Source organism: Pseudomonas sp. C 49-2 (assembly GCF_003970195.1).
Classification (GTDB): Bacteria; Pseudomonadota; Gammaproteobacteria; order Pseudomonadales; family Pseudomonadaceae; genus Aquipseudomonas; species Aquipseudomonas canadensis.
Window position 1 is genome coordinate 171,938 of the sequence record NZ_RXYG01000008.1, and the last position, 57,039, is coordinate 228,976.

General features: G+C 60.4%; 55 protein-coding genes (2 of these 55 only partly in view). 31 read left to right on the top strand and 24 right to left on the bottom strand.

The genetic code is table 11. From position 1 onward, the window contains the following. Positions 1-380, bottom strand: the 5' end (the start) of a protein-coding gene (locus EJ576_RS17500; RefSeq protein ID WP_126570778.1) for a hybrid sensor histidine kinase/response regulator. Its footprint begins 2,011 nt before the window's first position; only the first 380 of its 2,391 coding nucleotides appear in the window; it begins with the start codon at positions 378-380; its stop codon lies beyond the left edge, outside the window. A gap of 276 nt (positions 381-656) precedes the next feature. Here EJ576_RS17500 and EJ576_RS17505 point away from each other — a divergent pair, with 276 nt between their 5' ends. From EJ576_RS17505 to EJ576_RS17520, 4 genes are all read left to right on the top strand, one after another. Next, the gene (locus EJ576_RS17505) at positions 657-1,454 is read left to right on the top strand and encodes a hydroxymethylpyrimidine/phosphomethylpyrimidine kinase (RefSeq protein ID WP_016978603.1); all 798 of its coding nucleotides are present in this window, start codon (positions 657-659) and stop codon (positions 1,452-1,454) included. Positions 1,455-1,475: 21 nt separating this feature from the next. Next, positions 1,476-2,099, top strand: a complete 624-nt coding sequence (gene thiE, locus EJ576_RS17510; RefSeq protein ID WP_016978602.1) for a thiamine phosphate synthase — start codon at positions 1,476-1,478, stop codon at positions 2,097-2,099. Positions 2,100-2,116: 17 nt separating this feature from the next. Continuing rightward, the gene (gene hemL, locus EJ576_RS17515; protein ID WP_122727889.1) at positions 2,117-3,400 is read left to right on the top strand and encodes a glutamate-1-semialdehyde 2,1-aminomutase; all 1,284 of its coding nucleotides are present in this window, start codon (positions 2,117-2,119) and stop codon (positions 3,398-3,400) included. Positions 3,401-3,625: 225 nt separating this feature from the next. Continuing rightward, entirely contained in the window at positions 3,626-4,180 is a 555-nt protein-coding gene (locus EJ576_RS17520) for a tetratricopeptide repeat protein (protein ID WP_010206766.1), read from the top strand. Positions 4,181-4,308: 128 nt separating this feature from the next. Here EJ576_RS17520 and EJ576_RS17525 read toward each other — a convergent pair whose 3' ends face one another. Beyond that, on the bottom strand, positions 4,309-4,635 hold the full coding sequence (locus EJ576_RS17525; protein ID WP_003194436.1) for a DUF1820 family protein: 327 nt from the start codon (positions 4,633-4,635) through the stop codon (positions 4,309-4,311). 131 nt (positions 4,636-4,766) lie between these two features. On the opposite strand from EJ576_RS17525, the gene miaB reads away from it, so the two are divergent. The 5 genes from miaB (at position 4,767) to lnt (ending at position 10,077) form a co-directional block, all read left to right on the top strand. Further along, positions 4,767-6,095, top strand: a complete 1,329-nt coding sequence (gene miaB / locus EJ576_RS17530) for a tRNA (N6-isopentenyl adenosine(37)-C2)-methylthiotransferase MiaB (RefSeq protein WP_028618062.1) — start codon at positions 4,767-4,769, stop codon at positions 6,093-6,095. A 113-nt stretch (positions 6,096-6,208) separates the two neighbouring features. Beyond that, the gene (locus EJ576_RS17535; RefSeq protein ID WP_122727887.1) at positions 6,209-7,213 is read left to right on the top strand and encodes a PhoH family protein; all 1,005 of its coding nucleotides are present in this window, start codon (positions 6,209-6,211) and stop codon (positions 7,211-7,213) included. Further along, positions 7,206-7,664 carry an rRNA maturation RNase YbeY gene (gene ybeY / locus EJ576_RS17540; RefSeq protein ID WP_126570779.1) on the top strand — a complete coding sequence of 153 codons (459 nt, stop codon included), beginning with the start codon at positions 7,206-7,208 and terminating at the stop codon, positions 7,662-7,664. Before EJ576_RS17535 ends, ybeY begins: the two co-directional genes overlap by 8 nt. A gap of 41 nt (positions 7,665-7,705) precedes the next feature. After that, on the top strand, positions 7,706-8,545 hold the full coding sequence (locus EJ576_RS17545; protein WP_126570780.1) for an HlyC/CorC family transporter: 840 nt from the start codon (positions 7,706-7,708) through the stop codon (positions 8,543-8,545). Positions 8,546-8,553: 8 nt separating this feature from the next. Then, the gene (lnt, locus tag EJ576_RS17550) at positions 8,554-10,077 is read left to right on the top strand and encodes an apolipoprotein N-acyltransferase (protein ID WP_126570781.1); all 1,524 of its coding nucleotides are present in this window, start codon (positions 8,554-8,556) and stop codon (positions 10,075-10,077) included. 123 nt (positions 10,078-10,200) lie between these two features. Here the strand turns inward: lnt and EJ576_RS17555 are convergent, their stop codons facing one another. Together EJ576_RS17555 and EJ576_RS17560 are read right to left on the bottom strand one after the other, a co-directional pair. Next, the gene (locus EJ576_RS17555) at positions 10,201-10,962 is read right to left on the bottom strand and encodes a YdcF family protein (RefSeq protein ID WP_126570782.1); all 762 of its coding nucleotides are present in this window, start codon (positions 10,960-10,962) and stop codon (positions 10,201-10,203) included. A gap of 114 nt (positions 10,963-11,076) precedes the next feature. Further along, positions 11,077-11,394: a hypothetical protein gene (locus EJ576_RS17560; protein WP_122727881.1), complete on the bottom strand. Its 318-nt coding sequence runs from the start codon at positions 11,392-11,394 to the stop codon at positions 11,077-11,079. A gap of 261 nt (positions 11,395-11,655) precedes the next feature. On the opposite strand from EJ576_RS17560, the gene leuS reads away from it, so the two are divergent. The 5 genes from leuS (at position 11,656) to EJ576_RS17590 (ending at position 17,779) form a co-directional block, all read left to right on the top strand. Next, entirely contained in the window at positions 11,656-14,262 is a 2,607-nt protein-coding gene (gene leuS / locus EJ576_RS17565; protein ID WP_126570783.1) for a leucine--tRNA ligase, read from the top strand. Between the two features lie 88 nt (positions 14,263-14,350). Continuing rightward, the gene (gene lptE, locus EJ576_RS17570) at positions 14,351-14,956 is read left to right on the top strand and encodes an LPS assembly lipoprotein LptE (protein ID WP_028618068.1); all 606 of its coding nucleotides are present in this window, start codon (positions 14,351-14,353) and stop codon (positions 14,954-14,956) included. A gap of 39 nt (positions 14,957-14,995) precedes the next feature. Next, a complete protein-coding gene (gene holA / locus EJ576_RS17575; RefSeq protein ID WP_016978592.1) occupies positions 14,996-16,033 on the top strand; it encodes a DNA polymerase III subunit delta in 1,038 nt (345 codons plus the stop codon). Positions 16,034-16,227: 194 nt separating this feature from the next. Then, the gene (arfA, locus tag EJ576_RS17585; RefSeq protein WP_003176285.1) at positions 16,228-16,392 is read left to right on the top strand and encodes an alternative ribosome rescue factor ArfA; all 165 of its coding nucleotides are present in this window, start codon (positions 16,228-16,230) and stop codon (positions 16,390-16,392) included. A gap of 61 nt (positions 16,393-16,453) precedes the next feature. Then, positions 16,454-17,779 carry a lytic murein transglycosylase gene (locus EJ576_RS17590; protein WP_126570784.1) on the top strand — a complete coding sequence of 442 codons (1,326 nt, stop codon included), beginning with the start codon at positions 16,454-16,456 and terminating at the stop codon, positions 17,777-17,779. 130 nt (positions 17,780-17,909) lie between these two features. Here EJ576_RS17590 and EJ576_RS17595 read toward each other — a convergent pair whose 3' ends face one another. The 13 genes from EJ576_RS17595 to EJ576_RS17655 form a co-directional block, all read right to left on the bottom strand. After that, positions 17,910-18,830, bottom strand: a complete 921-nt coding sequence (locus EJ576_RS17595) for an LD-carboxypeptidase (protein ID WP_126570817.1) — start codon at positions 18,828-18,830, stop codon at positions 17,910-17,912. 108 nt (positions 18,831-18,938) lie between these two features. Then, a complete protein-coding gene (gene lipA / locus EJ576_RS17600) occupies positions 18,939-19,940 on the bottom strand; it encodes a lipoyl synthase (RefSeq protein WP_017735632.1) in 1,002 nt (333 codons plus the stop codon). A gap of 26 nt (positions 19,941-19,966) precedes the next feature. After that, complete coding sequence (gene lipB, locus EJ576_RS17605; RefSeq protein ID WP_028618071.1) at positions 19,967-20,614, bottom strand: lipoyl(octanoyl) transferase LipB; 648 nt, start codon at positions 20,612-20,614, stop codon at positions 19,967-19,969. Next, a complete protein-coding gene (locus EJ576_RS17610; protein WP_123475747.1) occupies positions 20,614-20,889 on the bottom strand; it encodes a DUF493 domain-containing protein in 276 nt (91 codons plus the stop codon). Before EJ576_RS17610 ends, lipB begins: the two co-directional genes overlap by 1 nt. 84 nt (positions 20,890-20,973) lie before the next feature. Further along, entirely contained in the window at positions 20,974-22,131 is a 1,158-nt protein-coding gene (locus EJ576_RS17615) for a D-alanyl-D-alanine carboxypeptidase family protein (RefSeq protein WP_027605239.1), read from the bottom strand. A 180-nt stretch (positions 22,132-22,311) separates the two neighbouring features. Next, positions 22,312-23,310: a septal ring lytic transglycosylase RlpA family protein gene (locus tag EJ576_RS17620; RefSeq protein WP_095013647.1), complete on the bottom strand. Its 999-nt coding sequence runs from the start codon at positions 23,308-23,310 to the stop codon at positions 22,312-22,314. Beyond that, a complete protein-coding gene (gene mltB / locus EJ576_RS17625; RefSeq protein ID WP_010206788.1) occupies positions 23,310-24,320 on the bottom strand; it encodes a lytic murein transglycosylase B in 1,011 nt (336 codons plus the stop codon). Before mltB ends, EJ576_RS17620 begins: the two co-directional genes overlap by 1 nt. Positions 24,321-24,337: 17 nt before the next feature. Then, positions 24,338-25,441, bottom strand: coding sequence for a rod shape-determining protein RodA (gene rodA, locus EJ576_RS17630; RefSeq protein WP_042570827.1), 1,104 nt, complete (start codon positions 25,439-25,441; stop codon positions 24,338-24,340). A 31-nt stretch (positions 25,442-25,472) separates the two neighbouring features. Then, a complete protein-coding gene (mrdA, locus tag EJ576_RS17635) occupies positions 25,473-27,371 on the bottom strand; it encodes a penicillin-binding protein 2 (RefSeq protein ID WP_126570785.1) in 1,899 nt (632 codons plus the stop codon). Between the two features lie 15 nt (positions 27,372-27,386). After that, the gene (gene rlmH, locus EJ576_RS17640) at positions 27,387-27,854 is read right to left on the bottom strand and encodes a 23S rRNA (pseudouridine(1915)-N(3))-methyltransferase RlmH (RefSeq protein WP_003176297.1); all 468 of its coding nucleotides are present in this window, start codon (positions 27,852-27,854) and stop codon (positions 27,387-27,389) included. 9 nt (positions 27,855-27,863) lie between these two features. Next, positions 27,864-28,358 carry a ribosome silencing factor gene (gene rsfS, locus EJ576_RS17645; protein WP_010206793.1) on the bottom strand — a complete coding sequence of 165 codons (495 nt, stop codon included), beginning with the start codon at positions 28,356-28,358 and terminating at the stop codon, positions 27,864-27,866. A 69-nt stretch (positions 28,359-28,427) separates the two neighbouring features. Beyond that, entirely contained in the window at positions 28,428-29,072 is a 645-nt protein-coding gene (gene nadD, locus EJ576_RS17650; RefSeq protein WP_122683563.1) for a nicotinate-nucleotide adenylyltransferase, read from the bottom strand. Beyond that, positions 29,072-30,337 (bottom strand): glutamate-5-semialdehyde dehydrogenase, encoded by a 1,266-nt coding sequence (locus EJ576_RS17655; RefSeq protein ID WP_016978581.1) that lies wholly within the window; start codon positions 30,335-30,337, stop codon positions 29,072-29,074. Before EJ576_RS17655 ends, nadD begins: the two co-directional genes overlap by 1 nt. Before the next feature lie 175 nt (positions 30,338-30,512). On the opposite strand from EJ576_RS17655, the gene EJ576_RS17660 reads away from it, so the two are divergent. Together EJ576_RS17660 and EJ576_RS17665 are read left to right on the top strand one after the other, a co-directional pair. Next, a complete protein-coding gene (locus tag EJ576_RS17660; protein ID WP_122727871.1) occupies positions 30,513-31,196 on the top strand; it encodes a DNA-3-methyladenine glycosylase in 684 nt (227 codons plus the stop codon). 16 nt (positions 31,197-31,212) lie between these two features. Further along, positions 31,213-32,529 (top strand): bifunctional DedA family/phosphatase PAP2 family protein, encoded by a 1,317-nt coding sequence (locus EJ576_RS17665; protein ID WP_028618078.1) that lies wholly within the window; start codon positions 31,213-31,215, stop codon positions 32,527-32,529. Here the strand turns inward: EJ576_RS17665 and EJ576_RS17670 are convergent. The 3 genes from EJ576_RS17670 to EJ576_RS17680 are packed head-to-tail and all read right to left on the bottom strand — an operon-like array spanning position 32,526 to position 34,204. Continuing rightward, positions 32,526-33,116, bottom strand: coding sequence for an LON peptidase substrate-binding domain-containing protein (locus tag EJ576_RS17670; RefSeq protein WP_122727869.1), 591 nt, complete (start codon positions 33,114-33,116; stop codon positions 32,526-32,528). The genes EJ576_RS17665 and EJ576_RS17670 overlap by 4 nt on opposite strands. A 21-nt stretch (positions 33,117-33,137) precedes the next feature. Then, positions 33,138-33,854, bottom strand: coding sequence for an LrgB family protein (locus tag EJ576_RS17675; protein ID WP_068937069.1), 717 nt, complete (start codon positions 33,852-33,854; stop codon positions 33,138-33,140). Next, positions 33,851-34,204: a CidA/LrgA family protein gene (locus EJ576_RS17680; protein WP_016978575.1), complete on the bottom strand. Its 354-nt coding sequence runs from the start codon at positions 34,202-34,204 to the stop codon at positions 33,851-33,853. Before EJ576_RS17680 ends, EJ576_RS17675 begins: the two co-directional genes overlap by 4 nt. 177 nt (positions 34,205-34,381) lie before the next feature. Here EJ576_RS17680 and EJ576_RS17685 point away from each other — a divergent pair, with 177 nt between their 5' ends. The 3 genes from EJ576_RS17685 to EJ576_RS17695 all read left to right on the top strand — a co-directional run bounded on the left by EJ576_RS17685 (position 34,382) and on the right by EJ576_RS17695 (position 37,332). Continuing rightward, a complete protein-coding gene (locus EJ576_RS17685; RefSeq protein WP_010206803.1) occupies positions 34,382-34,837 on the top strand; it encodes a MaoC family dehydratase in 456 nt (151 codons plus the stop codon). A 105-nt stretch (positions 34,838-34,942) separates the two neighbouring features. Continuing rightward, positions 34,943-36,661: a C13 family peptidase gene (locus EJ576_RS17690; protein ID WP_122727865.1), complete on the top strand. Its 1,719-nt coding sequence runs from the start codon at positions 34,943-34,945 to the stop codon at positions 36,659-36,661. 29 nt (positions 36,662-36,690) lie between these two features. Continuing rightward, positions 36,691-37,332 carry an oxidoreductase gene (locus EJ576_RS17695; protein ID WP_126570786.1) on the top strand — a complete coding sequence of 214 codons (642 nt, stop codon included), beginning with the start codon at positions 36,691-36,693 and terminating at the stop codon, positions 37,330-37,332. A 123-nt stretch (positions 37,333-37,455) separates the two neighbouring features. On the opposite strand, the gene EJ576_RS17700 is transcribed toward EJ576_RS17695, so the two are convergent. The 4 genes from EJ576_RS17700 to EJ576_RS17715 are packed head-to-tail and all read right to left on the bottom strand — an operon-like array spanning position 37,456 to position 41,664. Further along, positions 37,456-37,740 carry a YceK/YidQ family lipoprotein gene (locus tag EJ576_RS17700; protein WP_016978571.1) on the bottom strand — a complete coding sequence of 95 codons (285 nt, stop codon included), beginning with the start codon at positions 37,738-37,740 and terminating at the stop codon, positions 37,456-37,458. Then, on the bottom strand, positions 37,733-38,362 hold the full coding sequence (ubiX, locus tag EJ576_RS17705) for a flavin prenyltransferase UbiX (RefSeq protein ID WP_028618086.1): 630 nt from the start codon (positions 38,360-38,362) through the stop codon (positions 37,733-37,735). The genes EJ576_RS17700 and ubiX overlap by 8 nt, the downstream gene beginning before the upstream one ends. Continuing rightward, a complete protein-coding gene (mpl, locus tag EJ576_RS17710) occupies positions 38,359-39,708 on the bottom strand; it encodes a UDP-N-acetylmuramate:L-alanyl-gamma-D-glutamyl-meso-diaminopimelate ligase (protein WP_126570787.1) in 1,350 nt (449 codons plus the stop codon). The genes ubiX and mpl overlap by 4 nt, the downstream gene beginning before the upstream one ends. Before the next feature lie 57 nt (positions 39,709-39,765). After that, positions 39,766-41,664, bottom strand: a complete 1,899-nt coding sequence (locus EJ576_RS17715) for a sigma-54-dependent Fis family transcriptional regulator (RefSeq protein ID WP_126570788.1) — start codon at positions 41,662-41,664, stop codon at positions 39,766-39,768. A 271-nt stretch (positions 41,665-41,935) separates the two neighbouring features. Between EJ576_RS17715 and EJ576_RS17720 the strand changes: the two genes are divergently transcribed. The 12 genes from EJ576_RS17720 to EJ576_RS17780 all read left to right on the top strand — a co-directional run. After that, a complete protein-coding gene (locus EJ576_RS17720) occupies positions 41,936-43,456 on the top strand; it encodes an aldehyde dehydrogenase family protein (RefSeq protein ID WP_016978566.1) in 1,521 nt (506 codons plus the stop codon). Positions 43,457-43,535: 79 nt separating this feature from the next. Continuing rightward, positions 43,536-44,969 (top strand): ethanolamine permease, encoded by a 1,434-nt coding sequence (gene eat, locus EJ576_RS17725; protein WP_017735607.1) that lies wholly within the window; start codon positions 43,536-43,538, stop codon positions 44,967-44,969. A 52-nt stretch (positions 44,970-45,021) separates the two neighbouring features. Further along, positions 45,022-46,416, top strand: coding sequence for an ethanolamine ammonia-lyase subunit EutB (locus tag EJ576_RS17730; protein WP_028618091.1), 1,395 nt, complete (start codon positions 45,022-45,024; stop codon positions 46,414-46,416). Next, the gene (gene eutC / locus EJ576_RS17735; RefSeq protein WP_123475765.1) at positions 46,413-47,246 is read left to right on the top strand and encodes an ethanolamine ammonia-lyase subunit EutC; all 834 of its coding nucleotides are present in this window, start codon (positions 46,413-46,415) and stop codon (positions 47,244-47,246) included. The genes EJ576_RS17730 and eutC overlap by 4 nt, the downstream gene beginning before the upstream one ends. 92 nt (positions 47,247-47,338) lie before the next feature. Then, the gene (locus tag EJ576_RS17740) at positions 47,339-47,797 is read left to right on the top strand and encodes an N-acetyltransferase (protein ID WP_017735604.1); all 459 of its coding nucleotides are present in this window, start codon (positions 47,339-47,341) and stop codon (positions 47,795-47,797) included. 284 nt (positions 47,798-48,081) lie between these two features. Continuing rightward, positions 48,082-48,738: a DedA family protein gene (locus EJ576_RS17745; protein ID WP_016978561.1), complete on the top strand. Its 657-nt coding sequence runs from the start codon at positions 48,082-48,084 to the stop codon at positions 48,736-48,738. A gap of 6 nt (positions 48,739-48,744) precedes the next feature. After that, entirely contained in the window at positions 48,745-49,560 is an 816-nt protein-coding gene (locus EJ576_RS17750; RefSeq protein ID WP_016978560.1) for a zinc-dependent peptidase, read from the top strand. 109 nt (positions 49,561-49,669) lie between these two features. Then, the gene (gene ppa, locus EJ576_RS17755) at positions 49,670-50,197 is read left to right on the top strand and encodes an inorganic diphosphatase (protein ID WP_003219382.1); all 528 of its coding nucleotides are present in this window, start codon (positions 49,670-49,672) and stop codon (positions 50,195-50,197) included. 214 nt (positions 50,198-50,411) lie between these two features. Then, a complete protein-coding gene (locus tag EJ576_RS17760) occupies positions 50,412-51,188 on the top strand; it encodes a S24 family peptidase (protein ID WP_126570818.1) in 777 nt (258 codons plus the stop codon). A 343-nt stretch (positions 51,189-51,531) separates the two neighbouring features. Then, positions 51,532-54,720, top strand: coding sequence for a helicase-related protein (locus EJ576_RS17770; RefSeq protein WP_126570789.1), 3,189 nt, complete (start codon positions 51,532-51,534; stop codon positions 54,718-54,720). A gap of 3 nt (positions 54,721-54,723) precedes the next feature. Continuing rightward, the gene (locus EJ576_RS17775) at positions 54,724-55,476 is read left to right on the top strand and encodes a DUF4391 domain-containing protein (RefSeq protein WP_126570790.1); all 753 of its coding nucleotides are present in this window, start codon (positions 54,724-54,726) and stop codon (positions 55,474-55,476) included. Between the two features lie 59 nt (positions 55,477-55,535). Continuing rightward, positions 55,536-57,039: the 5' portion of a site-specific DNA-methyltransferase gene (locus tag EJ576_RS17780; RefSeq protein ID WP_256656616.1), read on the top strand. The gene runs 602 nt beyond the window's last position; the window shows 1,504 of its 2,106 coding nt (coding positions 1-1,504); the start codon lies at positions 55,536-55,538; its stop codon lies beyond the right edge, outside the window.

The window sequence follows — 57,039 nt, forward strand, 5'->3', positions numbered from 1 at the left end:
AGCGCATCCCCGGTACGTCCTGCCAGCCGATAAGTGCCGGTGTTGTCGGGCAGGTAGAGGTCAAGATGGTCGAGCGGCGGGTACGCCAGCTCCAGCAACCAGGTGCGCTGCGCTTCGGGATTAGTGGGTAGGTAATGCAGATTGACCTTGAGCCAGAACACCGAGCGCGAGTAGCCAGCATTCAGGGTGTCTTTATCGTGGGGCTTGAACTGCGCGGTGGCGGACGGCGCGATCACATCCGCGATGGTGAGGGCATCGGTCGGGTCTTCGAGCACTTGCATGGCTCGGCCCAACGGCAGGCTTTGGGTGTCCTGGTTAAACTCGATGGCGTTGGCGAGCATCGGCAACCCGCACAACAATAAAATCAGCAAATAGCGCATAGAGCCCCAGCGTGGCCTGTCCGGTTATGTCAAAAAGCCCCCCATTCCTTTTGAGAAGACGTACACCGGCAATACAGTAAGTAGTTTGGATCCACTCTAGCATAGCCACTAAAGGCTATTGGACACCATTGAAATAATTTTTTGAAAGGCTCTAGAACGAGGCTTTCAGCGATATTAAGCCAGTGCAAAACCGCCAAAAAAGCGTCACTGCGATGGCAAAATTCAACCATCGCCAGACGGCCCCGCCAAAAGCGTTTGGTGGTAAGCTCGCGCACCATGAATATCTACAGCTCTCGTCCCGTTGTCCTCTGTCTCTCCGGCCATGACCCCAGTGGTGGCGCCGGCTTGCAGGCAGATATCGAAGCCCTGCTCGCCCAGGGTTGCCATGCGGCTCCGGCCGTCACCGCCTTGACCGTGCAAAACACCGTCAATGTCATCGATTTCCGCGTGCTCGACCGCGAGTGGGTACTGGCTCAGGCCAATGCTGTACTCGGCGATTCCGAAGTGGCGGCGGTCAAGCTGGGCATGCTCGGTTCCACCGCGATGGTCGACACCGTAGTCGAACTGCTGCAGGCGCATCCGCACCTGCCGGTGGTGTGCGACCCGGTGCTGCGTGCCGGCGGCGGTGGCAGCCTGGGCAAGGACGAAGTCGGCTATGCGATGCGCGAGCGGTTGTTGCCGCTGTCACTGATCGCCACGCCGAACCTGCCCGAGGCACGCATCCTCGCCGAGTTGCCTGAGGGCACCGCAGACGAATGCGCCGAGAAGCTGCTGCCGTACATCAAGCACCTGTTGATCACCGGCGGCCATGGCGACGAGCACGAAGTGCACAACCGCCTCTACAGCCGCGACGGCACGCGCCAGACCTTTACCTGCCAGCGCCTGCCCGGCAGCTATCACGGTTCGGGCTGTACGTTGGCCAGTGCGTTGTCCGGCCGGATTGCCCAGGGCGAAGGCTTGGTGAGCGCCGTGCAATCGGCCCTCAACTACACTTGGCGCACCTTGCGTGATGCCGAACAACTCGGCCAGGGCCAGTTTGTACCGCGCCGGCTGCCGCTGGATTTTTGCTCGTAAGACGACAGAGGGGCCTGCCCGATGAAACTACGTGGCCTTTACGCCATTACCGACAGCCAACTGTTGGCCGGTAAATTCCTCGCCTACGTCGAAGCAGCGTTGGACGGTGGCGTGACCCTGCTGCAATACCGCGACAAAAGCAGCGACGAAGCCCGACGCCTGCGTGAAGCAGAAAAGCTGCGGGAGCTGTGCTCGCGCTACAAGACCCAGTTGATCATCAACGACGACGCCGAACTGGCCGCCCGCCTCGGCGTCGGCGTGCACCTGGGCCAGACCGACGGCCCGCTGACCCCGGCCCGTGCCCTGCTAGGCTCCAAAGCCATCATCGGTTCCACCTGCCACAGCCAGATCGAACTGGCCGAGCAGGCCGCCAAGGAAGGCGCCAGCTATGTCGCCTTCGGCCGCTTCTTCAATTCCAACACCAAGCCCGGCGCACCGGCCGCCACCACAGAGATGCTGGCCCAGGCCCGTGCGCGTTTGCAGTTGCCGATCTGCGTGATCGGCGGCATCACCCTGGAAAACGCCGAACCCCTGGTAGCCCACGGCGCCGACCTGCTGGCGGTGGTGCATGGTCTGTTTGGCGCCGACAGCACCCAGGAAGTCACGCGCCGCGCCCGTGCGTTCAACGCCCTTTTTCAGATTTGATTTAAGAGAGCCCGATCATGTCCCGTTCCGAAACGCTGTTTGCCAATGCCCAGAAACACATCCCCGGCGGTGTGAACTCCCCCGTGCGTGCGTTCAAGAGCGTGGGCGGCACGCCGCTGTTCTTCAAGCATGCCGAAGGCGCCTACGTCACCGACGAAGATGACAAGCGCTACGTGGACTACGTCGGCTCCTGGGGCCCGATGATCCTCGGCCACAGCCACCCGGACGTGTTGGACGCGGTGCGCAAGCAACTGGAACACGGCCTGTCCTACGGCGCGCCGACCGCCATGGAAACCGAGATGGCCGATCTGGTCTGCTCGATCGTACCGTCGATGGAAATGGTGCGCATGGTCAGCTCCGGCACCGAAGCCACCATGAGCGCGATCCGCCTGGCCCGTGGTTTCACCGGCCGCGACAGCATCATCAAGTTCGAAGGCTGCTACCACGGTCACTCCGACAGCCTGCTGGTGAAAGCCGGTTCCGGCCTGCTGACCCAAGGCGTGCCAAGCTCGGCCGGTGTGCCGGCGGCGTTCGCCAAACACACCCTGACCCTGCCGTTCAACGACATCGCCGCCGTCGAGCAGATGCTCAACGAAGTGGGCCAGGACGTGGCGTGCATCATCGTTGAGCCGGTGGCGGGCAACATGAACTGCGTACCGCCAGCGCCGGGCTTTCTCGAAGGCCTGCGCGAGCAATGCGATAAGCACGGCGTGGTACTGATTTTCGACGAAGTGATGACCGGTTTCCGCGTCGCCCTCGGTGGCGCCCAAGCGCACTACGGTGTCACGCCGGACCTGAGCACTTTCGGCAAGATCATCGGCGGCGGCATGCCAGTGGGCTGCTTCGGCGGCAAGCGTGAAATCATGCAGCACATCGCGCCACTGGGCCCGGTGTACCAGGCCGGTACTTTGTCGGGTAACCCGCTGGCCATGGCCGCCGGCCTGACCACCCTGCGCCTGATCAGCCGCCCGGGCTTCCACGCCGAGCTGACCGACTACACCACACGCCTGCTCGACGGCCTGCAACAGCGTGCCGATGCCGCCGGTATCCCGTTTGTTACCACCCAGGCGGGCGGGATGTTCGGCCTGTACTTCAGCGGCGCCGACGACATTGTCACTTTTGATGACGTAATGGGCAGCGATGCCGACTTGTTCAAACGCTTCTTCCACCTGATGCTGGAAGGCGGCGTGTACTTGGCACCTAGCGCTTTCGAAGCCGGCTTCACCTCGATCGCCCATGGCGACGCCGAGTTGAAACTGACCCTCGACGCCGCCGAACGCGCCTTCGCCGCATTGAAATAAAAGGCCGAGAAAATCAGGCACCGGCCAAACGGTGTCTGATTTGCTACTTTGCTTACAGAGATTTCCGAGTTTTTTCGAGAAATCACCTGCAATCCGGCAGATAACTTGCCCAAGCAGCAGAAAAACGAGTAAAGACTTTGTAAGCAGAGGCCTGCTTATTTCATAATGCGCGCTTATTGGATCCCCCGAGGGTCCGCGCGCCCCGTCAGAGGTAAGTCGATTCCCATGAAACGCACCGGCCGCACCCTGGTTCTGGGCTGCCTGTTGCTCCTTCAGCCGCTGCTGGCACATGCACAAGCAGGCGGCAACTCGTTGTTAATCCCAGCGATGGGTCGTTGCACCCTCAATACCCAGCCAGACAGCCAGGCCGAAGCCCTGAGCGCGTGCCAGAAACAGGCCGACGGCGGGGATGCGCAGGCGCAATACGAGTTGGGCGAGTACTTCCACGACAGCAAAAACCCGGCCCGCGACCTCAACAAGGCCTTGAGCTACTTCGAGAAAGCCTCGTTGCAAGGGCACGCCCAAGCGCAATTCGAACTGGGCAACATGTTCTTCAAAGGCGAAGGCGTGCCGGCCAACAACGTCCAAGCGTATATCGTGCTGAAAATGGCCGCGGTCAACGGCGCAGAAGACGCACTGGACACCGCCGACGAAGTCGCCGAGCACATGCAGCGCGATGAGCTGGAAGTGGCGACCCAGGTACTGGGCCAGATTTTCCGCAACTACCTGCAGGAATTGCAGAGTGCCGATGGGCGCTCGCCCTTCTCACCCCTGCCCTGAACTCATCTAGACCCTTCTATCGCTATCGCAGGCAAGCCAGCTCCCACACTCGACCGAGTTCCAGCGTAGGAATGCGGTCAACTGTGGGAGCTGGCTTGCCTGCGATGGGCGCGACGCGGTCTGAAGCCCTACTTCTCAGGCATCGGCATCGGAAACGGCATCACGTTACTGGTGCCACGCGCTTCGCTGATCTTCGGCGTGCCCAAACGCTCGACCTCATCGATGCGCACAATCGAATGCATCGGCACAAAGCTGCGCACCACCCCTTCGAACTGCGCCTTGAGCTTCTCTTCGCCCGGGTCGACGACCAACTGGGTGCGCTCGCCAAAGACGAACTCTTCCACCTCCAGGAAACCCCACAGATCGCTCTGATAGATCTGCTTGGCGTACATTTCGAACACCTGGCCCTGGTTGAGGAAAATCACCTTGTAGATTGGAGCTTCACGTTTGGTCATGGTGGGCGAATAACACATCGGGGATATAAAAGAGGGCGCGAACTATAGCATGGCACCCGATGCACAACGCTAGGAACCAATGGGCATGCCCCCTATAATGCGCGGTTCTTTACCACCAGTTGACGATTCCCATGGCCAAGAAGCTTTACATCGAAACCCACGGTTGCCAGATGAACGAGTACGACAGCTCGCGCATGGTCGATCTGCTGGGCGAACACCAGGCCCTGGAAGTCACCGCCCGCGCCGAAGATGCCGACGTGATCCTGCTTAATACCTGCTCGATCCGCGAGCGGGCCCAGGACCGTGTGTACTCGCAGCTGGGCCGCTGGCGCGAATTGAAACTGGCCAACCCGGACATGGTGATCGCCGTCGGCGGTTGTGTGGCCAGCCAGGAAGGCGCCGCGATCCGCGACCGCGCGCCCTATGTCGACGTGGTCTTCGGCCCGCAGACCCTGCACCGCCTGCCGGAAATGATCGACGCCGCGCGCTTTACCAAGCTGCCGCAGGTCGACGTGTCATTCCCTGAAATAGAAAAATTCGACCATTTGCCCGAGCCGCGCATCGACGGGCCGAGCGCCTACGTGTCGGTGATGGAAGGTTGCAGCAAGTACTGCACCTTCTGCGTGGTGCCCTACACCCGTGGCGAGGAAGTCAGCCGACCATTTGACGATGTGCTGTCGGAAATCATCCACCTGGCCGAAAACGGCGTGCGCGAAGTGACCCTGCTGGGCCAGAACGTCAACGGCTATCGCGGCCAGACCCACGACGGCCGCCTGGCCGACCTGGCGGAATTGATCCGCGTGGTCGCCGCCGTGGACGGTATCGAGCGCATCCGCTACACCACCTCGCACCCACTGGAGTTCTCCGACAGCCTGATCCAGGCCCACGCCGAAGTGCCGGAACTGGTCAAGCACCTGCATTTGCCGGTGCAATCGGGCTCGGACCGCATCCTCTCGGCGATGAAGCGCAACCACACGGCCCTGGAGTACAAATCCAAACTGCGCAAATTGCGCGCGGCGGTGCCGGGCATCTGCATCAGCTCGGACTTTATCGTCGGCTTCCCCGGCGAGACCGAGAAAGACTTCCAGCAGACCATGAAGCTGATCGAAGACGTCGGTTTCGACTTTTCCTACTCCTTCGTCTACAGCCAGCGCCCCGGCACCCCGGCGGCCGACCTGCTGGACGAAACCCCGGAAGCGCTGAAAAAAGAGCGCCTCAACGCGCTGCAACATCGCCTGAACCAGCAGGGTTTCGAGATAAGCCGACAAATGGTCGGCTCGACCCAGCGCATCCTGGTCACCGACTACTCGAAAAAAGACCCCGGCGAATTGCAGGGACGTACCGAGAACAACCGAATCGTAAACTTCCGTTGCGATAATCCGACCCTGATCGGCCAGTTTGCCGATGTGCACATCGACGCGGCGCAGCCCCATTCACTGCGTGGGTCGTTGATCCCATAATCACTTTTTGAATTATCGCCAGCCAACATGTGCCGTTTAAGTGCTTTCGCACACAGCCGGCTGGCGTTATTCTCTATTTCACCTCAACAGCCAAAGGGCGGCTAAAAGCGACCTTGAACGCACCCATAGCAGAACCCCATCGTTTTATCCTCGAGCCCTTTGAGGCTCTCCGTTTCGCCAACCTGTGCGGACAGTTCGACGAGCACCTGCGCCTGATCGAACAACGCCTGGGCATCGAGATCCGCAATCGCGGCAATCAGTTCGAGCTCATTGGTGAAGCCCTGCACACTAAATCCGCAGAAAACCTGCTGCGCCGTCTCTACCGCGAAGCCAAGGGTAGCGAGCTGTCGCCAGAAATCGTGCACCTGTATTTGCAGGAATCGGCTGTGGAAGACCTGGCCAACAATCCGGTGGCTGAAGCCAGCGTGGCCCTGCGTACCAAAAAAGGCATGATTCGCCCAAAGGGCTTGAATCAGCAGAAGTACGTCAAGGCAATCCTGGGTAACGACATCAACTTCGGCATCGGCCCTGCCGGTACCGGCAAGACCTACCTGGCCGTGGCCTGTGCGGTCGACGCGCTGGAGCGTGAGCAAGTACGCCGCATCCTGCTGGTGCGCCCAGCGGTCGAGGCCGGCGAAAAGCTCGGTTTCCTGCCCGGTGACCTGGCCCAGAAGATCGACCCGTACCTGCGCCCGCTCTACGACGCGCTATACGAGATGCTCGGCTTCGAATACGTCGCCAAGCTGATCGAGCGCCAGGTGATCGAGATCGCCCCGCTGGCCTACATGCGCGGCCGCACCTTGAGCAACAGCTTCATCATCCTTGACGAAAGCCAGAACACTACGGTCGAGCAGATGAAGATGTTCCTGACCCGCATCGGGTTCGGCTCCACGGCCATTATCACCGGCGACATTACCCAGGTTGACCTGCCCAAGGGCACCAAGTCGGGCTTGAGCCATGTGATTGAAGTACTCAAGGACGTGCCGGGCATCAGTTTCACGCACTTCTCGCCCAAGGACGTGGTGCGCCACCCGCTGGTACAGCGCATTGTCGAAGCCTACGAGCGCTTCGAACACCGCGATGACGGGCTGTCCAAGGACGTTCGCCGCGATGCTTGAGCTTGACCTGCAGCTGGCCACCGATGCGCCCGCCCCCAGTGAAGCCCAGTTCCGCCAATGGTGCGCCCTGGCCCTGCGCCAGCGCACCGCCGACTCGGAACTGACCATTCGACTGGTGGACGAGCCCGAGGGCCGTGAACTGAATCACACCTGGCGCCAGAAAGACTACGCGACCAACGTGCTGTCCTTTCCTGCCGACGTACCGGATGAGCTGCTGGATATCCCGCTGCTGGGCGATCTGGTCATCTGCGTCGCCGTGGTGGAGCGCGAGGCAAAAGAACAAGGCAAGGAACTTGAGGCCCATTGGGCCCATCTAGTCATCCACGGCTGCTTGCATCTCTTGGGTTACGACCATATAGACGATGACGAAGCCGAGGAAATGGAAACACTGGAACAAACGTTGCTTGCAGAATTGGGTCATCCGGACCCGTATGCGGACGACGACGTTTAAAAACACTCAACTGTAACAATAAAGGATTCAGAGTAATCGCTATGAGCGAAGACCGATCGAGCAACGGGCAGAAGTCATGGCTGGGTAAACTGACCCAGGCTTTTGCCCACGAGCCGAAAAACCGCCAGGAGCTGCTTGAGCTGCTGCGCGAGGCCCATCAGAACAAGTTGCTGGACAGCGAAGCGCTGGCCATCGTCGAAGGCGCCATCCAGGTGGCTGACCTGCAAGTACGCGACATCATGGTCCCGCGCTCGCAGATGATCAGCATCAAGGCGACCCAGACCCCACGGGAATTCCTCCCGGCCGTGATCGACTCGGCGCACTCGCGCTACCCGGTGATCGGTGAAAGCCATGACGACGTCATGGGCGTCCTGCTGGCCAAGGACCTGCTGCCGCTGATCCTCAAGGAGAACGGCGACAGCTTCAACATCAAGGACCTGCTGCGTCCGGCCACCTTCGTGCCCGAGTCCAAGCGCCTGAACGTGTTGCTGCGTGAATTCCGCGCCAACCACAATCACATGGCCATCGTGATCGACGAATACGGCGGCGTCGCTGGCCTGGTGACGATTGAAGACGTATTGGAACAGATCGTCGGCGACATCGAAGACGAACACGACGTCGAAGAAGACAGCTACATCAAGCCGCTGCCCAGCGGTGACTTCCTGATCAAGGCGCTGACGCCGATCGAGAACTTCAATGAGTTCTTCGACAGCAAATTCTCCGATGACGAGTTCGATACCGTGGGCGGCCTGGTGATGAGTGCGTTTGGCCATCTGCCAAAACGTAACGAGACCACCGAGATCGGCGCGTATCGCTTCCGCATCCTGAATGCCGACAGCCGTCGCATCCACCTGATCCGCCTGACACCTATTGCCCGCTAAGGAATGACATGCAGCGCCTAACCCGCCCCGGCTGGCCCGGTAATTTGCTGGCCGTGGTGGCCGGCGCCATCACCACCCTGGCGCTGGCGCCGTTCGACCTGTGGCCGTTTGCGCTGGTCGCGGTCGGCTTGTTCTACGTGGGGCTGCGGGACCTGAGCCCGCGCCAGGCATTGGGCCGCGGTTGGTGTTTCGGCTTCGGCCTGTTCGGCGCCGGCACTAGCTGGATCTACTACAGTATCCACCACTTCGGCGGCGCTTCGGTGCTGCTGGCGGGTTTCCTGATGCTGCTGTTTACCGCCGCCATCGCGTGGTTCTTCGCCCTGCCGGCCTGGTTGTGGGCGCGCTGGTTGCGGCGCAACGAGGCGCCGCTGGCGGATGCGTTGACGTTTGCCGCGTTGTGGGTGGGCCAGGAAGCGTTTCGCGGCTGGTTCCTCACTGGTTTCCCGTGGCTGTACTCCGGCTACAGCCAGCTTGACGGCCCGCTGACGGGCTTGGCCCCAGTGGGCGGCATGTGGCTGATCTCCTTTGCCCTGGCACTGACAGCAGCGCTGCTGTGCAACCTGCCGCGTCTGCTGGCTGGCAAGCGCAACGCATTTATCGGCGCAGGCCTGGTGTTGCTGGTCGCGCCCTGGGCCATCGGCCTGGCGCTCAAGCATCACACCTGGACCAGCCCCTCCGGTGCGCCACTGACCGTGGCCGCACTCCAGGGCAACGTCGAACAAAGCATGAAATGGGACCCGGAGCAGCTCAACGCACAGCTCGCGCTGTACCGCGACATGAGCTTCACCTCCAAGCCCGTCGACCTGCTGGTGTGGCCGGAAACCGCCGTGCCGGTGCTCAAAGAGTCTGTCGAAGGCTACCTGGGCATGATGGGCAAGTTCGCCGCCGACCGGCACACCGCGCTGATCACCGGCGTGCCAATCCGCCAGGAAGTGCATCACCAGAAGCGCTACTTCAACGGCATCACCGTGGTTGGCGAAGGCGACGGCACCTACCTCAAGCAGAAGCTGGTGCCCTTTGGCGAGTACGTGCCGCTGCAGGACATGCTGCGCGGTCTGATTGCGTTCTTTGATCTGCCAATGTCGGACTTCGCACGCGGACCGTCCGACCAGGCGATGCTGCAGGCCAAGGGCTATCAGATTGCGCCGTTCATCTGCTACGAAGTGGTGTACCCGGAGTTCGCCGCTGGCCTGTCGGCCCAGAGCGATTTGCTGCTGACCATCAGCAACGACACCTGGTTCGGCCGCTCCATCGGCCCGTTGCAGCACCTGCAAATGGCGCAGATGCGTGCACTGGAAGCCGGTCGCTGGATGATCCGCGCCACCAACAATGGCGTGACCGGCCTGATCAACCCGTTTGGGCAGATCACCGCGCAGATCCCGCAATTCGAACGCGGCATCCTCTACGGCGAAGTAGTGCCGATGCACAACCTCACGCCGTACCTGCAATGGCGCTCATGGCCGTTGATCATTGTGTGCCTGGGGCTGTTTGGCTGGGCGCTGCTGGCGGGCCGGATGTCCAAGACCGTCTGACCGACATGCACATGACAATGTGGGAGCTGGCTTGCCTGCGATAGCGGTGGGTCCGCCAGCAAATGTGCCGGCCGGCAGTCTGCCATCGCAGGCAAGCCAGCTCCCACATTTGCATGTGCGGTGTTATCGGTAGAACAATCGGTAACCTATCTGCCCCGCCGCTTCATTGATCAACTGCCCGCTGCGCCACACTGCTACGAATTCCGGCATCCATCCGCCCAGCGGCCGGGCGTTGTCTACGCCCAGAAAACCCACGGGGGCCGGCACCACGGTAAAGCCGGCTCTCTCAAAGCTCCACACCGAACGCGGCATGTGCCAGGCCTGGGTTACTACCACGACGCGCTTGATGCCCGCTGGCAGCAGAATCTCTGCGCTCATCTGCGCATTTTCCCAAGTGGTACGGCTGCGCTCTTCCTTCCAGCGCACCGCTACGCCGAAGTCATCCTGCATCGACACTGCCATCAACTCCGCTTCGCTGGGCGGTGTGCCGTAATGCAGGCCGCCGCTGGTCAGCACCGGCAAGCCGGAAGCCTTGGCCAGTCGTGCGGCGTAGCGCTGGCGCTCCAGGCCGATCCCGGTGGGCTGGTCGGTGCCCCAGGCCGGGTCACCGCGCTCACGTCCGGAGCCCAATATCACTATGGCGTCGGCGCGCTGGGCCAGCGTCGACCAGTCTTCTCGGGGCAATGCCGGTTCGGTTTCCAGGGCACGTGCGCCCCGCTCCACCACAACCGGCAGACTGATCAACCACAGGCCCCCAAAACCCAGGGCAAAGCAGCACGCCGCCAAGCGCGGGCGGCTACGGCGGAACCACCAGGCAAGCGCCAGCAACAGCAAGAGAATGCCGGGCGGCAGGAGCAGTTGTTTGATGAAATAACGAATAGGCATCGGGCATCTCCATAGATGCCCGAAGCCTAAGGTGTAACGGGGTTTAGCGACAATCTTTACGGTGACATGCTTTACAGTGAAACGGCGTGGTGAAGCCGTCCAAGGGGCAGTGAATTACTTGTAGCGGGCGGACCGGAGCTTTTCCGGGCCACGACCGACCGACAAGTCTTTGAGCCACACCACTTTGGCTGAGTGCGCAGGCTCCTTGATCGGCGGGGTTGCCACCAGAGGAGGCGCACTGCGCCCATTCCTTTCCAGATATGCCTTGATCAGTTCCAGCTCCGCGCAACTAAGACCGCGCAGTTCCAACTCCACAGGCCGTTCATCACGCAATCGGCCTGCTGTCCTCGCTGCATCCAATGCACGACCCAAGCGGTCGATCAGTCCTTCGTAGACATCCGGTTTCGATACGATTCTTTGCGATTCAACCATCCCCTCACCTCATTGAAGAAAGACTTGCTCCCCAATAAACAGCGTAGTCCTCGTGGCTGCGCGCGCCTGGCGCCGCGACAGACGGCCCTGCCTGCGCAATCAGGGTTTCCCTCGATAGAGTGGGGTCATGTATGCTACGGCGCTTCCTGTAACTCCACTTCCCGCAGGGTTTGGGCACGGACGCGCCGCTTTTTGGTGTCGATCAACCTGAACGTTGCACCGAAGAGGATTAGGCCACCCCTATTCAGTTCAAAAGTAGCCATGCACGAACAATATCAGCCCCGTGAAATAGAAAATGCCGCCCAAACCTTCTGGGACGAGCAAAAGTCCTTTGAAGTCAGTGAACAGCCAGGCAAGGAGACTTTCTATTGCCTATCGATGTTCCCTTACCCCAGCGGCAAGCTACACATGGGGCACGTGCGTAACTACACCATCGGCGACGTGATTTCCCGCTACCAGCGCATGCAAGGCAAGAACGTCCTGCAACCCATGGGTTGGGACGCCTTCGGCATGCCGGCGGAAAACGCCGCGATGAAAAACAACGTGGCCCCCGCCAAGTGGACCTACGAAAACATCGCCTACATGAAGACCCAACTGCGCAGCCTGGGCCTCGCGGTGGACTGGTCCCGCGAAGTGACCACCTGCAAGCCGGACTACTACCGCTGGGAACAATGGCTGTTCACGCGCCTGTTCGAAAAAGGCGTGATCTACAAGAAGAGCGGCACCGTGAACTGGGACCCGCTGGACCAGACCGTACTGGCCAACGAGCAAGTGATCGACGGTCGCGGCTGGCGTTCCGGCGCGCTGATCGAAAAGCGCGAAATCCCGATGTACTACTTCAAGATCACCGCCTACGCGGATGAGCTCTTGTCGAGCCTCGACGATTTGCCGGGCTGGCCTGAACAGGTCAAGACCATGCAGCGCAACTGGATCGGCAAGTCCAAGGGCATGGAAGTGCAGTTCCCGTACAACGTCGATTCGATCGGCGAAGCGGGCGCGCTCAAAGTCTTCACCACCCGTCCGGACACTTTAATGGGAGCGACTTACGTCGCCGTGGCCGCCGAGCACCCGCTGGCCACCCAAGCCGCACAGAACAACCCTGAGCTGCAGGCGTTCATCGCTGAATGCAAAGGCGGCAGCGTGGCTGAAGCCGACGTCGCCACCCAGGAGAAAAAAGGTCTGCCGACCGGCCTGTTCGTCGAACACCCCCTGACCGGCGAGAAGCTGCCGGTGTGGGTCGCCAACTACGTACTGATGCACTACGGCGATGGCGCCGTAATGGCAGTGCCGGCTCACGACGAGCGCGATTTCGAATTCGCCACCAAGTACAGCCTGCCGATCAAATCCGTTGTGCGCACCAGCTCGGGCGATACCAACCCGGCCCCGTGGCAAGACGCCTACGGCGAGCACGGTGAGCTGATCAACTCCGGCGAGTTCAACGGCCTGGACTTCCAAGGCGCTTTCGACGCCATCGAAGTTGCACTGATCAAGAAAAACCTGGGCGCCTCGCGCACCCAGTTCCGCCTGCGCGACTGGGGCATCAGCCGCCAGCGCTACTGGGGCTGCCCGATCCCGATCATCCACTGCGAAAGCTGTGGCGACGTGCCGGTACCGGAAGACCAACTGCCAGTGGTCCTGCCGGAAGACGTGGTGCCGGATGGCGCCGGTTCGCCACTGGCGCGCATGCCCGAGTTCTACGAATGCAACTGCCCGAAATGCGGCCAGCCTGCCAAGCGTGAAACCGACACCATGGACACCTTTGTCGAGTCCTCCTGGTACTACGCGCGCTATGCCTCGCCGCACTACGAGGGTGGCCTGGTTGAAAAAACCGCGGCCGACCACTGGTTGCCGGTTGACCAGTACATCGGCGGTATCGAACACGCCATCCTTCACCTGCTGTACGCGCGCTTCTTCCACAAGCTGATGCGTGATGAAGGCCTGGTGAGCTCCGATGAGCCGTTCAAGAATCTGCTGACCCAGGGCATGGTGGTCGCCGAGACTTACTACCGTCGCGAAGCCAACGGTGCCTACACCTGGTTCAACCCGGCTGACGTGGAGCTTGAGCGTGACAGCAAGGCCAAGGTCATCAGCGCCAAGTTGATCGCCGACGGCCTGCCGGTGGAAATCGGTGGCACCGAGAAGATGGCCAAGTCGAAGAACAACGGCGTTGACCCACAGTCGATGATCGATCAGTTCGGCGCGGACACCTGCCGCCTGTTCATGATGTTCGCCTCGCCGCCTGACATGAGCGCCGAATGGTCCGACTCCGGCGTCGAAGGCTCGCACCGCTTCCTCAAGCGCGTCTGGCGCCTGGCGCACGCCCACATCAGCCAGGGCCTGCCGGGCAAGCTGGACGTGGCCGCCTTGAGCGACGAGCAGAAACTGATTCGCCGCAGCACCCACCTGGCCATCAAGCAAGCCAGCCAGGACGTGGGCCAAAACCACAAGTTCAACACCGCCATCGCCCAGGTGATGACGCTGATGAACGTGCTGGAAAAAGCGCCACAAGCCACCGAACAGGATCGCGCACTGGTACAGGAAGGCCTGGAAACGGTCACCCTGCTGCTGGCACCGATCACGCCGCACATCAGCCACGACCTGTGGAACCGCCTGGGCCACAGCGACGCCGTCATCGATGCGCGCTGGCCGGTGCAGGATGACAGCGCCCTGGTACAGGACACGCTGCAACTGGTAATCCAGGTCAACGGTAAACTGCGTGGCCAGATCGACATGCCGGCCACGGCCAGCCGCGAAGACGTCGAGGCTGCTGCCCGCGTCAACGAGAACGTGCTGCGCTTTACCGAAGGCCTGACGATCCGCAAAGTGATCGTGGTGCCTGGCAAACTGGTCAATATCGTCGCTAGCTAATCGGATCGGGCGCAGGGTTCAAACCCTGCGCCGAACAAAGCCTTCAGGGCCTCGATAAGGCCCACATGGTTTCAAGGGGAGCAACAAAATGATCAAACGCAATTTGCTGGTGATGGGCCTTGCCGTGCTGTTGAGCGCTTGCGGCTTCCAGCTGCGCGGCACCGGCACCAACGACCTGGCGATCAAGGAACTGGACGTCAGCGCCCGCAATGCCTACGGCGAGACCGTGACGCAGTTGCGCCAGGTTCTGGAAAACAGCGGCGTGCACGTCTATACCGGCGCGACGTACAAACTGTTCCTGGTGGACGAGAGAGAAACCCAGCGTAACCTGAGCTACGCCAGCGCCGGGCGTGCATCCGACGTCGAGCTGAGCACCGAATTGAGCTTTCAAATCCAGGGTCGCGACCATCTGCCGTTGATGGGTGACAAGATCCAGGTCCAGAAGGTCGTGAGCCACGATGGCAACAACCTGGTGGGCTCGGACTCGGAAATCGTCCAGGTGCGCAAGGAAATGCGTCGCGAGCTGGTTCAGCGCATGATCCTGCGTCTGCAACTGCTGACGCCGGTGCAATTGGAAGCCCTGCAGCAACAAGCTGACAACAAGGCCAAGGCCGATGCTGACGCGCTGAAAGCCGCCAAAGAGTACGAAGACAACACGCCGAAACAATCGCCTGTTGAAGTTCCTGTCGAGTAAGCCAGACGGGGCGCCCCAAGCGCCCCGTTCGCCCTGCCTATGAAACTTGCTCCCGCCCAACTCGCCAAACACCTGCAAGGTGGCCTTGCGCCTGTCTACATCGTCAGCGGTGATGACCCACTGCTGTGCCAGGAAGCCGCCGACGCCATCCGCACGGCTGCACGTCAGCAAGGCTTCGACGAACGCCAGGTCTTCAGCGCCGACGCCAGCTTCGACTGGGGCACGCTGCTGCAAGCTGGCGCGAGCATGTCGCTGTTTGCCGAGAAACGCTTGCTGGAGCTGCGCCTGCCTTCGGGCAAGCCGGGCGACAAAGGTGCCGCCGCCCTGATGGAGTACTGCTCGCGACCGGCCGAAGACACGGTGCTGTTGATCAGCCTGCCCAAGCTCGACGGCAGCGCGCAGAAAACCAAATGGGGCAAGGCCCTGGTGGAAGGGGCGCAAACCCAGTTCATCCAGATCTGGCCAGTGGACAGCAACCAGTTGCCGCAATGGATACGCCAGCGCCTGTCCCAATCGGGGCTGTCGGCGACCCAGGACGCAGTGGAGCTGATCGCGGCTCGGGTCGAAGGCAACTTGCTGGCCGCCGCCCAAGAGATCGAAAAGCTCAAGCTGATGGCCGAAGACGGGCAGATTACCGTCGAGACCGTCCAGGGCGCCGTGGCGGATAGTGCGCGCTTTGATGTGTTCGGGCTGGTGGATGCGATCCTCAATGGCGAACCCGCCCACGCCCTGCGCATGCTCGAAGGCCTGCGCGGTGAAGGCGTGGAGCCTCCGGTGATTCTCTGGGCCCTGGCCAGGGAACTGCGCGTACTGGCCAATATTGCCCTGCAATACAGCCAGGGCACGCCGTTGGACAAGGCCTTCAGCCAAGCCCGACCGCCGGTTTGGGACAAGCGCAAACCGCTGATGAGCAAAGCGCTGCAACGGCACTCTGCACAACGCTGGGCGCAGCTCTTGCTGGAAGCGCAGCGCATCGACGCGCAGATCAAAGGCCAGGCGGCCGGTTCGCCGTGGATGAGCCTGAGCCGTTTGTCGCTGCTGATGGCCGGCCAGCGCCTGACCCTTCCCGCCGAGTAACCACCGCTCTCTGTAGGAGCCGGCTTGCCGGCGATGGGGCCGTTGACGGTAACGGTGATCCCAAGACCGCCATCGCCGGCAAGCCGGCTCCTACAGGTGATGCGTGACTTTCCTACCTATCGCCGGGCTTTACAGCAGTCCAACATCGGCAGATGATTTGCACCGCTCCATCCCACCTATCGAGAGCAACGACCATGAGCAAAAAGCCATCCAAGCATGGCCCCAACAAGGCCAAATCCATCATCGCCCAGCCACTGTTCCGCAGCCGTCAAGAACGCGCCGGCAAGGGCAAAGGCAGCTACCGCCGCGAAGCCTTCCAGTCTAATAGCTGGGAGGCTTCTTACTTTCTGGCTGCCTGAAGGCAAGCGCCCCTCCGACATGATAAGGTCTGCACCTGATTTGTAATCCCTGGACCTGTGCATGCCCTCTAGTCTTTCCCGTCGTTGGCACCTTCGCCAATTGATCGCTGCCTCCAGCCTCATTCTGCTCGTCGCCTGCGCGGAAAAACCCACTGCCGCCGACGCTCAACCCCTGCCCAAGCTCCAGACCGCCCCCGTGGTAGCGCCCGCTGTTGTGGCCCCGCTGGCGGTGGATAATCTGGACATCCAGCCGACCCAGACCTTTGCCGAATGGCAGGCTGGCTTCCGTGTGCAAGCCCTGCAGGCCGGCATCACTGCTGCCGTGTTCGACAACGCGTTCGCCAACGTCACCCCGGACATGGCGGTGATCCGCGCCGACCGCAGCCAGCCGGAATTTTCCCGCCCGGTGTGGGAATACCTCGACGGCGCCCTCTCGCCACTGCGCGTGCGTAACGGCCAGGCGCTGCTGATCAAGTACGCCGATACCCTGCAAAGCATCGAGCAACGTTATGGCGTAGACCGCCAGGCGCTGGTATCGGTATGGGGCATGGAGAGCAACTTCGGCCAGTTCCAAGGCAATAACTCGGTGATCCGCTCCCTGGCGACCCTCGCTTACGAAGGGCGTCGCCCGGCATTCGCCCAGGCGCAATTGCTGGCCGCGTTGCAAATCATCCAGCACGGCGATATCCAGGCCGACCAGATGAAAGGCTCCTGGGCCGGCGCCATGGGCCAGACCCAATTTATCCCGACCACCTACAACACCCACGCCGTGGATTTCGACGGTGACGGTCGCCGCGATATCTGGAACAGCCCGGCCGACGCCCTCGCCTCCACCGCGCACTACCTGCAGAGCTCCGGCTGGCAGAAAGGCCAGCCTTGGGGCTTTGAGGTGAAACAACTGCCGGCGAACTTCGATTACGCGCTGGCCGATGGTGGCATCCGCAAAACCGTCGCCGAGTGGATGAAACTCGGTATCCAGCTGCCCTTTGGCGCGAGCATGCCGCCGAACGTCGACCAACTCTCCGCCGCCCTGCTGCTGCCCGCAGGTTATCGTGGCCCGGCGTTCCTGGTGCTGGATAACTTCCGTGCGATCCTCAAGTACAACAACTCGTCGTCCTACGCCTTGGCGGTCGGCCTGTTGTCGGAACGTTTCGGTGGCGGTGGTGTGATTCGTGGCGATTGGCCGATGGATGAGCGGCCATTGAGCCGCTCGCAGCGTATCGATCTGCAGACGGCCTTGAGTGCCAATGGCTATGACGCGGGCAACCCGGATGGGATTATCGGCGCCAATACGCGCAAGGCGATTCGTGCGGCGCAGCAGGCGCTGGGCTGGCCGGCAGATGGGTATCCAACGGTGAAGTTGCTGGAGTCGCTGCAGAACCGGTAGATCGGCTTATGGCTGCTACCGCTTTCGCGAGCAAGCCCGCTCCCACATTTGACCGAGTACATCCATTTGGAATGCGGTTGAATGTGGGAGCGGGCTTGCTCGCGAAGGCGGATTAACGGGCGACAACAGGCTACGGCTTTAACACCACATCCTGCTCCAACACCAACCGCTGCTCCCCCGCATCCAACCGTACCAACGCACCCATCGGCAGCGTCAGGTTCGGATCGCAATGCCCACTGCGCCAGCCGGACAGCACCGGAATGCGCAACGGTTCGAAGGTCTGCTTGAGCAGGCGCTCCAGCGCGGCACTGTCCACACCCGCCACATCCCCGACCAGCACACCGGCCAACTGCGCCAACTTGCCCGCCAGGCGCAGGTGCGTCAGCAGTCGGTCAATGCGGTAGATCGGCTCGTTGACGTCTTCGATCAGCAGGATGATGCCTTCGGCGTCGATCTCAAAAGGCGTGCCCATGACTGCCGCGATCATCGACAGGTTGCCACCCAGCAGACGCCCGCAGGCGATACCAAGTTCGATGGTGGTCAGCGGGTAGGCTGCGGGGTGCGCCACCACGCTGCCAGCACCTAGTTGACCGCGAAGCATGCTGAACAATGAAGACTCGGTAGGAGGCTGCTTGTCGCCCAACAGGTCGGCGTTGAGCATCGGACCGTGGAAGGTCACGAAACCGGCGTAGCGACTGATGGCCAGGTGCAACGCGGTGATGTCGCTGTAGCCTACGAACGGCTTGGGGTTGGCGCGCAGCAGGCCGAAGTCCAGGCTATCGAGCAGGCGTGGCGTGCCGTAGCCGCCGCGCAGGCAGAAGATGGCGTCGATGTCAGGGTTGGCAAAGGCGTTGTGCAGGTCGTTGAGGCGGGTTTTATCGCTGCCGGCGAGGTAGCCGTCGCGTTCATAGACGCCGGGGAAGATTCGCAGGTCGTAGCCACGAGTGCGCATCCACTGGCCGGCTTTTTCGACGTCCAAGGTGGCGGGGCCGGCGGGGGCGATCAAGGCGATGGTGCCTTCGCTGCGAAGGGCAGGTACTGCAGCGGTCAGTTGAGTCATCCGTGGTTCTCATCAGTTGATGGGGCCGCTTCGCAGCCCAGCGCGGGGCAAGCCCGCTCACCACGGCAAGCCCCTCCCACATTGGGGCTGCGGCGCGACTTAAGAAACCAGGCTTGCCTTGACCAGCTTGGCCTGCTCGTCCGCGTGGTACGAGGAACGTACCAGCGGGCCAGACGCCACGTTCTTGAAGCCCATCTTGTAACCTTCCTCGGCGAACCAGGCGAAGGTGTCCGGGTGCACGAAACGCTGCACCGGCAAGTGGCTGCGGGACGGTTGCAGGTACTGGCCCAGGGTCAGCATGTCGATGTCGTGTTCGCGCATGCGCTTCATGACTTCGATGACTTCTTCGTCAGTCTCGCCCAGGCCCAGCATCAGGCCGGATTTGGTCGGGATGTGCGGCATCATCTGCTTGAATTTCTGCAGCAGGGTCAGCGACCACTGGTAGTCCGAACCCGGACGCGCAGCCTTGTACAGGCGCGGCACGGTTTCCAGGTTGTGGTTGAACACATCCGGCGGCTCGGCAGCGGTGATTTCCAGCGCCACGTCCATGCGGCCACGGTAGTCCGGGACCAGGGTTTCGAGCATCACGTTCGGCGACAGTTTGCGGATTTCGCGGATGCAGTCGGCAAAGTGCTGGGCACCGCCGTCGCGCAGGTCGTCACGGTCTACCGAGGTGATCACCACGTACTTGAGGCGCAGGTCGGCGATGGCGATGGCCAGGCTTTCCGGCTCGTTGACGTCCAATGGCTTCGGACGGCCGTGGCCGACGTCGCAGAACGGGCAACGACGGGTGCAGATGTCACCCATGATCATGAAGGTCGCGGTGCCGCCGGAGAAGCATTCGCCCAGGTTCGGGCAGGACGCTTCTTCGCACACGCTGTGCAGCTTGTGTTTGCGCAGCAGGGCCTTGATACGGTCGACTTCCGGCGAAACCGGGATGCGCACGCGGATCCAGTCAGGTTTCTTCGGCAGTTCGGTGGTCGGAATGATCTTCACCGGGATGCGTGCAACCTTCTCGGCGCCGCGCAGCTTGACGCCGGCTTCCACCTTGGCACGCGGGGCCGGGGCCGGACGGTCGGTAACGTCCACCGTCGGGATCATGGTTTGCACTGCATCAGTAGTCATAATCAGTCGATTCCGCCCGTAAGGGTCGTCTGCTCAGCATAGTCGAGGTGTTTGACGAGCTGCGCACGCAGCCGGGCACTCACCTCGGCAAATTTAATCGGTGAAGCATGGTCACTCAGTTGCGTCATCGCCAACCCGGCATAGCCACACGGGTTGATCCGCCGGAACGGGGCCAGGTCCATGTCCACATTCAGGGCCAGGCCATGAAAGGAACAGCCGTGGCGAATCCGCAGCCCCAGGGAGGCGATTTTCGCGCCGTCGACATACACACCCGGTGCATCGGGCTTGGCCGCGGCGGTCACGCCGTAACTGGCCAAAAGCTCGATCAGGCATGTCTCCATGCGGCTGACCAGATCGCGTACGCCAAACCCCAGCTTGCGCACATCCAGCAACAGGTATGCGACAAGTTGACCCGGGCCATGGTAAGTCACTTGGCCACCTCGGTCGACCTGCACCACCGGAATATCACCCGGCAGCAACAGATGCTCGGCCTTGCCGGCCTGGCCCTGGGTGAAGACCGGCGGGTGTTCCACCAACCAGATTTCATCGGGGGCCGAGGTGCCGCGTTCATTGGTGAACCGCTGCATGGCGTGCCAGACGGGCTCGTAGTCCATCCGGCCGAGCTCGCGAAAGCCCAGGACCTGTGACATCACAGCACCATGTGCACGAAGCCGGTGGCCCGCAGTTCGCTGTTGATGTCGTAGAGCTGGTCTTGACCGGTCGCAACGATGTGCAACTGGATAGTCGTGTATTTACCGGTGGAGCTGGATCGCTCATCCACACGGTTGTCGTTGATCGTCGCGTGTTTACGCACGATGTCGAGAATCCGGTCTTTGCGGCCCACACCGGTGTCACTGATCACCTTGATAGGGTAATCCGTCACCGGGAATTCGATCTTTGGCGCCTTTACTTCTTTATCGGTCATGGCAGAACGGCCTCGTAAGCGGTAAGCCGTGGCGACGGCAAAGCCCCGCGTCGGATCAACGCGGGGCTTTGCAGGTGCACACAATCAGTTGAACAAGCCGTAGAAGAATAGACGGATGCTATCCCACACGCGGCGGAAGATACCACCTTCGTCGACGGCGTCCAGTGCGATCAGGTCGGCGCTGTGCACCACCTTGTCGTCCAGCTTCACTTCGACTTTACCGATTACGTCACCCTTGGCGATTGGCGCAACCAATTGCGGGTTCATGGTCATGCTGGCAGCGAGCTTTTTGAGCTGGCCTTTAGGCATGGTCAGGGTCAGGTCTTCAGCCAGGCCGGCTTTGACTTGGGAGGTTGCGCCTTTCCACACCGGTGCGGTCGCCAGTTCAGCACCCTTCTGGTAGAAGGTCTGGGTTTCGAAGAAGCGGAAACCGTAGGTCAGCAGTTTTTGCGTTTCGGCCGCACGGGCCTGCTCGCTGTTGGTGCCGAAGACCACGGCGATCAGGCGTTGGCCATCACGTACGGCGGACGACACCATGCAGTAGCCGGCTTCGTCGGTGTGGCCGGTTTTCAGGCCATCGACGGTCTTGTCACGCCACAGCAACAGGTTGCGGTTAGGCTGCTTAATGTTGTTCCAGAAGAATTCTTTCTGGGAGTAGATCGCGTAGTGCACCGGGTCGACACGGATGATCGCGCGCGCCAGGATCGCCATGTCGTGAGCCGACGAGTAGTGCTCTGGGTTCGGCAGACCGGTCGGGTTCATGAAGTGGCTGTTGGTCATGCCCAGGTCGGCCACGGTTTTGTTCATCATGTCGGCGAATGCGTCTTCGCTGCCGGCGATGTGCTCGGCCAGGGCGACGCTGGCGTCGTTACCCGACTGAATGATGATGCCGTGCAGCAGGTCGCTCACGGTGACTTGCGAGCCGACCTTGATGAACATCCGCGAACCGCCGGTGCGCCAGGCGTTTTCGCTGACAGTAACCGGGTCGTTCTCGCCGATCTGGCCGCGACGGATTTCCAGGGTCGCGATGTAGGCAGTCATCAGTTTGGTCAGGCTGGCCGGCGGCAGGCGCTGGTCACCGTTGCTCTCGACCAGCACGTTGCCACTGGCGGCATCCATGAGGACCCAGGACTTGGCGGCCAGTTGCGGGGAAGCCGGCACCATTTCAACGGCCCAGGCGGCCGGGGTGATGATCAGCGAAAGAAGCAGGCACGTGCGTTTGGCTAAGGTGGTGATGTTCATCCGTCTCTCGAAATTGCTTATGGAAACTTGCCCTCGCGGGCAAAACTTATTCAGACAGCCCGTTGCCAGACTGTCGCGTGTTCGGTTGCCCGCTCACCCCTTGCCCCTGGGTTTTTATTGTCTAACGAGCCAACAACCAGGGTTCGAGCCCGCGCACGAGCCTGAACCATCAATTCTCTATTATTCGGCAGTGACGACGCTGGGTTGCCCCAGGTTGGCCATGCGCACGCTGTTCTGAACCTGTGCCACTTCGCTCGGCGAGCCGATCGGGCCCATGCGTACACGGTGCAAGGTTTGCTGGTTACGCACGATGGAGCTAATGAACACCGGCGCGTTGACCATGCCACTGAGCTTGGACCTTAACAGTTCTGCCGCATCCGGGTTGGCGAAAGCGCCGACCTGCAGGTATTGCCCGCCAGCCATGGACGCACCAGGCGCCGCATGGGGCACGACCACCGTGTCAGGCGCGTGCTGTGCCGGTGGCGGCGTCCATTGCTCGATCTTGCCGGTGGAAGCAGTCACTTGCGGCTGTTGGGTTTGCGGCTCATTGAGCATCAACGGTGCCGGCTTGCCACGCTGGGCCCAGTACTGCGCCGGGTCGATACCTTCGACCTTCACGCGCGCGGTGCCGGTTTCGGCGTAACCGAGTTTCTTCGCGGCAGCGTAGGACAAGTCGATGATGCGGTCCGAGTAGAACGGGCCACGGTCGTTCACGCGCAGGATCACTGTGCGATTGTTGTCCAGGTTGGTCACGCGTACATAGCTAGGCAGCGGCAAGGTCTTGTGCGCCGCGCTCATGCCGTACAGGTCATACACTTCGCCGTTGGCGGTGTTCTGGCCATGGAACTTGGTGCCGTACCAGGACGCCGTACCCGATTGCACGTAGGTCTTGGACTCTTGCAACGGGAAGTAGCTTTTGCCCAGCACGGTGTAGGGGTTGGCCTTGTACGGACCGGTGTGCAGGGTCGGCGTAGCATCCGGGATCTTCGACACGTCGACGTCCCACCACGGCGCGCCGTCTTTGTGCGCGCGGTTGATGTCCAGACCCGGCTGGGAACGGACAACCGCGCCACCGGACTTCGGCGCCGGGCCACGGCTGGTGGAGCAACTGACGACCAGCAGGGACAACGCGGCGAACGCCACCAGCTTGAGCGGTTGATTGAACGGCGATGCCCGCATTACTTGTTGCCCCGTGCTTGGACCAGCATGTCTGACAGCTGATGCACGGCCATGGCGTACATCACACTGCGGTTATAACGCGTGATTGCGTAGAAATTCTTCAGGCCCATCCAGTATTCCGGGCCGTTTTCGCCTTCAAGGCGGAACGCCGTGACCGGCATATCATCCGGCAGCGCATTCTGACTCGACCAGCCCAGCGCCCGCAACTCCCCGACCGTCTTGGCCGGCTCGATGCCCTGGGTCAGGCCTTCATCAGCGCGGTCACCGGTGACATCGGCGCGGATCACCACCGGCTCGCCGGCTACCCAGCCGTGACGTTTGAAGTAGCTGGCCACGCTGCCGATGGCATCGTCGGGGTTGCTCCAGATGTTGATATGCCCGTCACCATCAAAATCCACCGCATAGGCGCGGAAGCTGCTCGGCATGAACTGCGGCAAGCCCATCGCACCGGCGTAGGAGCCTTTGAGTGTCAGCGGGTCGACCTGTTCTTCACGCGCCAGCAGCAGGAATTCGCGCAGTTCCTTGCGGAAGAAGTCAGCACGCGGCGGGTAATCGAAGCCCAGGGTCGACAAGGCGTCGATCACCCGGTAGCTGCCGGTATTGCGCCCGTAGAAGGTTTCGATGCCAATGATCGAGACAATCACCTGGGCCGGCACACCGTACTCCTGCTCGGCGCGGGCCAGTACGGCCTCGTGCTGGCGCCAGAAATCCACGCCCCGCGCCACGCGGGCGTCCGTCAGGAACATCGGGCGGTATTCCTTCCACTGCTTCACACGTTCGGCAGGGCGGGAGATGGCGTCGAGGATCGCCTGCTTTTTCTGGGCTTCGCGGAACACGCCCATCAGTTGTTCACCGGCGAAACCATAGTCGCGGGTCATTTCACCGACAAACTCGGCGACCTGGGGTGAACCATCGTAGTCACCGGCCTGCGCCTCTTGCGTTGCGCCCAGCAGGCCAATCAGGCCCATCCAGGACGCGTGCCGAGTCGCCCAGCCGCGCATTACTTGCATTGACATCTTCACCTTATTCAAACCTGCGCGATCCATTTGCGATGCGTATGAATCGACATCAAAACCCCAAACGCTGACAGCAATGTCACCAGCGAAGTTCCGCCGTAGCTAATGAACGGCAACGGCACCCCAACCACCGGCAACAGGCCACTGACCATACCGATGTTGACGAAAACGTAAACAAAAAAAGTCATGGTCAAGGCACCGGCCAGCAATTTGCCGAACAGTGTCTGCGCCTGGGCGGTGATCACCAGGCCGCGACCAATCAACAGCAAATAGATCAGCAACAGCGCGCAAATGCCCACCAGGCCGAACTCTTCGCCCATTACTGCAATGATGAAGTCGGTATGGCTTTCCGGCAAAAAGTCCAAATGCGACTGGGTGCCCAGTAACCAACCCTTACCAAATACTCCACCGGAGCCGATGGCGGCCTTCGACTGGATGATGTTCCAGCCGGTGCCCAGCGGGTCGCTTTCCGGGTCGAGAAAGGTGAGGATCCGCTGCTTCTGGTAGTCATGCATAAAGAAGAACCACATGGCCACGGCCACGGGCACGGCGGCGGCCAGCACGCTGAGGATCCAGCGCCAGCGCAATCCGCCCATGAACAGCACGAACGCACCGCCCGCCAGGATCAGCAACGAGGTGCCGAGGTCGGGCTGGCGCACGATCAGGATAAACGGCACGCCAATCAGGATCAGACTGATCCCCACGTGCTTGAGCTGCGGCGGCAAGGTGCGCTTGGACAGGTACCAGGCGATGGTCGCCGGCATCAGAATCTTCATGAATTCCGACGGCTGGAAGCGAATCACCCCCGGAATGTTGATCCAGCGGGTCGCGCCCATTGCGTTGTGGCCCATCACGTCCACCACCACCAGCAGTAACACGCCGGCCACGTAACCGAGCGGCACCCAGCGCGCCATGAAGCGCGGCTCAAGCTGGGCGATCACCACCATCGACAACAACCCAAGGCCGAACGACGAAGCCTGCTTGATCAGCAAGTCCCAGTTCTTGCCACTGGCCGAATACAGCACGAACAGGCTGCCGGCCGCCAGGGTCAGCAGCAGGATCAGCAACGGGCCATCAATGTGCATGCGCTGCAGCAACGTCGCACGGCGACGCATCACATCTTCGCTGGAGAGGATGCGGTCAAAATTACTCTTCATTGGCCGTAACCTCGGTACTTGAAGGGGGGCCGCCATATTCGGGCTTGAGCCTGCCGTCGTCGGCCAACAGCCAGGCGTCCATCACTTGGCGCACCACGGGCGCCGCGACGCCGGAGCCGGACTCGCCGTTCTCGACCATCACCGCCACCACGATTTTCGGGTCGTCCGCCGGGGCGAAGCCGACAAACAAGGCGTGGTCACGGTGGCGCTCCTGGACCTTGGTGCGGTCGTATTTCTCGCCCTGCTTGATCGCCACGACCTGGGCGGTACCGCTCTTGCCGGCGATGCGGTATTGCGCACCGACCGCCGCCTTGCGCGCAGTACCGCGGGCGCCGTGCATCACTTGCTGCATGCCATGGTTGACCTTGGTCCAGTCGGACGGGTCGCGCAGCACGATGTCCGGGATCGGGTTCTCATCCAAGGGTTTTTCGCCTTCGATGGTCTTGGCCAGGTGCGGACGGTTCCAGATGCCTTTGTTGGCCACCAGTGCGGTCGCCTGGGCCAGTTGCAGCGGCGTGGCCTGCATATAGCCCTGGCCGATACCCAGAATCAGGGTTTCGCCCGGGAACCACGCCTGGCGGCGGGTCGCACGCTTCCATTCCCGCGACGGCATCAGGCCGGGGGATTCTTCGAACATGTCCAGGGAGACCTTCTGGCCGAGGCCGAACTTGCCCATGTAGGCGGACAAGCGATCGATACCCAGCTTATGGGCCAGGTCGTAAAAATAGGTGTCGTTGGAGCGCATGATTGCGGTGTCCAAGTCGACATAGCCGTCACCGCTGCGGTTCCAGTTACGGTATTTGTGGTCATAGTTGGGCAGCATGTAGTAGCCCGGGTCGAACACGCGGCTGGAGGCCGTGACCACACCCGCGTCCAGACCGGCAATCGCCACCGCCGGCTTGATCGTCGACCCTGGCGGATACAGGCCCCGCAGTACGCGGTTGAACAGCGGCCGGTCGATGGAATCGCGCAACTCGGCGTAGGCCTTGAAGCTGATGCCCGTCACGAACAGGTTGGGGTCGAAGCTTGGCTGGCTGACCATCGCCAGCACTTCGCCCGTCTTCGGGTCCAGCGCAACCACCGCGCCGCGACGACCGCCCAGGGCCATTTCCGCCGCTTCCTGCAGCTTGATGTCCAGGCTCAGCACGATGTCCTTGCCCGGCACCGGGTCGGTGCGCTTGAGCACTCGCAGCACGCGGCCACGGGCGTTGGTCTCAACTTCTTCGTAACCCACCTGGCCGTGCAGCTCGGGCTCGTAGAAGCGCTCGATGCCGGTCTTGCCGATATGGTGGGTGCCACTGTAATTGACCGGATCGAGGCTTTTCAGCTCTTTCTCGTTGATCCGCCCCATGTAACCGACAGAGTGAGCAAAGTGCGGCCCTTGCGGGTAATGCCGCACCAACTGCGCCACCACTTCCACACCCGGCAGACGGAACTGGTTCACCGCGATCCGTGCGATCTGCTCTTCGGTCAGCTCAAACAGGATCGGCACCGGCTCGAACGGCCGGCGCCCCTGCTTCATGCGTTTTTCGAAGATCACCCGGTCTTCCGGCGTCAGCTGCAGCACCTCGACGATCACATCGAGAATCTGCTGCCAGTCGCCGGAACGCTCGCGGGTCATGCTCAGGCTGAAGCTGGGCCGGTTATCCGCCACCACCACGCCATTGCGGTCGAAAATCAGCCCACGGGTTGGCGGAATCGGTTGCACATGCACCCGGTTGTTTTCCGACAAGGTGGAGTGATAGTCATACTGGATCACCTGCAGGAAATACAGGCGCGCGATCAGCACGCCCAACAACGCCACCACCATGATTGCGCCAAACACCACGCGAGCGCGTACAAGACGTGCGTCTTTCTCGTGGTCCTTGATGCGGATCGGCTGGGTCATCGGGAGAGGCGCAGATTATTTGTGGTAAGGGTGCCCGGACAGAACTGTCCAGGCGCGATACAGCTGTTCACCGATCAGAATCCGTACCAACGGGTGCGGCAACGTCAGCGCCGACAACGACCAACGCTGATCTGCTCGCGCACAGACTTCCGGCGCCAGCCCTTCGGGGCCGCCGACCATGAAGTTGACCGTACGCGAATCCAGGCGCCAGCGATCCAGTTCCACCGCCAACTGCTCGGTGCTCCAGGGTTTGCCGTGCACTTCAAGGGTGACGATGCGCTCGTTGGGGCCGACCTTGGCCAACATGGCTTCGCCTTCCTGACGGATAAAGCGCGCCACATCGGCATTCTTGCCCCGGGTGTTAAGCGGTATTTCCACCAGTTCAAGCGACAGCTCAGCGGGCAGACGCTTGGCATACTCGTGCCAGCCTTCTTCCACCCACTTGGGCATGCGTGAACCGACAGCGATCAGACGCAGGCGCACAGCCGTTCCTTATTCCTGGTCTTTGTTCAGCTTGTCGAAGTGCGCGTGGCCCACTTCCGGGCTGTGGTGCTTGCCATCGGCGGCACGGCTCTGCTCAGCGCCTTTCCACAGACGCTCCAGGTCGTAGAACTGGCGGGCGTTGGAGGTCATCATGTGAACGATCACGTCGTCCATGTCCAGGAGCACCCAGTCGCTGTCGCCCTTACCTTCTTCACCCAATGGCTTCACGCCCTGGGCTTTGACGGCTTCGCGGACCTTGTCCAGCATCGCGCCGATCTGGCGGTTCGAGGTACCGGTGGCGATGATCATGTAGTCGGTGATGCTCTGCTTGTCGCGCACGTCAAGCACTTGGATGTCCTGGGCTTTAACGTCTTCCAGGGCGGCCACGGCGACTTTTACCAACTCTTCGCCGGCCAGCTCAGGGCCGGTGTGGGCTTCTACTGGCAGCGGAGCGCTTTTGAAGGTGCCTTTGCGCTTAACTTTGCTTACGTCTTTGTTCGTCATATAAAACTCGTTTTGCTCGTATGTTCGGGCGCTCGCTGCACATTGATTCGTGCGTTCAAGCGCGCCTTTTCAGTTCGACGCACGGTAAAGCCCGTGCGCATCGATGTAGGCCAGGACCGCGTCAGGCACCAGGAAACGTACCGACTTACCGCTGGCCAGCAGTTGACGGATCTGGGTGGCGGACACCGCAAGCGGGGTCTGCCAGACGAATGCAATATTCCCGTTCGGCCCGGTCAGGGCCAAGGGGTCACTTACCGACCGCGCGGCCAGCAGGTTGCGCAAGGCATCCGGCGGTTCGCTGTCGGCATCCGGGCGTTGCAAAACCAGGATGTGGCAATGCTGGAGGAGTTCCTCCCAGCGATGCCAAGAGGGCAGGCCGCAAAATGCGTCCCAGCCCAAAAGCAGAAACAACTGGTCATCCACGGCCAACTCGGCGCGCATCAGTTCCAGGGTGTCAACAGTGTAGGACGGTTTGTCGCGCTTGAGCTCGCGGTCGTCCACCACCAACGGCGATATGCCTTGCACCGCCAGGCGCACCATTTCCAGGCGCTGCTGCGGCGACACTTGCGGCGTATCGCGATGGGGCGGCCGAGCGTTGGGCATCACACGCAACTCGTCCAGCGCAAGGGCATCCGCGACTTCCAGGGCACTGCGCAAATGGCCAATGTGCACGGGGTCGAAAGTACCGCCGAGCAGCCCGATGCGTTTACCCATCAAGTGCGCACATGACCGTCGCCGAACACCACGTACTTCTCGCTGGTCAGGCCTTCCAGACCAACCGGGCCGCGTGCGTGCAGCTTGTCGGTGGAGATACCGATCTCCGCCCCAAGGCCGTACTCGAAGCCGTCGGCAAAACGCGTCGAGGCGTTGATCATCACCGAAGCGGAATCCACTTCGTTGAGGAAACGCCGGGCATCGCTGAAATGCTCGGAAACAATGGCGTCAGTGTGCTTGGAGCCGTAGGTGTTGATGTGTTCGATGGCTTCGTCCAGGTCGTCGACCAGCTTGATCGACAGGATCGGCGCCGTATATTCGGTGTACCAGTCCAGCTCGGTCGCCTCAATTACGTCCGCGCCCAACAGCGCACGGGTGCGCTCACAACCGCGCAGCTCAACACCTTTGTCACGGTAGATGGCAGCCAGCGGCGGCAGCACGCGCTCGGCAATGCCGACGTGCACCAGCAGGGTTTCCATGGTGTTGCATGGGGCGTAGCGGTGGGTCTTGGCGTTGTCGGCGATGCGGATCGCCTTGTCAATGTCGGCGGCGATGTCGATGTAGACATGGCACACGCCATCCAGGTGCTTGATCACCGGCACCTTGGCATCGCGGCTGACGCGCTCGATCAGACTCTTGCCACCGCGTGGCACGATCACGTCGACGAATTCCGGCATGGTGATCAGCGCGCCCACGGCGGCGCGGTCGGTGGTTTCTACCACCTGCACCACTTCGGCGGGCAACTCGGCCACGGCCAGGCCCTGCTGGATGCACGCGGCGATGGCACGGTTGGAATTGATCGCCTCGGAACCGCCACGCAGGATGGTGGCATTGCCAGACTTGAGGCACAGGCTCGCGGCGTCGATGGTCACGTTCGGGCGCGACTCGTAAATGATGCCGATCACGCCCAGGGGCACGCGCATCTTGCCGACCTGGATGCCGGACGGCAGGTAACGCATATCGCGGATTTCACCGATGGGGTCAGGCAGCTTGGCTACCTGACGCAGGCCTTCGATCATGTCGTCGATACGTGCCGGGGTCAGCGCCAGGCGGTCCAGCAGGGCCGGTTCCAGGCCATTGGCGCGGCCGTTGGCCAGGTCTTGCTCGTTGGCGGCGGTGAGCTCGGAGCGCGAAGCATCCAGAGCGTCGGCGGCGGCCAGCAGGGCGCGGTTCTTCTGCGCGGTGCTCGCACGGGCGATCAACCGCGAGGCCTGACGGGCAGCGCGACCCAGGCGGGTCATGTAGTCAAGAACGGACTCAGTCATGGTCAGGGAGTCTTGGCAGGGAGGAAAGCGGCAGATTATAGCTGTGACGCCGCCCGACTGACAGCGGTGAGGGGCGGATGGTCGAAATGAACTGTAAAAACCTGGGGTTCAGCGGTAATTAAGGTGGGAGTTGTTATGATTCCGTCACATTTAGCCGTATTTACCCCTGACTGCCATGCCCAGCTCATCGCCCCAACTCCCCGCAAGCGCCCTGCCCGATAGCTTTTTCGACCGTGACGCACAAACGCTCGCGCGAGATTTGCTCGGAAAAGTCATACGCCATCGCGTGGGAAAAATCTGGCTTTCGGCGCGAATTATTGAAACCGAAGCCTATTACGTGGCCGAAAAAGGCAGTCACGCCTCATTGGGCTACACAGAAAAACGTAAGGCTTTGTTTCTGGACGGCGGCCATATCTACATGTACTACGCCCGTGGCGGCGATTCCCTGAACTTCAGCGCCCATGGACCGGGTAATGCCGTGTTGATCAAATCGGCCTATCCGTGGGTCGATGAATTATCCGGCCCGGCGAGCCTTGCGCAGATGCTGCTGAACAACCCGAATGCCGACGGCAGCCCACGCGCTTCGCAAAAGCTGTGCGCTGGCCAGACCCTATTGTGCAAAGCCTTGGGGCTGAAGGTGCCGATGTGGGACGCCAAGCGCTTCGATCAGGAACTGCTCTACGTTGAAGACGTCGGCCAGACCCCGACCCAGATTATCCAGACCACGCGCCTGGGCATCCCCAGCGGCCGTGATGAACACCTGATGTACCGCTTCGTCGATGCTGGCTACGCGCCTTATTGCACGCGGAACCCGCTGCGCCGCGGCCAGGTCGAAGGCCGAGATTATTTTTTGATTTGAGCATGGAGTGGATTGTATGGGCCAATGGCTCGATAGCATTACCGGCTGGTTGACCCTGAACCCCGAATGGCTGGCGGTCGCGGTGTTTATCGTCGCGTGCGTGGAGTGCCTGGCCATCGCCGGGTTGATCGTGCCGGGCACGGTGTTGTTGTTTGCCATTGCCGCCCTCGCCGGCAGCGGTGCGTTGTCACTCAGTGAAACCCTGTTACTGGGTTTCCTCGGCGGTCTACTGGGTGATGCGGTTTCCTACTTCCTGGGCCGACATTTCCATCAGAACATCCGGCGCTTGCCCGGCTTACGTCACCACCCAGAATGGATGAACGGCGCCGAGACCTACTTCCACAAGTACGGCATCGCCAGCCTGTTGGTCGGCCGCTTCATCGGCCCGCTGCGGCCCATGCTGCCGATGGTGGCCGGGATGTGCGACATGCCCTTCCCGCGCTTTGCGATTGTCAGCATCGTCGCGGCCGCAGGCTGGTCGGTGGCGTATCTGCTGCCAGGCTGGGCGACCGGCGCGGCTTTCCGTCTGCCTTTGCCCGAAGGTTTCTGGCCCGAAGCGGCAGTAGTTGCGGGATGCCTTGCGGTATTGATTGGACTGAGCCTGAACAGCAGCTTGCGCGGCCATCGTCGCGCCACCTTGTGGATTGGCTGTGCCAGCCTGGTGCTGTTGATCGCGTTGTTTATTGGCTACCACTCGCTGGACAACTTCGACAAAGGCCTCAGCGCCCTGGTGCAGGAACATCGCAGCCCCTGGCTGGACGAGGTGATGGTACGCATCACCCAACTGGGCGAATTCAAGAAGATGTTCTTCGCCAGTGCCGTGTTCACCGGTCTCTTGCTACTGGCGCGACAATGGCGCCATGCCGTGTTTGTCGGCGCAACGCTGGCCGGGGCTGCGGTGATCAACACGGGGACCAAGCTGTTTTTCGCGCGAGGCCGCCCGGAAATTCTGACAGACCCGTTGACCAGTTTCAGCATGCCCAGCGGCCATGCGTCCGGGGCGTTCGCGTTTTTCCTGGCCCTGGCGATCCTGGCCGGTCGCGGGCAACCCGTGCGGTTGCGCCTGACCTGGATGTTGCTGGGCTGCATTCCCGCCGCGTTCATTGCGCTGTCACGGGTTTACCTCGGTGCCCATTGGCCCACGGACATCCTGGCTGGCACGCTGCTGGCGATGACGGTGTGCGCGTTCAGCCTGGGCGTCAGCCAGTACCGAAGCCCGCTGCCGGCCATGTCGCAAAAAACCTGGTGGCTGTTGCTGCCGGCGCTGGTCGCGGTGCTGAGTTTCATCGCGCTCACCGGCACGCCCCACGCCCTGCTGCGCTACGCCTATTAAGTGAACAGTTCGCCCTGCAACTCGTCGAGCAGCATCTGGATCGCATCCAGGCGCTGCTGCGGGTCATCAAGTTGCAGCAGGTCGATCTTGTCGGCCTCGGTGAAGGGCAGCAGATACGCCAACTGATTGCCCAAGGCTTGCTGCCCGTCGGCGTGGGCGTCCATGTCCAGTGAGGCCACCATCGGGTGCTCGGCCAACGCTTGGAGCAGCGCCAGCAGGTCGGCGTCTTCCTCTTCCAAGGGTTGATCCGGCAGTTCTGCGAGCCATTGCACCTCGGCCACCAGCAACTGATCTTTCTGCACGCCAGCGTCCCGCACGCGGAAGCGGCGCCCGCCTTCGACACGAATTCCCAACAAGCCATTGTCTTGTTGTTTGAAGTCACGGATCAGCGCTTCACAGCCGATCAATGCGTAGCCGTCGGGTGCCGTGCCCACCTCCTGGCCTTCAAGAATGCACACCACGCCGAAGCTTTCGCCCTTTTTCATGCAACGCGCGACCATGTCCAGGTAGCGCGCCTCGAACAGTTGCAGGTCGAGGGTGCAGCCAGGGAACAGCACAGTATTGAGCGGGAACAGCGCCAGACTCATAAAGGTTTCCTTAAACCCGGTTTAAACGATCACCGACACGGCCAGCGGCAGGAATACCGCCGTGGCCACGCCCATCAGACTCATCGCCAGCGCTGCAAAGGCGCCGCATTCTTCGCTTTCCTGCAGGGCCACCGAGGTGCCCACGGCGTGGGCCGTCATGCCCAACGCCATGCCGCGCGCCTCGGGACTGTGCACACCCAGGCGGGACAGATACGCCGGGCCAATCATCGCGCCGATCACGCCGGTGATCAGCACAAATACCGCCGCCAGCGCCGCCACGCCGCCAATCTGTTCAGCCACCAGCATGGCGATCGGCGACGTCACCGACTTGGGGGCCATGGTCATCAGCATCATGTGTTCGGCGCCAAACCACCAACCCAGCAGCACACACAGGCCGGTGGCCAACACCCCACCAATCACCAGCGTAGTAAAAATCGGCCAGAACAATTGGCGAATGCGCCGCAGGTTCAGGTAAAGCGGCACCGCCAGGGCCACCGTCGCCGGGCCGAGCAGGATGCCCATGATCTCGGTGCTCTTGCGGTACTCGGCGTAGCTCAGGCCACAGCTGATCAGCACGCCGATCACCAACAGCATGGACACCAACACCGGTTGCAGGAAGATCCAGCGGGTTTTCTCAAACCCTGCCAGTACCAGCTGATAAGCGCCGAGGGTGATGCCGATGCCGAACAACGGGTGATGAATCACCGCCGTCCACGCGCCCTGCCAGTCGAAGATCATTGATCCTTCTCCTTGCGCTTGACCATCTGCTGCATCAACACACCGACGAAGCCCATGGCGATCACCAGCGACAGCACCAGCGCGCCAACAATGGCCCAGAAATCCGCGGCAATGTCCTTGGCATACACCATCACCCCCACCGCCGGCGGCACCAACAGCAACGGCAAGTAACGCAATAGACTGCTGGCGGCCAGGCTCAAGGGCTCGCCGACTTCGCCCTTCCAGATCAGGAAACCCAGCATCAGCAGCAAGCCGATGATCGGCCCCGGCAGCACCGGCAACAGCAAATGATTGATCGCCGTGCCGATCAGTTGAAACAGCACCAGCCAGGTCAGGCCACGTAACAGCATCCGTTCTTCCCCCTCAAGACTCGCCCGCATTATAAGCATGCCCGCCCTATGCACCGGCATTCGCCAAAAGCATGGTGGGTTGACCGAGCCGATTGGCCATGATGATCTACATTGGTTCTCTGTAACCCATAAAAAACCAGACGTTGTACACAGCGTGATGAACCAAGGAGAGACGCAATGCCCTATGTACCCGTAGCGCAGCTCAAAGATTATGTCGGCAAGGAACTGGGACGTTCCGAATGGCTCACCATCGACCAGGCGCGTATCAACCTGTTCGCAGAAGCCACTGGCGATCATCAGTTCATCCACGTCGACCCGGTCAAGGCCGCGCAAACCCCGTTCGGCAGCACCATCGCCCACGGTTTCCTGTCGCTGTCGCTGATGCCCAAGCTGATGGAAGACCTGCTGATCGTGCCCGAAGGCCTGAAGATGGCCGTCAACTATGGCCTGGACAGCGTGCGTTTCATCCAGCCGGTCAAGGTCAATTCCAAGGTACGCCTGAACGTGACGCTCAATGACGTCACCGAGAAAAAGCCCGGCCAATGGCTGCTCAAGGCCACTGCCACCCTGGAAATCGAAGGCCAGGAAAAACCGGCTTACATTGCGGAGTCGTTGTCGCTCTACTTTGTGTAAGCCCGTGCCTGTGGTGGGGATATAAACCTCACCACAGTGTATGTAAATTTATGTATGAAACTCGCAGCTGCGGCATACTCGGCGCTCAATTATCCGGATCCCGCTATGCGCCCACTCGCTCCCCTCGCCCTTGCCCTGTTGCTCACCGCTTGCGGAGACGGCGAATCGCTGTTGCCGCCCGATGCGCGCCTGCCCGACGGCGGCCGTTACCGGGGCGATGTAGTCGATGGCTTGCTGCAAGGCCAGGGCCGCGTGGACTATCCCAACGGCAGTTGGTACGCCGGCCAGTTCGACAAAGGCCAGTGGCACGGCCAGGGCGAGTGGCATGGCAGCAACGGCGAAGTCTATAAAGGCCAGTTCAAGCAGGGCCTGTTCGACGGCCAGGGCAGCCTGACCACGGCGGGCAGCCACTATGTGGGCGGCTTCAAGAATGGTCGACGCAACGGTGAAGGCACCCTTAAAGAGGGGCAGATGACCTACCGCGGCGAGTTCAAGGACGACCAGTATTCCGGCCTCGGTCGCCTGGAACTGGCCGACGGTAGCCAATATCAGGGCCAATTCGCCCACGGCAAGCCGAATGGCGAAGGCCAGCGCAACGACGACAGCGGCAACCAGTTCAGCGGTCATTTCGTTGATGGCCAGTTGGAAGGTAATGGCACGTTCAACAGTGCCGACGGCGACATCTATGTCGGCCAGTTCAAACAAAACCAACTGAACGGCAAAGGCCGCTACGAGAACGCCGACGGCGACGTGTGGATCGGCCAGTTCAAGGAAGGCGCGCTCACCGGCAAGGGCGAATTGATCGGCGTCGACGGCAGCCACTATGTCGGCCAGTTCAGCGATTGGCGTTTCACGGGTGAAGGCCGCCTGAACCTCACCGACGGCAGCTTCTATATCGGCGGTTTCGACAGCGACAGCTATCAAGGTAAAGGCACCCTGGTCCTCACCGACGGCACCGTACAGGCCGGCACCTGGGTCAACGGCATGCGCGTGCGTGACGCCGACGGCAAACTGCTGCCCGACCCGCTGGAAATCGGCGTGCTCGCCCAGGGCCGCTTGCTCGACGCCGCCCTCGCCGCCGTGCCCGCCTCCACTCCGGCCGTGGAGTTGTACACCCTGGCCGTGGCCGGCGACGGCAAGCAGAGCGTGTTCCTGCGCGAAGCCGATTATGTCAGCAACATGCTCGCCACCCGCTTTGGCGCACGCGGACAGATTCGCCTGGTCAACCACCGCGACCACATTGCCGACCGCCCCCTGGCCACTCGCGAAAGCCTGCGCCGCGCCGCGCAGACCCTAGCCGACCGCACCGGGCCGGAAGACCTGGTGTTTATCTACATGACCAGCCACGGCACCCACGAACACGAACTGGTGCTCGACCAACCGCGCATGGAGCTGGCCGACCTGCCCGCCGATGAGTTGGCCGCCGTGCTGGCGCCGCTCAAGAACCGGGACAAGATCGTGGTGATTTCCGCCTGCTACTCCGGTGGTTTCATCCCGGCCTTGAAGGATGATCGTACCTTGATCATGACCGCGTCCCGTGCCGATCGCGTGTCCTTCGGTTGCTCCGAGGAAGCTGACTTCACCTACTTTGGCGACGCCCTCTTCGCCCAAGCCTTCAACCAGACCGACGACTTGCAGCAAGCCTTCAAGCTGGCGCAACTGCATGTGGCCGAACGCGAACAGGCGGACAACTTCGAAGCCTCCGAACCGCAAATCTGGGCCCCCAAGGGCGTGATCGCCCACTGGCAATTATTACGCAAACAGCAGGCACGAAAGGCGCTCGAAAGCGTCTCAATGAATAGCAAGGAAGCCAAAGGCAACTAAGCTGTAATGTGTAACGAGGGGGAAACACCATGTACCTGACACCGCAGCATATCTTGCTCGCTGGCGCCTCTGGCCTCACCGGCGAACACCTGCTCGACCGCCTGCTCAACGAACCTACCGTGACCCGGGTGCTGGCACCCAGCCGCAAGCCACTGGCCGAACACCCGCACCTGGAAAACCCGGTGGGCGACCCGGCAGTGTTCCTGCCGCAACTGAACGGCCAGGTGGATATCGCCTTCTGCTGCCTGGGCACCACCCTCAAACAGGCGGGTTCCGAAGCCGCCTTCCGCGCGGTCGACCTGGACATGGTCGTGGCCTTTGCCAAACGCGCGCGGGAAATGGGCGCACGCCACCTGATCGTGATCAGCGCGATTGGCGCCGACCCGAAATCCTCGATCTTCTACAACCGCGTCAAAGGGGAAATGGAAGAGGCGTTGAAAGCCCAGGACTGGCCACAACTGACCATCGTGCGGCCATCGTTGCTGTTGGGGGAACGGCTGGAACCGCGCTTGGCTGAACAACTGGCCGGGCCGTTGTCGAAGCTGATTCCCGGCAAATACCGTGGCATCGAAGTGTGCGAACTGGCCCGGGCCATGTGGCGCCTGGCGCTGGAAGAGCAGGATGGGGTGCGGGTGGTGGAGTCGGATGAGTTGCGCAAGCTAGGTAAGTAATTCTGCGGTGACCTGGCTGGCCTCATCGCGGGCAAGCCCGGCTCCCACATTTGGAACCGTGTGAACCCAATCAAATGTGGGAGCTGGCTTGCCTGCGATGAGGCCAGCCCAGGCACTACACCTCTATAGGCCGCCTGTAGCATTGAAGCCAACGCCCAACACCGTCAACACCGACAGCGGCAACAACAACGTATCGAGCAACGCACTCGCCGGCAGGTCCACACCGGGATAAGCCGGCGCCTCGGCACCAAATCGGTCCTTGGCGCAGCAACCGCCATTCATTGCATACAAATCCAACCGCGTGCCGGCATACACCACCGGTGCGCCAGGTTGCGCCGCGTCCAACGTGCGCGCGGTGGCGCAGCCCGTCAGTTGCAGCGCCAGCAGGATCAGCAGCGCCTTATTCATCACTACTCAAATGGTGTTCGCCCCAACGCGGCAGCATGTCTTGGGGAATGTTCAGCAGATTGAGAATGCGCGCCACCACAAAGTCCACCAGGTCATCGATGGTCTGCGGCTGGTGATAAAAACCCGGCGAGGCCGGTAGAATCGTCACGCCCATGTTCGACAGCTTGAGCATGTGCTCCAGGTGAATGCTCGAATACGGCGCTTCACGGGGCACCAGGATCAACTGGCGGCGCTCCTTCAAGGTCACGTCCGCTGCGCGCTCGATCAGGTTGTTGCAGGCACCCGTGGCAATCGCCGACAGGGTTCCGGTGGAACACGGCACCACCACCATCGCTGCCGGCGCACCCGAACCAGACGCCACGGGCGACATCCAGTCCTCTTTGCCGTAGACCTTGATCTGCCCCGCCGCCGCACCGGTGTATTCGGTGAGGAAGGCCTGCATCGTCTGTACCTTGGGCGGCAGCGCCACGTCGGTCTCGGTGGCCATCACCAGTTGCGCGGCCTTGGAAATCAGGAAGTGCACCTCACGGTCTTCACGCACCAGGCAATCCAGCAGACGCAAACCATAAGGCGCACCGGAGGCGCCGGTCATCGCCAGCGTGACGCGTTCCGGGCCACTCATTTCAGCGCCTCGGCGAGTTTGCCGTGCAGGCCACCAAAGCCGCCGTTGCTCATGACCACCACGTGGGTGCCCGGCTTGGCCTGGTGCTTGACGTGTTCAATGATGCCTTCGATGGAGTCGCAGACGATGGACGGCACAGTGCACAGGGCAGCAATCGCCGGCAGGTCCCAGCCGAGGTTGGCCGGCGCGTACCAGACCACTTGGTCGGCATCGTTGACGCTTTCCGGCAGGCCATCGCGGTGGGCACCGAGCTTCATGGAGTTGGAGCGCGGCTCGACAATCGCGATGATCGGCGCATCACCGACCCGTTTGCGCAGGCCATCCAACGTAGTAGCAATGGCCGTGGGGTGGTGGGCAAAATCGTCATAAATGGTAATCCCATTCACATCAGCGACTTTTTCCATGCGGCGCTTCACGCTTTTGAAAGCGCTCAACGCGGCAATGCCCATGGACGGCACCACGCCTACATGCCGCGCAGCTGCGAGGGTGACCAAGGCGTTGGCGACGTTGTGCTGGCCGGTCATGTCCCATTCGACGATGCCTTGGGCTTGGCCTTCGAACAGCACTTCAAATCTGGAACCGTCTTCGCTGAGCAGCTTGACCTGCCACTGCCCGCCCGCGCCAGTGGTTTGCACCGGGGTCCAGCAGCCCATCTCGATCACACGCTGCAAGGCGGGTTCGGTGGTCGGGTGGATCACCAAGCCTTCGCTCGCAATGGTGCGCACCAAGTGATGGAACTGACGCTCGATGGCCGGCAGATCGGGGAAGATGTCGGCGTGATCGAATTCCAGGTTGTTCAGGATCGCCGTGCGCGGGCGGTAGTGAACGAACTTGGAGCGCTTGTCGAAGAAGGCGCTGTCGTATTCATCCGCCTCGATCACGAAGAACGGCGTATCGCCCAGGCGCGCCGACACCGAGAAGTTCTGCGGTACACCGCCGATCAGGAAGCCCGGGCTCATGCCCGCATGTTCCAGCACCCAGGCCAGCATGCTGCTGGTGGTGGTCTTGCCATGAGTGCCAGCAACCGCGAGCACCCAGCGGCCTTGCAGCACATGGTCGGCCAGCCACTGCGGGCCGGACACATAAGGCAAACCTTTATTGAGTACGTATTCGACCGCCGGGTTGCCACGGGACATAGCGTTGCCGATCACCACCAGGTCCGGGACCGGATCGAATTGCGCTGGGTCGTAGCCTTGGGTCAGCTCGATGCCCTGGGCCTCGAGTTGCGTGCTCATGGGCGGATAGACATTGGCGTCGGAGCCTGTCACGTGATGGCCCAGCTCTTTGGCCAGTACTGCCATCGAGCCCATGAACGTGCCGCAAATACCGAGAATATGAATGTGCATAGTCGACCTCGTAAAACATCGAGGCAGGTTAGCGCAGGGGGGCGAAAATCGCACCCTTTAGCTGAGGGCGTGACGTGCGATGCCGTGCCTGCGCAGCTTTCTATACAGTGTGTTGCGGCTGACGCCCAGTTGCTCTGCCGTGTGCGTCATGTGCCAACGCTGTTGCTGCAAAGCGGTGAGCAATGCCAGGCGCTCAGCGTCTTCCAACGGCGATTCCATCGATTTGGCCTGCGCGACCGGCACGGGTGGGGCCTGACGAATCTGCACGGGCAAATCCTCCAGGCCGACACGCCCACCATCACAAAGCGCCACCAGGGTGCGCAGTACCGTGCGCAACTGCCGGACGTTACCCGGCCAGGCAAACGCCAACAACGCCCCACGCGCCGACGGGTCGAGGGCGACCGACTCACCATTGGCCTCCTGGGCCAGCAGGAAATCCAATAGCTGGGACTTATCGCTACGCTCGCGCAAAGGCGGCAAGCCGACTTCCAGGCCATTGAGCCGGTAATACAAATCTTCGCGGAAGCTGCCGTCCTGCACACGCTCCAGCAAATTCCGGTGGGTGGCGCTGATAATTCGTACGTTCACCGCCTGGGGCTCACCGCCGAGCGGGACCACCAGCCGATCCTCCAGCACCCTTAACAGCCGGGTTTGCAACGCCAGGGGCATGTCGCCTATTTCATCGAGGAACAGGGTGCCGCCATCGGCTTGCTGCAACTTGCCTTGCATGCCCTCTTTGCGCGCACCGGTAAAGCTGCCGCCGCGATAGCCGAACAGCTCGCTCTCGATCAGGCTTTCCGGGATGGCGGCGCAATTGAGTGCGACGAACGCCTTGTCGGCACGTTGGCTGGCCAGGTGCACCGCCTTGGCAAAGGCTTCTTTGCCGGAACCGGTTTCGCCGTTGACCAACAACGGGACATCGCGTTCGAACACCCGCAGCGCCTTGCGGAAATCTTGTTGCAGCGTCGGATCGCCCAGGCAAATGCCGGGCAACGGCGCAGGCGCAGGCTTGATGAAAGGCGCCGGTACGCTGCGCACTTGCCCGCGCAATGCGGCAAACAGTTGTCGACCATCGCGGGTGCGCAATGGCCAACTGGCCGTGGCATTGGCGCTGGCGCGGCCGAGCAATTGATCCAGGGAACAGTCGAAAAACGCCTCCACCGGCTGCCCCAGCAAGCCGCCACGCAGTTGCCCCAGCAGGTTCAACGCACTCTGGTTCACCGCACAAATGCGCCCCTCGCCATCGAACGCCAGCAACCCTTCGCTGAATAACCCCACCGACTCCGCCTGCAAGTGGAAGCGCAGCAACCAGTGGTTTTCAAAGTGACGCAGGAAGTAACAACTCTCGATCATCTTCGCCGACAGGTTCACCAGCGCCATGGTGTGGAACTGGCTCTGGCGCGACACCGCCTCCCGCGCCGAGGACACATCCAACACCGCCAGCAGATCCCCATGAGGGTCGAACACCGGGCTCGCCGAGCAGGTCAGCCCGGTATGCCGGCCACGGAAGTGTTCGTCACGATGAATGGTCAGGGATTGGCGCTCCACCAGGCAGGTGCCGATGCCATTGGTGCCTTCGCAGGCCTCGCTCCAATCCGCACCCAGCCACAACCCGGCGCGCTCGAAAATCTTGCGCTCGGACGGCGCGGTGACACAGTTGAGGATCACCCCGCGCGCATCCGTGAGCAGCACCGCATGGCCGGCGCCCGAGAGCTGTTGATGCAGGCTGTTCATCTCGCTGCCGGCGATGTGCAGCACTTGCTGCAGACGCTCGCGGCTTTCCAGCAAGCGACCATGTTCAAGCACAGTGGGTGCAATGGTTTGCGCAGGGTCGAGGTGGTAGTCCTCCAGGCAACGCAGCCAGGAGCGGGCGATGGACGGATCGCTGGACGGGTCGCGGCCATGCGCCACGGTGAGGACTTGCTGGGCATGGCGGCTGAAATGATCGTTGTGCATTTCTTATTATTCTCCCTGCGTGAGAACTGCCAGCATCCCCCAGCCATCCAGCCAATGCAACCCGGGGCGACCCACCGGTCACAGGCCGTACCGTTTGTGGCACAAACTGTCACATCGCCTGTACCGCGCCTGCCACAGCAACGCCTTGCTACAAAGCCTAACCCCTTGATTTACCTGGTCGGCAAAGCGGTGGCCCAACCTTTGCTCTACGCTTTGTAAGCGCTTGCTGCGCTGCACTCCGAATAAACATAAAAGCCAGGAGATACCCACCATGCGTTACGCACACCCCGGTACTGAAGGCGCGATCGTTTCGTTCAAGGCCAAGTACGGCAACTACATCGGTGGCGAGTTCGTTGCGCCGGTCGATGGCAACTATTTCACCAACACCTCGCCGGTCAATGGCAAGGCAATCGCCGAATTCCCGCGCTCCACCGCCAAAGACATCGACAAGGCCCTGGACGCCGCTCATGCCGCCGCCGACGCCTGGGGCAAGACCTCGGCCCAGGACCGCTCGCTGGTCCTGCTGAAAATCGCTGACCGCATCGAACAGAACCTCGAACTGCTGGCCATCACCGAAACCTGGGACAACGGCAAGGCCGTGCGTGAAACCCTCAACGCCGACATCCCACTGGCCGCCGACCACTTCCGCTACTTCGCCGGCTGCATCCGCGCCCAGGAAGGCACCAGCGCCGAAATCAACGAACACACCGCGTCCTACCACTTCCATGAACCGCTGGGCGTGGTCGGCCAGATCATCCCGTGGAACTTCCCGATCCTGATGGCCGCGTGGAAACTCGCACCGGCCCTGGCCGCCGGTAACTGCGTGGTGCTCAAGCCCGCCGAGCAAACCCCGCTGGGCATCACCGTGCTGCTGGAGGTGATCGGAGACCTGTTGCCACCTGGCGTGTTGAACGTGGTTCAAGGCTTCGGCAAAGAAGCCGGCGAAGCCCTCGCCACCAGCAAGCGCATTGCCAAGATTGCCTTCACCGGCTCGACGCCCGTCGGCTCGCACATCATGCATGCGGCGGCCGAGAACATCATTCCGTCCACCGTGGAACTGGGCGGCAAGTCGCCGAACATTTTCTTCGCCGACATCATGAAAGCCGAGCCATCCTTTATCGAGAAAGCCGCTGAAGGCTTGGTGCTGGCGTTCTTCAACCAGGGTGAAGTGTGCACCTGCCCTTCCCGTGCGCTGGTGGAAGAGTCGATCTACGACGACTTCATGAAAGTCGTGATGAAGAAAATCGAGTCGATCAAACGCGGCGATCCGCTGGACACCGACACCATGGTCGGCGCCCAGGCGTCCGAGCAGCAGTTCGACAAGATCCTGTCCTACCTGGAAATCGCCAAAGGCGAAGGCGCGCAACTGCTGACCGGCGGCAAGGTCGAGAAGCTCACCGGCGACATGGCCGGCGGCTATTACATCCAGCCGACCCTGCTCAAGGGCACCAACGAAATGCGCGTATTCCAGGAAGAAATCTTCGGCCCGGTGGTGAGCATCACCACCTTCAAGGACGAAGCCGAAGCCCTGGCAATTGCCAACGACACCGAGTTCGGCCTGGGCGCCGGCGTGTGGACCCGCGACATCAACCGCGCCTACCGCATGGGCCGCGCGATCAAGGCGGGCCGCGTGTGGACCAACTGCTATCACCTGTACCCGGCGCATGCCGCGTTTGGTGGTTACAAGAAGTCCGGTGTGGGCCGTGAGACGCACAAGATGATGTTGGATCACTACCAGCAGACCAAGAACTTGCTGGTGAGTTACGACATTAATCCACTCGGGTTCTTCTGACCCTCTCGTGGGCACCGGTCCACCGGTGCCCACGCCTGTTCGCGCTCAACCAAAACAATAAGAACGGACGGTACTTCTCATGCCTAGCGAACCTACTGGATCCTCCGTCGACTTCGAAAAAGTCGACTCTCAATACTTCCAACAACGCGAACTGAAAAAAGGCGCCGCCGGCTGGGTGTTGCTGGTCGGCCTCGGCGTTGCCTACGTGATCTCCGGCGACTACGCCGGCTGGAACTTCGGCCTGGCCCAAGGCGGCTGGGGCGGAATGTTCCTCGCCACATTGCTGATGGCCACCATGTACCTGTGCATGTGTTTTTCCCTGGCCGAACTGTCTTCCATGATTCCTACCGCAGGCGGGGGCTACGGTTTTGCCCGCAGCGCATTCGGGCCGTGGGGCGGGTTCCTCACGGGCACTGCGATCCTGATCGAATACGCCATCGCCCCCGCCGCCATCGCGGTGTTTATCGGCGCGTATTGCGAGTCGCTGTTCGGTATCGGCGGCTGGATGATTTACCTGGCGTTCTACATCATCTTTATCGGCATCCACATTTTTGGCGTGGGCGAAGCCCTGAAGTTGATGTTTGTGATCACCGCCGTGGCCGCAATCGCACTGGGTGTGTTCCTGGTCGCGATGGTGCCGCACTTCAATGTCGCCAACCTGTTGGACATTCCGGTGACCGAGGCCAAGGGTGCCAGCACCTTCCTGCCGTTTGGCTATGTAGGTGTGTGGGCCGCAATTCCTTATGCCATCTGGTTCTTCCTCGCGGTAGAGGGCGTGCCCCTGGCCGCCGAAGAAACCAAGAACCCGAAACGCGACCTGCCGCGCGGCCTGATCGGCGCCATTGTGGTGCTGACCAGTTTTGCCCTGCTTATCCTCGTGATTGCACCGGGCGGCGCGGGGACTTACGCGCTGGTCAAATCCGGCAACCCGCTGGTTGAAGCACTGGCATTGTCTTACGGCGGCTCGACCTGGATGGGCAGTTTCGTCAACCTGGTCGGCCTGGCGGGCCTGATCGCGAGCTTTTTCTCGATCATCTACGCCTATTCGCGGCAGATCTTCGCACTGTCCCGCGCCGGCTACCTGCCGCGCAAACTGTCCCAGACCAATAAAAGCAAGGCGCCGGTACTGGCTTTGGTGATCCCCGGCATCATCGGCTTTGGCTTGTCGCTGACCGGCCAGGGTGACCTGCTGATTCTGGTGGCGGTGTTTGGCGCAACCATTTCCTACGTGCTGATGATGGCCGCGCACATCACCCTGCGCATCCGTCGCCCCAAAATGGACCGTCCGTACCGCACGCCGGGCGGCATCTTTACCTCCGGCGTTGCGCTGGTGCTGGCCTGCGTGGCCGTGGTGGCGGGCTTTCTGGTGGATCCACGGGTGGTGATTGGCGCCGCGATCATCTATGGAGTATTAATTGCTTACTTTGCTTTCTACAGCCGGCATCACTTGGTAGCAGGCACGCCTGAAGAAGAATTCGCGGCGATCCAGGCCGCAGAGGCCGCCTTGCACTAACTGCCGTAAACCTCGACGCGGGCAGCCGCCCGCGTCGTCAAGGAGACACTGTATGGCAAGCTTTTCCCACGCGGTGGGCGCACAAACCTACCGCTTCGACAGCCTCAAGGATGTGATGGCCAAGGCCAGCCCCGCGCGTTCCGGGGACTTTCTGGCCGGCGTCGCCGCACAGAACGACGGTGAACGGGTGGCGGCGCAGATGGCGCTGGCAAATATCCCGCTGAAGCACTTCCTGCAAGAAGTGCTGATCCCCTACGAAAGCGACGAAGTCACCCGCCTGATCATCGACACCCACGATAAACAGGCGTTTGCCGCCGTCAGCCACTTGACCGTGGGCGGTCTGCGCGACTGGTTGCTCAGCGATGCGGCCGACGAACATTCCTTACGCGCCTTGGCGCCAGGTCTGACACCAGAGATGGCCGCCGCCGTGTCCAAGATCATGCGCGTGCAGGACTTGGTGCTGGTGGCGCAGAAGATCCGCGTGGTCACGCAATTTCGCGGCACTATGGGCCTGCGCGGGCGTTTATCCACACGCCTGCAACCGAACCATCCTACAGACGAACCGGCGGGCATCGCCGCGAGCATTCTGGACGGCCTGCTGTACGGCAACGGTGACGCCATGATCGGCATCAACCCGGCCACCGACAGCATCGCCTCGATCTGCGCCATGCTGGAGATGCTCGACGCGATCATTCAGCGCTATGAGATCCCGACCCAGGCCTGCGTACTGACCCACGTCACCACCTCCATCGAGGCCATCAACCGTGGCGTGCCGCTGGATCTGGTATTCCAGTCGATCGCCGGCACTGAGGCGGCCAACGCCAGTTTCGGCATCAGCCTGAGCGTGTTGCAGGAAGGCTACGAAGCGGGCTTGAGCCTCAATCGCGGCACGTTGGGCCAGAACTTGATGTATTTCGAGACCGGCCAGGGCAGCGCCTTGTCGGCGAATGCGCACTTTGGCGTCGACCAACAAACCTGCGAGACCCGCGCCTACGCGGTAGCCCGACATTTCAAACCGTTTCTGGTGAATACCGTCGTAGGATTTATCGGGCCGGAGTACCTCTACAACGGCAAGCAGATCATCCGCGCCGGCCTCGAAGACCACTTCTGCGGCAAGCTGCTCGGCGTGCCCATGGGTTGCGACATCTGCTACACCAACCACGCCGAAGCCGACCAGGACGACATGGACACCCTGCTGACCCTACTCGGCGTGGCCGGGATCAACTTCATCATGGGCATCCCTGGCTCCGACGACATCATGCTCAACTACCAGACCACTTCGTTCCACGACGCCCTCTACGCCCGGCAAACATTGGGTTTAAAACCGGCGCCGGAGTTTGAACAGTGGCTGGCAAAAATGGGTATCTTCACGCAAGCGGACGGCAAGGTGCATTTTGGCAACAGCCTGCCACCGGCCTTTCGCCAAGCTTTGGCGCAACTGGGATGAAGGAGCCGCCCGTGCAACTCGACCTGCCTGACAACCCCTGGCTGGAACTGCGCCGCCTGACCCCGGCGCGCATCGCCCTGGGCCGAACCGGCACCAGCATTCCTACCAATGCGCAGCTGGATTTTCAGTTTGCCCACGCCCAGGCGCGGGACGCGGTGCATTTAGCTTTTGACCATGCGGGCCTCAGCAGCCAGTTGGCCGAACGCGGGCGTGAAACGCTGTTGCTGCACAGTGCCGCTGCCGACCGACACAGCTACCTGCAACGCCCGGACCTGGGTCGGCGCCTGAGTGATGAATCCGCCCAAGCGCTGCGCGACCATGCGTCAGCCAACCCCGGCGGCGTGGATTTAGCCGTGGTGGTGGCCGATGGTTTATCCGCCCTGGCCGTGCATAAACATACCCTGCCGTTTCTGACACGCATGGAAGAACAAACCCACGCGGAAGGTTGGTCTTTGTCGCCGGTCATCCTGGTGGAACAAGGTCGCGTGGCGGTGGCCGATGAAATCGGGCAATTGCTTGGTGCCAAGATGGTGGTGATCCTGATCGGCGAACGGCCGGGGCTCAGTTCACCGGACAGCCTGGGGCTGTATTTCACCTACAACCCCAAGGTCGGCCTCACCGACGCCTATCGCAATTGCATCTCCAATGTGCGCCTGGAGGGCCTGAGCTATGGCATGGCCGCCCACCGTTTGCTGTACTTGATGCGAGAGGCGTGTCGTCGCCAGCTGTCGGGGGTCAATCTCAAGGACGAGGCGCAGGTTCAGACCATTGAATCGGATGATCCGGACCTGATGAAAGGCAATTTCCTGCTCAGTTCACCGGATGACTGATCGCTGCACGATTGCGCTTTTTCGCGCCATTAGGCAGCATCGAGTCACGGCCGCTTGTGTGGTCATACCCCATTTGGAAGTTGAGGCCTGGCATGCGGATTACTCAAGCGACCCTGGAACACCTGGACCTGTTGACCCCGCTGTTCGTCAAATACCGTGAGTTCTACGGGGCCTTGCCCTTCCCGGATTCGTCACGGGCCTTTCTGGAGAAGCGCCTGCGCCGCAAGGAATCGGTGATTTACCTGGCTCTGGCGGATGATGACGACAAAAAACTGCTGGGCTTTTGCCAGCTGTACCCGAGCTTTTCGTCGTTGTCGCTCAAGCGGGTGTGGATCCTCAATGACATCTATGTGGCTGAAGACGCACGCCGGCAACTGGTGGCGGATAACCTGATGCGCACGGCGAAAAAAATGGCCAAGGAGACCCACGCGGTACGGTTGCGGGTATCGACCAGCAGCGATAATGAAGTGGCGCAGAAGACCTATGAGTCGATTGGGTTTCGCGAAGATACGGAGTTCAAGAACTACGTATTGCCGATCAGCGAAGACTGAACACCCCCATCACCTGCAGGAGCCGGCTTGCCGGCGATAGCATCACCTCGGTCTCACTGCTACACCGAGGCGCCTGCATCGCTGGCAAGCCAGTTCCTACAGGTGAGCAGCGACCGCCGCTGCATTGCGACATCCCCCGCTACAAAACCAACACGCTTTTCACCTCTCAATCCGTATAATGCGGACCTTTCAGGGTTGTAAGAATTGCGGCATACACTTGTAGCCTTATTACCCGAGCTTCCGCACAGGCCTGCTGAGCCGGGCCATTCACACAGGTGCCATCCATGGATTTCAACCCGCTCGACCTTATCCTGCATCTCGACGTCTACCTCGACCTGCTGGTAACCAATTACGGTCCGTGGATCTACGCCATTCTGTTCCTGGTCATCTTTTGCGAAACCGGCCTGGTGGTCATGCCGTTCCTGCCGGGTGATTCGTTGCTGTTCATCGCCGGCGCCGTGGCCGCAGGCGGCGGCATGGACCCGGTGCTGCTCGGCGGCCTGTTGATGCTGGCGGCGATCCTGGGCGACAGCACCAACTATGTGATCGGGCGAACGGCCGGGGAGCGCTTGTTCAGCAACCCGAACTCGAAAATCTTCCGTCGCGACTACCTGCAAAAGACCCACGACTTCTATGACAAGCACGGCGGCAAAACCGTGACCCTGGCGCGCTTCCTGCCGATCCTGCGCACGTTCGCGCCGTTCGTTGCCGGCATCGCGAAAATGCCCTACCCGCGCTTCTTCGGCTTCAGCGTATTCGGCACCATCCTGTGGGTCGGCGGCCTGGTAACCCTGGGTTACTTCTTCGGCAACGTGCCCTTTATCAAGAAAAACCTGTCGCTGCTGGTGGTGTTCATCATCCTGCTGTCGCTGGTTCCGATGATCATTGGTGTGTTCCGCAGCCGCTTTGGTCGCACATCCTCCGAAGCCAAGCCGCAGTAACCTGCGATGTGGTCCCTCAGCGCCTGGCGTCGCCGGCGCTTGCTGGCCAAGCACCCGATTGCCGATGACACCTGGCAACGGGTGCGCCACCACCTGACCTTCCTCGACGGCATCAGTGCCGAGCAGGACCAGTGGCTGCGCGAAGCCTGCGTGGTGTTCCTCGCCGAAAAGCACCTGACCGCCCTGCCCGGCGTCGAGCTGCACCAGGAACAACGCCTGCTGCTCGCCGCTCAGGCGCAATTGCCGCTGATGAACCTGGGTGACCTCGACTGGTACCAGGGCTTCCACGAAATCGTGCTGTACCCCGACGACTTCGTCAGCCCGCAGCGCCATCGCGACAGCAGTGGCATCGAACACGAATGGGACGGCGAACACAGCGGCGAAGCCTGGCAACAGGGCCCGGTGATCCTCGCCTGGCCCGGCGTGCTGGCCAGTGGCAACTGGGAAGGCTACAACCTGGTCATCCACGAACTGGCACACAAGCTCGACATGCTCAACGGCGACGCCAACGGCCTGCCGCCGCTGCACAACGACATGCGCGTGCAGGAATGGGCCAGCGTGATGCAGAGCGCCTACGACGACCTCAACCGTCAGTTGGACGCCAACCCGGACGCCGAGACTGAGATCGACCCCTACGCCGCCGAAAACCCGGCTGAATTCTTTGCCGTCACCAGCGAATATTTTTTCAGCGCCCCGGATTTGCTGGTCAGCCATTATCCCCAGGTGTACGCGCAACTCAGCCGCTTTTATCGCCAGGATCCGCTGGCCCGCCTCACCCAACTGCAAGCCAGCGACCCGCGCTACCAGCCACAAGGCGAATGACCGTACGACGTCTGGCGCATGGCATCGGCGTCAGAATGTGCCTATAATCGCCGCCACTTTTAGGCCAATCCGGCCATGTTCAATGGCCAATTAACGGGGGCAACGCCCAATGAGCTACAGCAAGATTCCGGCTGGCAAAGACCTGCCGAACGACATCTACGTCGCCATCGAGATTCCGGCCAACCACGCGCCGATCAAATACGAAATCGACAAAGACAGCGACTGCCTGTTCGTTGACCGTTTCATGGCCACCCCGATGTTCTACCCGGCCAACTACGGTTTCATCCCCAACACCCTGGCCGACGACGGTGACCCCCTCGACGTGCTGGTCGTAACCCCTTACCCGGTTACCCCAGGCTCGGTAATCCGCGCGCGCCCAGTCGGCATCCTGAACATGACCGACGACGGCGGCGGCGATGCCAAAGTTATCGCAGTGCCACACGACAAGCTGTCCCAGCTGTACGTGGACGTGAAGGAATACACCGACCTGCCGCCCCTGTTGCTGGAGCAGATCAAACACTTCTTCGAGAACTACAAAGACCTCGAAAAAGGCAAATGGGTGAAGATCGACGGTTGGGGCAACGCAGATGCCGCCCGCGCCGAGATCCTGAAGTCGGTCGCTGCCTACAAAGGCTGATACCCGCTCCTCATTGCCCCGGCAATTTAAAAAGCCCCGATCATTCGGGGCTTTTTTTGTGGGAATAATTAAACAGCAAGTTCAATTATTTATAGAAAATGTTTAATTTGAGTTTTAATCCGACGTATCAGGCTACAACTAAGCAAATACCTACATGACCAACTCAACGCATGGTTTATTTGATCTGTTTTCCCGGTCAGTAAGCTTTGTGTTTATGAATACATCAGGTGATCGTTTAAAAGCGCTACTGCGGGAAGTCCATCTTTCCGCCTCCGACTTCGCCAAGAACCGCGGCGTCACGCCTCAACACGTGAACAACTGGTTCAAGCGCGGTGTACCCATGGGCCGACTCAACGAGATCGCAGAACTGCTGTGCATCTCCAGCCGTTGGCTGCGCACCGGCGAAGGCCCCAAACACCCACCGGCCAACTTCCTGCTGGAAGGCCCGACGACCCGAAAAGGACTGCCCACCACCCGCGAAGGAAGCGGCAAATACCTCACAGGCCCCGCCTGTCTTCCAGAAAAAATCGACGTGGAGATCGACCTCCACCCCTCATTCACCTCCACCGAACGCATCCGCGTCACCCTGCACACCCTGCAAGCCCTCACCGTCAGCCCCGACCGCGCTTTGGGCGCCTACATGGTCGACAACAGCATGATCGACATTATCCAACAAGGCGCCACCCTCGCCATCGACCGAGGCCGCACCCAAATCATCGACGGCGAGATCTACGCCGTAGAACACGACGGCATGCTGCGCATTAAGTACCTCTACAACCGACCCGGCGGCGGGTTGCGGATGCGTAGCCACAATGCCGGTGAACATCCGGACGAGTACCTGACGTACGAGCAACGGTTTGAGCAGAATTTCCAGATTGTGGGGTGGGTGTTCTGGTGGTCCACGTTGAACAACCGCCGCCCCCCCGTGCCGCTGGATGAGCATTTATTGGGCTGGGAAGGCTCTAAATCGGATCCGGAGGTGGGCAACTGAGGTGAATGTGGGTATCATGCGCCGCACATTTGGCAGGGGGGCTTTAGGCTATTCACCCTGCTCGGCGATGCGGAGGAGTTCCCGCTGATGCCCCTACTATTCAGCCCGACGCAACGTGGGCTGAGCGATTTGAAGGCTGGTGAGGCTTGTCAAAAACAAGCTGAAGCAGTCCCCGAGAAGCCGGCCACAAGCCGGCTTTTTAATGTCTGAAATAATCCCCCAAAGCCCCTGCCTATTTGGCTATGTAAATTCCGAGCCAAGCAAATCACGTTCATACTGCATCAATTCGAAAAACACGTTTAAGATACTGGCAAACTTGAATCACTGCGCAAGGGAACTCGCAATGAAGCTGATTCAGAACGCCGGTCAAGATCGCGTAATCGATTTGCTCCACGAACAGATGAAGCCGGACCACCAGTTGGACTGCGCCTCTCCAGCACTCTCCTTGTTCGCTTTTTCTGAGCTGAGCAAGTCTCTCGCTAAGCTAAAGAAGGTTCAGTTAATCCTACCTGCAGGCAGCGAGAATCTGGCGCTGCTGGGTGAAGAGGCGGATCGTGCCGCACGCAATCGGCTTATGACACGTAGTCTAGCCCTGCACTGCTATCAGTGGCTAAACGCCAAAGTCGAGTTGAAGCGCGCGAGCTCTGTGATACCCCAGGGCATCGGTCTACTTCGAGACTCAGCTGGCGCACCTCATCAGGTGGTAATGGGCTCTTTCGCTCTGACCACAGACGGTCTCGGCCTAACGCCAGGTAACCCAATGAGCCTGATCCAGGCCAGCGAGTCCCCCCAGGAAGCAACCATGTTTGCACCTTGGTTTGAGAATCAATGGCAGACACTGACTTCCCGTCCCAGCGACAAGACCGAACTACTCGATACGCTGCGCGATATTGCCGAGCAGCGCTCGCCATCCACACTATACAACTTGATCCTTCACCAGCTGTTTAAGGAAAAAGACGACGGGTTGGATGAAGAGCGTGTAGTGAAATCCGCCACAGGAATTCGTAACACCGTGGTCTGGAACAAGCTCTTCAAATTTCAACGCGACGGCGTGGTGGGCGCTATCGACAAGCTCAATCGCTTCGGCGGCTGCATCATTGCTGACAGCGTAGGTTTAGGTAAAACCTTCGAAGCGCTTGCCGTGATCAAGTACCACGAATTGCGCAATGACCGCGTACTGGTGCTGTGCCCGAAGCGCTTGAGAGATAACTGGACTATCTACAAAGCAAATGACCGGCGAAACGTTCTAGCGTCAGATCGCTTCAACTACGACGTGCTGAATCATACTGACCTTTCACGTGATGCGGGACTCTCCGGCGACCTAGATCTATCTCACATCAACTGGGGCAACTATGACCTGGTTGTGATCGACGAATCTCACAATTTCCGCAACAAGAAAGCACCACGCCAGGGGCTGGAAACGCGCTACGACAGACTTATGCGCAGAATCATCCGCGAGGGCGTAAAAACCCGAGTTCTGATGCTATCAGCGACGCCGGTTAACAACCGCCTGGCCGACTTGCGCAATCAGATTGCATTTGTCACTGAGGGTGACGATAACGCATTGTTTGAGCATGGCATCAGCAGTATCGAATCGACTACACGAAAAGCTCAGCTGCAGTTCAACCGCTGGCTGGATTTGGATGAGAGCGAAAAGACGTCAGAGCGTCTGATCGAAATGCTCGGCTTCGATTACTTCACCCTGCTTGATCTACTGACCATCGCTCGCTCCCGCCGGCATATAGAAAAATATTACGGCACCAGCGAAACAGGTCGTTTCCCAGATCGCTTACCGCCAATCAATATCAAAGCGGATGTGGACGTCGACGGGAAATTCCGCGCCATTCGTGACATCAACCAAGAGATTCGACGTCTCAACCTCGCCAGCTACGCGCCACTGCGTTATGTCTTGCAGCACAAGCAAGCGGCCTACGACGCCAAGTACAGCACTGAGATCCGAGGAGGCGAGAGCTTCTTCCGCCAGGCCGATCGCGAAGAAAGCCTGATCCATCTGCTTCGGATCAATGTTCTAAAGCGTATGGAAAGCGCCGTATCGTCTTTTGCTCTGACCCTTGAACGGCAGCTCAACGATGTCGAGCACACACTCGAACGGATCCAGCAGCATGCCCATGAAATTGAAGAAATTGATATTGCGGATGTCGATATAGATAACCCCACGTTTGAGGCACTGCTGGTAGGGCGCAAGGTCAAGGTTTTGCTAGCTGACGTTGACTTGGTGCGCTGGAAGCAAGACCTAATCGAAGACCGTAACCGTCTGGCAACTCTGCTATCAGCCGCTCAACAGGTACAGCCACACCGAGATGCAAAACTAGCGGCCCTGCGCAAAATACTTGCAGATAAATGCCAAAACCCTATCAACCCCGACAACCGCAAGGTCATCATTTTCACAGCCTTTGCGGACACTGCCCGCTACCTCTACGAACAGCTGGCTCCATGGGCCAATGAATCGCTCGGTGTTCAAGCTGCCCTGGTTACCGGTTCTGGTCGCAATCAAAGCACGATCCCAGGGCTGCGTAAGGATCTGGCGTCGATACTCACAGCCTTTTCGCCACGTTCCAAAGAGCGCCCCATCGATATGGCTGAAGAAGGTGAGCTGGATTTGCTGATTGCCACCGACTGTATTTCCGAAGGCCAAAACCTTCAGGATTGCGACTGGCTTATCAATTACGACATCCACTGGAACCCCGTGCGCATCATTCAACGCTTTGGCCGTATCGACCGAATTGGCTCGCCAAACGAGCGCATTCAGCTAGTCAACTTCTGGCCTAACATGGAATTGGAGGAGTACATCAACCTGGAACAGCGTGTCAGCGGTCGAATGGTATTGCTCGACATTTCGGCGACCGGAGAGGAGAACCTCATTGAAGAGCAGTCCGGCAACTCCATGAATGACCTGGAGTACCGTCGCAAGCAGCTACTGAAGCTTCAAGATGCTGTGATTGACCTAGAAGACCTGTCCAGCGGTGTCTCTATCACGGACCTTACTCTTACCGACTTCCGTATCGACCTCGCACAATACCTTAAGGCATATCCCGGCCTCCTGGAGAATATGCCGCTTGGGGCGTGCGCCATTACCACTACGCGGGATGACGACATTCCACCCGGCATCATTTTTTGCCTTCGCGCAGAAGGAGAGGCTGCAGACAAGGTTAGTGATGGCTACCCACTTGCGCCCCACTACCTCGTCCATGTGGCTCAAGACGAGGTAGTTTTGCTGCCGTTCACTCAGGCCAAGCGCATTCTGGATCGACTCAAACGCTTGGCATTGGGCCGTGAGCTGCCCGACGCTACCGCCGGTGCCCGATTCGACGCGCTCACCAATCAAGGTGAAGATATGCGCCATGCTCAGAGCCTGCTAGCCGCAGCCGTATCGTCAGTGGCCGGTAAGAGCGAAGAACGAGCAATTGCGAGCCTATTCAACCCAGCAGGCAGCCATGCGATGAAGGGAGAGTTCGCCGGAATCAACGACTTCGAAGTGATTGCCTTCATGGTCGTACTGCCCCAGGAGTGAGTCGTGACTGCCAAGGACATTATTGCAGCACTGCAATTACCTGAGCATGCTCGGATCAATCAGCGCATATCCAAGAAGCTGCTGATCGAGAACGTAATGCCGAAGGCAACTGATCGACAGCAGATCAATGACGGGATTGAAGAGATCTATTGGATTGCGGTGCTGAAGCCAGCTAACTGCGGCATACCCGACTTCCGGGACGCGCAGCGCGAATACGTAGAGGTCGTCGTGTTGCACATGATCCTGCGTCCCGATGCTCGCGCTGGCAGGCTAGCCGAACTCCTGCACCGCTCAGTCCCACACCCAGCGTTGCTGCTGATCACTCAGCAAGACTCCATACAACTATCCCTCAGCCACAAGCGTTGGGCGCACAATGAAGCTGGCAAGATTGTGCTGGATGGCACGATCTTCACTGAAAGCCTGACACAGCCGTCCCAGCTCACCATGGCATTTCTCAATGTAATGGGAATAGACCACCAGCCGCGCAGCAACCTGAAAGCCTTTTACCAAGGCTGGATTGATACCCTGCAAGCCCTTCAGGCAGCCCAGTACACCGGCAGTTTTCGAGTCGCCAAGTGCCAACTTGACGCCACAACACGAAATGCGGCGCTGCAGGTCTGCGGCGAACTGGAAGCCAAGATCTTTGCTCTGCGCGCCAAGGTCCAAAAGACACAGCAAATTGCCCGTCAGGTTGAGCTGAACTTACAAATGAAGCAGTTACAACAAGCACTCGGCGAGGCTCAAGCAAAGCTATAAGCCTGTGGATGCAGCGAATAAGCCCCCAGAGCCCTACGTACACGCAAAAATATGCCGAAATGGAATACCATGCCAGCCAGCATTATACCGTGCCTGCGAACAAGTATGTGCAGGCAGACCGTGAGGAAAATAGCAGAATGACCATGCAAAAAATCGACGCCCAGTCGCCAGAAGCGCACAGCGCCGACCTCAAGGCCGAAAACATCGCCAAACTCAAATCTTTATTCCCTGAACTGATTAATGAAGGCCCTAACGGTGTGGCCATCAATCAGGATGTGTTAAAGCAACTGGTCGGCGACGCCACAGCAACAGACGCGGACGAAAAGTATGGCCTCAACTGGCACGGCAAGCGCGCAGCCCGCCAACTGGCGCTTACCCCAAGCACCGGTACGCTGCTGCCATGTCCCCATGAAAGCGTGGACTGGCAAAAAACCCAAAACCTTATGATCGAGGGTGATAACCTCGAAGTGCTCAAATTGCTGCAGAAGAGTTATGCGGGCAAGGTCAAGTTGATCTATATCGACCCCCCCTATAATACGGGCGATGATTTTGTTTATCCAGACAACTTTGAAGACAGCATAGCACGCTATCTGGAGCTAACAGGGCAAATTGAATCCGGTAGGAAACTAACTAGTAACACTGAAGCTGGCGGAAGATTTCATACTTCATGGTTAAACATGATTTACCCCCGCCTCAAGCTTGCTAGAAACCTTCTACAACAAGATGGATACATCGTTGTCAGCATAAATGATCGCGAACTAAGCAATCTTCGCCAAACCATGAATGAAATATACGGCGAAGAGAACTTTATTGCCGTGTTAGTTTATGACAAAAATAGAAAAAATGATGCAAAACTCATATCAAACGGCCATGAATATATGGTTGTGTATGGAAAAAACAAGGCACTCCTCACAGAACTCGACGTTAGACTTCGAGCTCCAAAAGAAGGTGCCGACGAGGTAAAAGAGCTTTTCAATAAGCTTCGACATGAATTTAACGACGACTGGAAACAAGTTTCCGCTGAGCTCAAGAAGTTCTATTCAACTTTTGACGAAGATGACCCAAGAGCTCCTCTTTCCAGATTTACAAAAGTTGATGAACGTGGTCCCTATCGAGATGATGGAGACCCTAGCTGGCCAGGCGGCGGAGGCCCTCGCTATGAAGTACCACATGAAACTACAGGAAAACCATGCAAGATTCCAAGCAGAGGGTGGGTTTGGCCAACATATGAGCGTATGAAAGAAGAAATTGACGCTGGCAATATATCTTTCGGCATAGACGAAACAACGATCCCATCGGTACGACGGAATCTTTTTGAGAAGAACGACCAAGTTATGCGCAGCGTGCAGTTTAGCTACGCACAGAAAGCAAGCCAAGATTTTGCCGCGCTATTTGATGGGAAAAGCATATTCCAAAACCCTAAAAGCTACCGTGACATGCAAAAAATTACGGAATATTTCTCTGATAATGGAGATATAGTTTTAGACTTTTTTGCGGGCTCAGGGACTACCGCCCACGGAGTAATGCTCGCCAATGCAGAGAACAATCAAAACAGGCGCTTTA

Coding starts and splice junctions, on each gene's coding strand:
- EJ576_RS17505 (WP_016978603.1), top strand. CDS start 657: ATGAATATCTACAGCTCTCGTCCCGTTGTCCTCTGTCTCTCCGGCCAT.
- thiE (WP_016978602.1), top strand. CDS start 1,476: ATGAAACTACGTGGCCTTTACGCCATTACCGACAGCCAACTGTTGGCC.
- hemL (WP_122727889.1), top strand. CDS start 2,117: ATGTCCCGTTCCGAAACGCTGTTTGCCAATGCCCAGAAACACATCCCC.
- EJ576_RS17520 (WP_010206766.1), top strand. CDS start 3,626: ATGAAACGCACCGGCCGCACCCTGGTTCTGGGCTGCCTGTTGCTCCTT.
- EJ576_RS17525 (WP_003194436.1), bottom strand. CDS start 4,635: ATGACCAAACGTGAAGCTCCAATCTACAAGGTGATTTTCCTCAACCAG.
- miaB (WP_028618062.1), top strand. CDS start 4,767: ATGGCCAAGAAGCTTTACATCGAAACCCACGGTTGCCAGATGAACGAG.
- ybeY (WP_126570779.1), top strand. CDS start 7,206: ATGCTTGAGCTTGACCTGCAGCTGGCCACCGATGCGCCCGCCCCCAGT.
- EJ576_RS17545 (WP_126570780.1), top strand. CDS start 7,706: ATGAGCGAAGACCGATCGAGCAACGGGCAGAAGTCATGGCTGGGTAAA.
- lnt (WP_126570781.1), top strand. CDS start 8,554: ATGCAGCGCCTAACCCGCCCCGGCTGGCCCGGTAATTTGCTGGCCGTG.
- EJ576_RS17555 (WP_126570782.1), bottom strand. CDS start 10,962: ATGCCTATTCGTTATTTCATCAAACAACTGCTCCTGCCGCCCGGCATT.
- EJ576_RS17560 (WP_122727881.1), bottom strand. CDS start 11,394: ATGGTTGAATCGCAAAGAATCGTATCGAAACCGGATGTCTACGAAGGA.
- leuS (WP_126570783.1), top strand. CDS start 11,656: ATGCACGAACAATATCAGCCCCGTGAAATAGAAAATGCCGCCCAAACC.
- lptE (WP_028618068.1), top strand. CDS start 14,351: ATGATCAAACGCAATTTGCTGGTGATGGGCCTTGCCGTGCTGTTGAGC.
- holA (WP_016978592.1), top strand. CDS start 14,996: ATGAAACTTGCTCCCGCCCAACTCGCCAAACACCTGCAAGGTGGCCTT.
- arfA (WP_003176285.1), top strand. CDS start 16,228: ATGAGCAAAAAGCCATCCAAGCATGGCCCCAACAAGGCCAAATCCATC.
- EJ576_RS17590 (WP_126570784.1), top strand. CDS start 16,454: ATGCCCTCTAGTCTTTCCCGTCGTTGGCACCTTCGCCAATTGATCGCT.
- lipA (WP_017735632.1), bottom strand. CDS start 19,940: ATGATCCCGACGGTGGACGTTACCGACCGTCCGGCCCCGGCCCCGCGT.
- lipB (WP_028618071.1), bottom strand. CDS start 20,614: ATGTCACAGGTCCTGGGCTTTCGCGAGCTCGGCCGGATGGACTACGAG.
- EJ576_RS17610 (WP_123475747.1), bottom strand. CDS start 20,889: ATGACCGATAAAGAAGTAAAGGCGCCAAAGATCGAATTCCCGGTGACG.
- EJ576_RS17615 (WP_027605239.1), bottom strand. CDS start 22,131: ATGAACATCACCACCTTAGCCAAACGCACGTGCCTGCTTCTTTCGCTG.
- EJ576_RS17620 (WP_095013647.1), bottom strand. CDS start 23,310: ATGCGGGCATCGCCGTTCAATCAACCGCTCAAGCTGGTGGCGTTCGCC.
- mltB (WP_010206788.1), bottom strand. CDS start 24,320: ATGCAAGTAATGCGCGGCTGGGCGACTCGGCACGCGTCCTGGATGGGC.
- rodA (WP_042570827.1), bottom strand. CDS start 25,441: ATGCGTCGCCGTGCGACGTTGCTGCAGCGCATGCACATTGATGGCCCG.
- mrdA (WP_126570785.1), bottom strand. CDS start 27,371: ATGACCCAGCCGATCCGCATCAAGGACCACGAGAAAGACGCACGTCTT.
- rsfS (WP_010206793.1), bottom strand. CDS start 28,358: ATGACGAACAAAGACGTAAGCAAAGTTAAGCGCAAAGGCACCTTCAAA.
- nadD (WP_122683563.1), bottom strand. CDS start 29,072: ATGGGTAAACGCATCGGGCTGCTCGGCGGTACTTTCGACCCCGTGCAC.
- EJ576_RS17655 (WP_016978581.1), bottom strand. CDS start 30,337: ATGACTGAGTCCGTTCTTGACTACATGACCCGCCTGGGTCGCGCTGCC.
- EJ576_RS17660 (WP_122727871.1), top strand. CDS start 30,513: ATGCCCAGCTCATCGCCCCAACTCCCCGCAAGCGCCCTGCCCGATAGC.
- EJ576_RS17665 (WP_028618078.1), top strand. CDS start 31,213: ATGGGCCAATGGCTCGATAGCATTACCGGCTGGTTGACCCTGAACCCC.
- EJ576_RS17670 (WP_122727869.1), bottom strand. CDS start 33,116: ATGAGTCTGGCGCTGTTCCCGCTCAATACTGTGCTGTTCCCTGGCTGC.
- EJ576_RS17675 (WP_068937069.1), bottom strand. CDS start 33,854: ATGATCTTCGACTGGCAGGGCGCGTGGACGGCGGTGATTCATCACCCG.
- EJ576_RS17680 (WP_016978575.1), bottom strand. CDS start 34,204: ATGCTGTTACGTGGCCTGACCTGGCTGGTGCTGTTTCAACTGATCGGC.
- EJ576_RS17685 (WP_010206803.1), top strand. CDS start 34,382: ATGCCCTATGTACCCGTAGCGCAGCTCAAAGATTATGTCGGCAAGGAA.
- EJ576_RS17690 (WP_122727865.1), top strand. CDS start 34,943: ATGCGCCCACTCGCTCCCCTCGCCCTTGCCCTGTTGCTCACCGCTTGC.
- EJ576_RS17695 (WP_126570786.1), top strand. CDS start 36,691: ATGTACCTGACACCGCAGCATATCTTGCTCGCTGGCGCCTCTGGCCTC.
- EJ576_RS17700 (WP_016978571.1), bottom strand. CDS start 37,740: ATGAATAAGGCGCTGCTGATCCTGCTGGCGCTGCAACTGACGGGCTGC.
- ubiX (WP_028618086.1), bottom strand. CDS start 38,362: ATGAGTGGCCCGGAACGCGTCACGCTGGCGATGACCGGCGCCTCCGGT.
- mpl (WP_126570787.1), bottom strand. CDS start 39,708: ATGCACATTCATATTCTCGGTATTTGCGGCACGTTCATGGGCTCGATG.
- EJ576_RS17715 (WP_126570788.1), bottom strand. CDS start 41,664: ATGCACAACGATCATTTCAGCCGCCATGCCCAGCAAGTCCTCACCGTG.
- EJ576_RS17720 (WP_016978566.1), top strand. CDS start 41,936: ATGCGTTACGCACACCCCGGTACTGAAGGCGCGATCGTTTCGTTCAAG.
- eat (WP_017735607.1), top strand. CDS start 43,536: ATGCCTAGCGAACCTACTGGATCCTCCGTCGACTTCGAAAAAGTCGAC.
- EJ576_RS17730 (WP_028618091.1), top strand. CDS start 45,022: ATGGCAAGCTTTTCCCACGCGGTGGGCGCACAAACCTACCGCTTCGAC.
- eutC (WP_123475765.1), top strand. CDS start 46,413: ATGAAGGAGCCGCCCGTGCAACTCGACCTGCCTGACAACCCCTGGCTG.
- EJ576_RS17740 (WP_017735604.1), top strand. CDS start 47,339: ATGCGGATTACTCAAGCGACCCTGGAACACCTGGACCTGTTGACCCCG.
- EJ576_RS17745 (WP_016978561.1), top strand. CDS start 48,082: ATGGATTTCAACCCGCTCGACCTTATCCTGCATCTCGACGTCTACCTC.
- EJ576_RS17750 (WP_016978560.1), top strand. CDS start 48,745: ATGTGGTCCCTCAGCGCCTGGCGTCGCCGGCGCTTGCTGGCCAAGCAC.
- ppa (WP_003219382.1), top strand. CDS start 49,670: ATGAGCTACAGCAAGATTCCGGCTGGCAAAGACCTGCCGAACGACATC.
- EJ576_RS17760 (WP_126570818.1), top strand. CDS start 50,412: ATGAATACATCAGGTGATCGTTTAAAAGCGCTACTGCGGGAAGTCCAT.
- EJ576_RS17770 (WP_126570789.1), top strand. CDS start 51,532: ATGAAGCTGATTCAGAACGCCGGTCAAGATCGCGTAATCGATTTGCTC.